53 protein-coding genes and 1 other annotated feature (1 of these 54 running past the window's edge) are annotated in these 57,671 nt (G+C 49.9%); of the genes, 43 read left to right on the forward strand and 10 right to left on the reverse strand.

What is annotated here, in order from left to right; all coding sequences use genetic code 11:
- From DSM465_RS18380 to DSM465_RS0112855, 4 genes are all read left to right on the forward strand, one after another.
- Positions 1–1,020, forward strand: a 1,020-nt coding sequence (locus tag DSM465_RS18380) for an RNase A-like domain-containing protein (protein ID WP_035498517.1), incomplete at its 5' end; no start/stop codon positions are given.
- A 20-nt stretch (positions 1,021–1,040) separates the two neighbouring features.
- The gene (locus DSM465_RS0112845; protein WP_008879021.1) at positions 1,041–1,343 is read left to right on the forward strand and encodes a contact-dependent growth inhibition system immunity protein; all 303 of its coding nucleotides are present in this window, start codon (positions 1,041–1,043) and stop codon (positions 1,341–1,343) included.
- Between the two features lie 903 nt (positions 1,344–2,246).
- Positions 2,247–3,422, forward strand: a complete 1,176-nt coding sequence (locus DSM465_RS0112850; protein WP_008879020.1) for an MFS transporter — start codon at positions 2,247–2,249, stop codon at positions 3,420–3,422.
- Between the two features lie 299 nt (positions 3,423–3,721).
- Positions 3,722–4,780, forward strand: a complete 1,059-nt coding sequence (locus DSM465_RS0112855) for a multicopper oxidase domain-containing protein (protein WP_008879019.1) — start codon at positions 3,722–3,724, stop codon at positions 4,778–4,780.
- Positions 4,781–4,932: 152 nt separating this feature from the next.
- On the opposite strand, the gene ilvB is transcribed toward DSM465_RS0112855, so the two are convergent.
- Positions 4,933–6,606 (reverse strand): biosynthetic-type acetolactate synthase large subunit, encoded by a 1,674-nt coding sequence (gene ilvB, locus DSM465_RS0112860; RefSeq protein WP_029761516.1) that lies wholly within the window; start codon positions 6,604–6,606, stop codon positions 4,933–4,935.
- Between the two features lie 180 nt (positions 6,607–6,786).
- Here ilvB and DSM465_RS0112865 point away from each other — a divergent pair, with 180 nt between their 5' ends.
- The 5 genes from DSM465_RS0112865 to narI are packed head-to-tail and all read left to right on the forward strand — an operon-like array spanning position 6,787 to position 13,655.
- Positions 6,787–7,194: a hypothetical protein gene (locus tag DSM465_RS0112865; RefSeq protein WP_011886917.1), complete on the forward strand. Its 408-nt coding sequence runs from the start codon at positions 6,787–6,789 to the stop codon at positions 7,192–7,194.
- A gap of 31 nt (positions 7,195–7,225) precedes the next feature.
- Positions 7,226–10,909: a nitrate reductase subunit alpha gene (locus DSM465_RS0112870; protein ID WP_029761517.1), complete on the forward strand. Its 3,684-nt coding sequence runs from the start codon at positions 7,226–7,228 to the stop codon at positions 10,907–10,909.
- Positions 10,899–12,431 (forward strand): nitrate reductase subunit beta, encoded by a 1,533-nt coding sequence (narH, locus tag DSM465_RS0112875; protein ID WP_011886919.1) that lies wholly within the window; start codon positions 10,899–10,901, stop codon positions 12,429–12,431. Before DSM465_RS0112870 ends, narH begins: the two co-directional genes overlap by 11 nt.
- Positions 12,406–12,966, forward strand: a complete 561-nt coding sequence (gene narJ / locus DSM465_RS0112880; protein ID WP_011886920.1) for a nitrate reductase molybdenum cofactor assembly chaperone — start codon at positions 12,406–12,408, stop codon at positions 12,964–12,966. The genes narH and narJ overlap by 26 nt, the downstream gene beginning before the upstream one ends.
- Complete coding sequence (narI, locus tag DSM465_RS0112885; protein ID WP_029761518.1) at positions 12,963–13,655, forward strand: respiratory nitrate reductase subunit gamma; 693 nt, start codon at positions 12,963–12,965, stop codon at positions 13,653–13,655. The genes narJ and narI overlap by 4 nt, the downstream gene beginning before the upstream one ends.
- A 67-nt stretch (positions 13,656–13,722) precedes the next feature.
- Here the strand turns inward: narI and DSM465_RS0112890 are convergent, their stop codons facing one another.
- The gene (locus DSM465_RS0112890; RefSeq protein WP_008879012.1) at positions 13,723–14,433 is read right to left on the reverse strand and encodes a Crp/Fnr family transcriptional regulator; all 711 of its coding nucleotides are present in this window, start codon (positions 14,431–14,433) and stop codon (positions 13,723–13,725) included.
- A gap of 223 nt (positions 14,434–14,656) precedes the next feature.
- Between DSM465_RS0112890 and modB the strand changes: the two genes are divergently transcribed.
- Together modB and moaA are read left to right on the forward strand one after the other, a co-directional pair.
- Positions 14,657–15,319, forward strand: a complete 663-nt coding sequence (gene modB / locus DSM465_RS0112895; protein WP_029761519.1) for a molybdate ABC transporter permease subunit — start codon at positions 14,657–14,659, stop codon at positions 15,317–15,319.
- A gap of 54 nt (positions 15,320–15,373) precedes the next feature.
- Positions 15,374–16,399, forward strand: a complete 1,026-nt coding sequence (gene moaA / locus DSM465_RS0112900) for a GTP 3',8-cyclase MoaA (protein ID WP_029761520.1) — start codon at positions 15,374–15,376, stop codon at positions 16,397–16,399.
- 101 nt (positions 16,400–16,500) lie between these two features.
- Here the strand turns inward: moaA and ric are convergent, their stop codons facing one another.
- Positions 16,501–17,208, reverse strand: a complete 708-nt coding sequence (gene ric / locus DSM465_RS0112905) for an iron-sulfur cluster repair di-iron protein (RefSeq protein WP_011886924.1) — start codon at positions 17,206–17,208, stop codon at positions 16,501–16,503.
- Positions 17,209–17,496: 288 nt separating this feature from the next.
- On the opposite strand from ric, the gene DSM465_RS0112910 reads away from it, so the two are divergent.
- Genes DSM465_RS0112910 through DSM465_RS0112935 form a run of 6 tightly spaced genes read left to right on the forward strand, consistent with a single transcriptional unit; the run spans position 17,497 to position 21,684 of the window.
- Positions 17,497–18,453 (forward strand): methyl-accepting chemotaxis protein, encoded by a 957-nt coding sequence (locus tag DSM465_RS0112910; protein WP_011886925.1) that lies wholly within the window; start codon positions 17,497–17,499, stop codon positions 18,451–18,453.
- Between the two features lie 49 nt (positions 18,454–18,502).
- A complete protein-coding gene (locus DSM465_RS0112915) occupies positions 18,503–19,762 on the forward strand; it encodes a molybdopterin molybdotransferase MoeA (RefSeq protein WP_011886926.1) in 1,260 nt (419 codons plus the stop codon).
- On the forward strand, positions 19,759–20,259 hold the full coding sequence (mobB, locus tag DSM465_RS0112920) for a molybdopterin-guanine dinucleotide biosynthesis protein B (protein ID WP_008879006.1): 501 nt from the start codon (positions 19,759–19,761) through the stop codon (positions 20,257–20,259). Before DSM465_RS0112915 ends, mobB begins: the two co-directional genes overlap by 4 nt.
- Entirely contained in the window at positions 20,256–20,723 is a 468-nt protein-coding gene (locus DSM465_RS0112925) for a molybdenum cofactor biosynthesis protein MoaE (protein WP_008879005.1), read from the forward strand. Before mobB ends, DSM465_RS0112925 begins: the two co-directional genes overlap by 4 nt.
- A complete protein-coding gene (gene moaD, locus DSM465_RS0112930) occupies positions 20,720–20,950 on the forward strand; it encodes a molybdopterin converting factor subunit 1 (RefSeq protein ID WP_008879004.1) in 231 nt (76 codons plus the stop codon). Before DSM465_RS0112925 ends, moaD begins: the two co-directional genes overlap by 4 nt.
- Positions 20,951–20,955: 5 nt before the next feature.
- Positions 20,956–21,684: a YwiC-like family protein gene (locus tag DSM465_RS0112935; RefSeq protein ID WP_029761521.1), complete on the forward strand. Its 729-nt coding sequence runs from the start codon at positions 20,956–20,958 to the stop codon at positions 21,682–21,684.
- A 450-nt stretch (positions 21,685–22,134) separates the two neighbouring features.
- Here the strand turns inward: DSM465_RS0112935 and DSM465_RS0112945 are convergent, their stop codons facing one another.
- Positions 22,135–22,818 (reverse strand): Crp/Fnr family transcriptional regulator, encoded by a 684-nt coding sequence (locus DSM465_RS0112945; RefSeq protein ID WP_008879001.1) that lies wholly within the window; start codon positions 22,816–22,818, stop codon positions 22,135–22,137.
- Positions 22,819–23,135: 317 nt separating this feature from the next.
- On the opposite strand from DSM465_RS0112945, the gene argC reads away from it, so the two are divergent.
- From argC to DSM465_RS0113005, 11 genes are all read left to right on the forward strand, one after another.
- Complete coding sequence (argC, locus tag DSM465_RS0112955; protein WP_008878999.1) at positions 23,136–24,170, forward strand: N-acetyl-gamma-glutamyl-phosphate reductase; 1,035 nt, start codon at positions 23,136–23,138, stop codon at positions 24,168–24,170.
- Positions 24,171–24,195: 25 nt separating this feature from the next.
- Positions 24,196–25,428: a bifunctional ornithine acetyltransferase/N-acetylglutamate synthase gene (argJ, locus tag DSM465_RS0112960; protein WP_029761523.1), complete on the forward strand. Its 1,233-nt coding sequence runs from the start codon at positions 24,196–24,198 to the stop codon at positions 25,426–25,428.
- A gap of 12 nt (positions 25,429–25,440) precedes the next feature.
- Positions 25,441–26,217 (forward strand): acetylglutamate kinase, encoded by a 777-nt coding sequence (gene argB / locus DSM465_RS0112965; RefSeq protein WP_008878997.1) that lies wholly within the window; start codon positions 25,441–25,443, stop codon positions 26,215–26,217.
- On the forward strand, positions 26,214–27,374 hold the full coding sequence (locus tag DSM465_RS0112970; RefSeq protein WP_008878996.1) for an acetylornithine transaminase: 1,161 nt from the start codon (positions 26,214–26,216) through the stop codon (positions 27,372–27,374). The genes argB and DSM465_RS0112970 overlap by 4 nt, the downstream gene beginning before the upstream one ends.
- A gap of 92 nt (positions 27,375–27,466) precedes the next feature.
- Positions 27,467–28,531, forward strand: a complete 1,065-nt coding sequence (locus DSM465_RS0112975; RefSeq protein ID WP_008878995.1) for a carbamoyl phosphate synthase small subunit — start codon at positions 27,467–27,469, stop codon at positions 28,529–28,531.
- Positions 28,524–31,652 carry a carbamoyl phosphate synthase large subunit gene (locus DSM465_RS0112980; protein ID WP_011886931.1) on the forward strand — a complete coding sequence of 1,043 codons (3,129 nt, stop codon included), beginning with the start codon at positions 28,524–28,526 and terminating at the stop codon, positions 31,650–31,652. Before DSM465_RS0112975 ends, DSM465_RS0112980 begins: the two co-directional genes overlap by 8 nt.
- Positions 31,649–32,587: an ornithine carbamoyltransferase gene (gene argF, locus DSM465_RS0112985; RefSeq protein ID WP_029761524.1), complete on the forward strand. Its 939-nt coding sequence runs from the start codon at positions 31,649–31,651 to the stop codon at positions 32,585–32,587. Before DSM465_RS0112980 ends, argF begins: the two co-directional genes overlap by 4 nt.
- A gap of 213 nt (positions 32,588–32,800) precedes the next feature.
- Positions 32,801–32,980, forward strand: a complete 180-nt coding sequence (locus DSM465_RS0112990) for a YjzC family protein (protein WP_008878992.1) — start codon at positions 32,801–32,803, stop codon at positions 32,978–32,980.
- Positions 32,981–33,086: 106 nt separating this feature from the next.
- Positions 33,087–35,672, forward strand: coding sequence for an ATP-dependent chaperone ClpB (gene clpB, locus DSM465_RS0112995; protein WP_011886932.1), 2,586 nt, complete (start codon positions 33,087–33,089; stop codon positions 35,670–35,672).
- Between the two features lie 177 nt (positions 35,673–35,849).
- Complete coding sequence (locus DSM465_RS0113000) at positions 35,850–36,422, forward strand: TetR/AcrR family transcriptional regulator (protein WP_008878990.1); 573 nt, start codon at positions 35,850–35,852, stop codon at positions 36,420–36,422.
- 89 nt (positions 36,423–36,511) lie between these two features.
- Positions 36,512–38,632: an MMPL family transporter gene (locus DSM465_RS0113005; RefSeq protein ID WP_011886933.1), complete on the forward strand. Its 2,121-nt coding sequence runs from the start codon at positions 36,512–36,514 to the stop codon at positions 38,630–38,632.
- A gap of 82 nt (positions 38,633–38,714) precedes the next feature.
- On the opposite strand, the gene DSM465_RS0113010 is transcribed toward DSM465_RS0113005, so the two are convergent.
- Complete coding sequence (locus tag DSM465_RS0113010; protein ID WP_008878986.1) at positions 38,715–38,900, reverse strand: YjzD family protein; 186 nt, start codon at positions 38,898–38,900, stop codon at positions 38,715–38,717.
- 134 nt (positions 38,901–39,034) lie between these two features.
- Between DSM465_RS0113010 and DSM465_RS0113015 the strand changes: the two genes are divergently transcribed.
- A complete protein-coding gene (locus tag DSM465_RS0113015) occupies positions 39,035–39,775 on the forward strand; it encodes an alpha/beta fold hydrolase (RefSeq protein WP_008878985.1) in 741 nt (246 codons plus the stop codon).
- A gap of 35 nt (positions 39,776–39,810) precedes the next feature.
- Here the strand turns inward: DSM465_RS0113015 and DSM465_RS0113020 are convergent, their stop codons facing one another.
- Positions 39,811–40,059, reverse strand: coding sequence for a hypothetical protein (locus DSM465_RS0113020; RefSeq protein WP_008878984.1), 249 nt, complete (start codon positions 40,057–40,059; stop codon positions 39,811–39,813).
- 281 nt (positions 40,060–40,340) lie between these two features.
- Between DSM465_RS0113020 and DSM465_RS0113025 the strand changes: the two genes are divergently transcribed.
- The 5 genes from DSM465_RS0113025 (at position 40,341) to DSM465_RS0113045 (ending at position 44,647) form a co-directional block, all read left to right on the forward strand.
- Positions 40,341–41,273: a beta-ketoacyl-ACP synthase III gene (locus DSM465_RS0113025; RefSeq protein ID WP_008878983.1), complete on the forward strand. Its 933-nt coding sequence runs from the start codon at positions 40,341–40,343 to the stop codon at positions 41,271–41,273.
- Between the two features lie 37 nt (positions 41,274–41,310).
- Positions 41,311–42,549 (forward strand): beta-ketoacyl-ACP synthase II, encoded by a 1,239-nt coding sequence (fabF, locus tag DSM465_RS0113030; protein WP_011886935.1) that lies wholly within the window; start codon positions 41,311–41,313, stop codon positions 42,547–42,549.
- Between the two features lie 175 nt (positions 42,550–42,724).
- The gene (locus DSM465_RS0113035) at positions 42,725–43,516 is read left to right on the forward strand and encodes a DUF2268 domain-containing protein (RefSeq protein WP_011886936.1); all 792 of its coding nucleotides are present in this window, start codon (positions 42,725–42,727) and stop codon (positions 43,514–43,516) included.
- 98 nt (positions 43,517–43,614) lie between these two features.
- Positions 43,615–43,821 (forward strand): hypothetical protein, encoded by a 207-nt coding sequence (locus DSM465_RS0113040; RefSeq protein WP_008878980.1) that lies wholly within the window; start codon positions 43,615–43,617, stop codon positions 43,819–43,821.
- Between the two features lie 85 nt (positions 43,822–43,906).
- Complete coding sequence (locus DSM465_RS0113045) at positions 43,907–44,647, forward strand: YjbA family protein (RefSeq protein WP_008878979.1); 741 nt, start codon at positions 43,907–43,909, stop codon at positions 44,645–44,647.
- Between the two features lie 58 nt (positions 44,648–44,705).
- On the opposite strand, the gene trpS is transcribed toward DSM465_RS0113045, so the two are convergent.
- Together trpS and DSM465_RS0113055 are read right to left on the reverse strand one after the other, a co-directional pair.
- Positions 44,706–45,692, reverse strand: coding sequence for a tryptophan--tRNA ligase (gene trpS / locus DSM465_RS0113050; protein ID WP_011886937.1), 987 nt, complete (start codon positions 45,690–45,692; stop codon positions 44,706–44,708).
- Positions 45,693–45,741: 49 nt separating this feature from the next.
- Positions 45,742–45,974 (reverse strand) — a binding site (T-box leader).
- A gap of 46 nt (positions 45,975–46,020) precedes the next feature.
- Complete coding sequence (locus DSM465_RS0113055) at positions 46,021–46,395, reverse strand: DUF3899 domain-containing protein (protein WP_008878977.1); 375 nt, start codon at positions 46,393–46,395, stop codon at positions 46,021–46,023.
- A 404-nt stretch (positions 46,396–46,799) separates the two neighbouring features.
- Here DSM465_RS0113055 and DSM465_RS0113060 point away from each other — a divergent pair, with 404 nt between their 5' ends.
- The 5 genes from DSM465_RS0113060 (at position 46,800) to DSM465_RS0113080 (ending at position 52,554) form a co-directional block, all read left to right on the forward strand.
- Positions 46,800–48,449, forward strand: coding sequence for a peptide ABC transporter substrate-binding protein (locus DSM465_RS0113060; protein ID WP_029761526.1), 1,650 nt, complete (start codon positions 46,800–46,802; stop codon positions 48,447–48,449).
- 145 nt (positions 48,450–48,594) lie between these two features.
- Entirely contained in the window at positions 48,595–49,524 is a 930-nt protein-coding gene (opp3b, locus tag DSM465_RS0113065; RefSeq protein ID WP_008878975.1) for an oligopeptide ABC transporter permease, read from the forward strand.
- Positions 49,524–50,543, forward strand: a complete 1,020-nt coding sequence (gene opp3C / locus DSM465_RS0113070) for an oligopeptide ABC transporter permease (protein ID WP_008878974.1) — start codon at positions 49,524–49,526, stop codon at positions 50,541–50,543. Before opp3b ends, opp3C begins: the two co-directional genes overlap by 1 nt.
- A 21-nt stretch (positions 50,544–50,564) precedes the next feature.
- Entirely contained in the window at positions 50,565–51,626 is a 1,062-nt protein-coding gene (locus tag DSM465_RS0113075) for an ABC transporter ATP-binding protein (RefSeq protein WP_008878973.1), read from the forward strand.
- Positions 51,619–52,554, forward strand: a complete 936-nt coding sequence (locus DSM465_RS0113080) for an ABC transporter ATP-binding protein (protein WP_029761528.1) — start codon at positions 51,619–51,621, stop codon at positions 52,552–52,554. Before DSM465_RS0113075 ends, DSM465_RS0113080 begins: the two co-directional genes overlap by 8 nt.
- Before the next feature lie 118 nt (positions 52,555–52,672).
- Here DSM465_RS0113080 and DSM465_RS0113085 read toward each other — a convergent pair whose 3' ends face one another.
- Positions 52,673–52,855 (reverse strand): hypothetical protein, encoded by a 183-nt coding sequence (locus tag DSM465_RS0113085; RefSeq protein WP_008878971.1) that lies wholly within the window; start codon positions 52,853–52,855, stop codon positions 52,673–52,675.
- Positions 52,856–53,159: 304 nt separating this feature from the next.
- Between DSM465_RS0113085 and spxA the strand changes: the two genes are divergently transcribed.
- Positions 53,160–53,558 (forward strand): transcriptional regulator SpxA, encoded by a 399-nt coding sequence (gene spxA / locus DSM465_RS0113090; protein WP_008878970.1) that lies wholly within the window; start codon positions 53,160–53,162, stop codon positions 53,556–53,558.
- 50 nt (positions 53,559–53,608) lie between these two features.
- Here the strand turns inward: spxA and DSM465_RS0113095 are convergent, their stop codons facing one another.
- Complete coding sequence (locus DSM465_RS0113095) at positions 53,609–54,277, reverse strand: TerC family protein (protein WP_029761529.1); 669 nt, start codon at positions 54,275–54,277, stop codon at positions 53,609–53,611.
- A gap of 216 nt (positions 54,278–54,493) precedes the next feature.
- Here DSM465_RS0113095 and mecA point away from each other — a divergent pair, with 216 nt between their 5' ends.
- The 3 genes from mecA to DSM465_RS0113110 all read left to right on the forward strand — a co-directional run.
- A complete protein-coding gene (gene mecA, locus DSM465_RS0113100) occupies positions 54,494–55,174 on the forward strand; it encodes an adaptor protein MecA (RefSeq protein ID WP_008878968.1) in 681 nt (226 codons plus the stop codon).
- Between the two features lie 96 nt (positions 55,175–55,270).
- The gene (gene cls, locus DSM465_RS0113105; RefSeq protein ID WP_008878967.1) at positions 55,271–56,779 is read left to right on the forward strand and encodes a cardiolipin synthase; all 1,509 of its coding nucleotides are present in this window, start codon (positions 55,271–55,273) and stop codon (positions 56,777–56,779) included.
- Between the two features lie 147 nt (positions 56,780–56,926).
- Positions 56,927–57,671, forward strand: the 5' portion of a protein-coding gene (locus DSM465_RS0113110; RefSeq protein ID WP_035498520.1) for a competence protein CoiA. Its footprint extends 542 nt past the window's final position; 745 of the gene's 1,287 nt are visible here — the first part of the coding sequence; it begins with the start codon at positions 56,927–56,929; its stop codon lies off the right edge, out of view.

The following is a 57,671-nucleotide window of genomic DNA, read 5'->3' on the forward strand; positions in this document are numbered from 1 at the left end:
GAGCTGAGGGATGAACTCGTTCATTGGCTGAGGCGTTATGAAGAAAAGCTTAATGAAGCCGAAGAGCTGTTGTATCGCACCGCCGCAGCGATGCGTCAAGCCGACCAAACGCTGGCCGACAACATGAAGGAATTCGGATTAGAACTGATTGGTTGGTACGACTTGCAACGCGTGTTCGGGGAGTACGACCCAGTCACTGGAGAGCGCCTATCGTTTGGTGATCGGCTGTTGGCAGGAGGAATGTTGATTGCGTCGATTGCTCCTCCCGCAAAAGGAGTCGGCATGGCAGGAAAAGCAGCGACCAAGGGAGCGAAAGCGATCGACACCGCCTCTACCCTGTCGAAAGTGAAGCATGTCGTGCGTTATGATAAAGTGAAAGTGTTCTTCCAAAGGATCTACCATCAAGTCATCAAAGCGCCATTGGTGGAAACCGCTCGCCTGTTCAAGACGCAATGGGACCAATTAGTGCAGAGCATCGCTTCCATTTCAATGCAGCCGGTATATGCCGGAGTGGGTTCAGCGCCTCGGATGTTGATGAATGAGGCGAAAGATGTATCTCGCCATATGATTCAGAAAGTCGATAATGTGATTGAGAAGGGGACGACTAATGTTAAACCTAAAGATTTTAGTCCTCTAGCTCCTGGAGGAGGATTAGCTGCACATGAGGCTCGGGGCGGGCATCTAATTGCCAGACATGTTGGGAAGACAGATGAAGAGTTATTACAACGCTTAAAAGATAATCCTAAAATAAAAGGGGCATCGACTTTCAAAGATCGAGCTACGGCTGAAAGAGTAGCCAGCGAAGTTTTAAACGATCCAAATAACCAGAAAATGATCCAAGAATGGTTAAGCAATCCAAAAGCGAAATCGACTTTGGTTCTGCCTTATCAAGGTACAGAAATTATTGGCCGCGGGGTACAAAGAGGTTCGACGACAGTTGAAAATATGACAAATGCTAAGATAGTATTAAAGAAAGATGGGGCAGGGAATTTTATTTTAACTGGTTATCCAACTAAATAACGGAATGGAGGGTAAGATGCTTGCTGATCAAAAATAATCCGGGAGATCCAGTTTTTCAGTTTCTAGCTGGAACGTTTCATCAAGACATTGATTCGCCTGAGGAAGCATTACAAGAATTGTTAACAGAAGAAAGTAAGGAATATCTTGAGTCTGCGATTGCATTTTTAACGGAATTCATTAATAGCGAGTATTCAGATGATGAAAAGAATGAATACATACAACACTGTGCAGACGGGGTATATTTTCCTGCCCTTGGAGTGACTCCAATCCAATGGCTAAAAAGTGTAGTAGAACAATTAAGGGAAGCTGTAAAAACAAAATAGAATAGTAAATGATTAAGGGCCTTGAATGAGTCAAAACTCTTTCAAGGTTTCTTTTTTATATCAGACTTTGAAAGGTAACATTTTCCTCACGCTATGCCCAAAGCGTTGTAGAATCTCTTGAGATGTTCAGAGATGTAATCTCCAAATCGAGTGATCAAATGTTGTATATCATGTTGAGCCTGATGAAATACATTCGCCCTAACCGCATTCTTTAGTCATTTCCACAAACATTCAATCGGGGTGAATTGCGTCGAATACGTGGAAGATAAATAAGATGAAAAAATTATTCTTCCTCTCCCCAAAACGCTTTGACCATGTTTGCATAATAAATGCATGCGTTATCCAACGCCAAGATGATGCGATGAACGGATAATAACTGTTTTTCCCCTTGTTTTACTTGATCATTTGGCCGCAGGCAACCGTCCCCTTATTGGGCTGTTACCTTTATTTGCTTTGCAGCGCCTATCTGCTGTTTATGAGGCAAGAAAGACGCACAAATGAGCGAGCAGAGGTGATGGCGATTCCATAGCCAACGTGATATTTACAGTAAAATGGAATTCCTTGAAGCAGTTCAAAAAAGCCTTTCACTAGTCGGATGCCCTCGAAGGATGGGGCATTTTTTTCCTCTATATAGGATAAAAATCATTGATCCGACCATGTATGTTTTTGTTGATCTTAAGGATAGATGGCCTTTTAGGACATTCCATTTGTTAGTTTTTCTCATACATACAGTGTATGTGTAGCACAAAAATAAAGTTAGGAAGCCAATTTTGACAAAACCATGACATCAATAAAAAATGTGATAAACATCACAAACTTTCCGCCCTCGGTCACGTATGATGAAACTACAAACGATGCCTAGCGTTTGGAAGTAGAGTCCGGGAGGAAAAAGGAGGGCTTTTCATGAATAAACAAAAAGCATTGTTGCCGATTACGACATTAGCCATGACGTTTTCGTTCGCTGTTTGGGCCGTCTTTTCGCCGCTGGCGAGCACGTTCCAAGAAATGTACGGGTTGACATCGACACAAAAAAGTATTTTAGTCGCCATTCCGGTGTTGCTTGGTTCAATCATGCGTCTGCCGCTTGGCATTTGGACGGACCGGATTGGCGGGCGTAGGCTGTTTTCCCTGTTGTTGTTGTTTTTAATCGTGCCGCTCATTGGCGCGGGGTTTGCGGATTCATATGCGATGTTAATGTTTTGGGCGTTTTTCATCGGCATGGCCGGGACATCGTTCGCGATCTCGGTAACGTTCGTGTCGCGCTTGACTCCTCCGGAAAAGCAAGGGACGGCGCTGGGGATTAACGCGATGGGCAACTTCGGCACAGCAGTGGCCAGCTTTTCCATTCCGTCAATTGCTGCTGCTTTCGGTGTTTCGTGGGCGTTTTGGGGAATGATCATCCCGATCGTCATCATGCTTATTCTCGTTTGGTTTTTCACACCGGATATGCCGAAACCAAAGCAACAAAAAACGATGCGCGAATCGCTGTCCGTGCTGAAATATAAACATACGTGGACGTTGTCGCTGTTTTACTTTGTCACATTCGGAGCATTTGTCGCTTTTGGTATTTACTTGCCGTCGCTCCTCGTTGACTTGTATGGGTTGACACCGGTCGATGCAGGGATGCGTGCCGCTGGATTTACCGTACTCGCTACGCTTGCGCGACCAGTTGGCGGCAACCTCGGCGATAAAATTGGCGCCGAGCGGGTGTTGACGTTCGTCTACGCTGGAATGACAATCGGCGCATTAGTGATCGCGTTTTGGATGGAAAACATTTGGGTGATGACGGCAGCCTGCCTGTTGTTAGCGGTGATGTCTGGCTTAGGAAACGGTGCGGTCTTCAAACTCGTGCCACAGTTGTTTCCGGCAGAAACGGGGGCTGTTACTGGTCTTGTCGGCGCTTGGGGCGGACTGGGCGGCTTTTTCCCGCCGATTTTAATGGGGATCATCAAAGACGTCACTGGTTCTTACGTGCTCGGGTTTATGCTTCTTAGCTTATTTACGTTGATCTGCTTCTTATTGAATCGAATCGTCTTTGGCAAAAAAGCAGGCGAACCGGCAAATCGGTACGCATCGTAACACCTTAAAGAGGTCAAAAGCATGTGCTTTTGGCCTCTTTTTCATTTGGGAAGACGACGGATTTAACGAAAGAAAGACAAGTGACGGAGGCGGAGATGATCAAGAGGCGAAGGAGGGTTTTCCGTTAGCCAACGTGAGAACGCCCATTATCGTTTTCACAGTAGTGATAAAACATATTGCTCACTGTTTCACAAACCCTTCAAATATGCGTGTTCATTGGTGATAAAAATCACTAGGGGGAAAGCGAAAATGGCGTACGCTCAAGGTGTAAACGAATTTCGCTAGAGGGGGGAAGAACGATGAACCGAAATGTATATGCAGTGTTGTCGACCGTGTTAGCCGCCTCACTTTTAGCGGCGTGCAACAGCGGGGGGGAACAGGTGAAGGCAGAAAGCAAGAACAAAACGGCAGCCACGCAACAGTCGGAGCCGAATGTTATAGCGGCGCACAAAGGGGTGAATCAAGCGCCGGTGCCGTTAAAAATGGAGCGGGTCGGCCCTCATGATGTCCACATCGAAATGACAGCGCAAATCACCGACATTGAAATTGACAAAGGGAAAATTTACAAAGCATGGACATTTAACGGTCAAGCTCCTGGACCGCTCGTCGTTGTCAATGAAGGGGATACGATCCATTTTACGTTGAAAAATATGGACCCGGTCGTCCCGCACAGCATGGATTTTCACGCCGTTCACGCTTCACCGTCAAAAGATTTTATTGATGTGATGCCGAACAAATCGGGAACGTTCACCTATCCGGCAAATAAACCAGGTGTGTTTATGTACCATTGCGGTACGAAGCCAGTCTTGCAGCATATCGCCAACGGCATGCACGGCGTGATCATTGTCAAGCCAAAAAACGGTTATCCGACCGACAAGGAAGTAGATCGTGAATATGTGCTCATCCAAAATGAATGGTATAAATACAACGATATGAACGATTTCCAAAACGGTGTGCCAAGCTATGTCGTCTTCTCGTCCAAAGCGCTCAAACCTGGTGATCCAAATACGAACGGGGATACATTTACCCTTAAAGAAAAGCCATTATTGGCGAAAGTCGGCGAGAAAATCCGCTTGTATATCAACAATGTCGGTCCGAACGAAGTAAGCTCATTCCATGTTGTTGGTACAGTATTCGATGATGTGTACCTTGATGGCAACCCGAACAATCATTTGCAAGGGATGCAGACGGTGATGCTTCCGGCGAGCGGCGGTGCCGTTGTCGAATTTACTGTCACTCGACCGGGAACGTATCCGATCGTTACTCATCAGTTTAATCATGCACAAAAAGGAGCCGTCGCCATGCTGAAGGTAACCGAAACCGGCGAAGACGACGGCACAGAAACGAGCGGACATTAATTGATCCCGTTCCCAAACAGGATGGATGCCGCCCAAAGCCTTATATTTCCTATATTATAAAATGGTTAAGAGAAAATGAAGTGACATGCGTCACTTTCAGTCAAAAAAGCGTCCGCAAGCTAGTTGTCGGACGCTTTTTCAATGCAGATAAGTCAATGGGACAAAATGGCTTGCTCGTTGCTTTGCCCTGGAGGGACGATCGGATAGACGTTTTCTTCCTCGGCAATATTGAAATCAAGCAAGACTGGCCCATCATGTTTTAACGCTTTTTTTATGATATCTTCCGCTTCCTCTTCTGAATCGACCGCATATCCTATGGCTCCGTATGCTTCGGCAAGCTTAGCAAAATGGGGGGATGTAATCTTCACTGCTGAATAACGCTTTTGGTAAAACAGTTCCTGCCATTGACGCACCATTCCTAAGTAGCCATTATTCAAAACGGCGATTTTAATTGGAAGTTTGTAGGCGACGGCGGTCATCATCTCTTGTACATTCATTTGAAAGCTGCCATCCCCGCTGATACAAATCACCTTCTTGCCCGGAGAGGCGACAGCGGCGCCAATGGCTGCCGGAAGTCCATACCCCATCGTTCCGAGCCCACCTGACGTTAAAAATGTCCGTGGTTTTGTAAATGTATAGTGGTGGGCCGTCCATATTTGGTGTTGCCCGACATCGGTAACGACAATGGCGTCTTCTTCCGTCAAAGCTGAGAGCAGGCGAATTACGTTTTGAGGCTTTAAGCGGCTCGTCGATGTATCGAAACGGGGCACTGTCCGCTGCCATTTTGTTACCTCTGCCACCCAGTCTTTCGTATGTTCCCGAACGAGCGGGTAACGAAGCCGACCGGCTAAAGAGCGGAAAAATTGTGTTGCATCCCCGACAATCGGAACATCAACATGGATATTTTTATTGATTTCCGCAGCGTCAATATCGACGTGAATTTTTTTCGACTTCGGTGAAAACCCGCTAATTTTCCCCGTTACCCGATCGCTGAAGCGCACGCCGACACAAATCAATACATCACATTGATGAACCGCCTTGTTGGCCGCGTATGTTCCGTGCATCCCCACCATTCCTAAGTAGAGCGGGTTCGTTTTATCGAAGGCACCGATTCCCATCAGGGAACTGACGACAGGGATTTGGCTTTGCGTGGCCACCTCGCGCACCCACTCCGAAGCGCCGGAATGAATGACCCCACCGCCGATAAACAAGACTGGCTTTTTGGCGTTTTCAATGGCGGTGATGGCCGCTTCGAGCGATTTTCTCCGAATGTTTTTCGGCTTCGGAAGTACGGCTTTTTGCATCGGGTACGCCTCCGCCGTTTCCTGGTGGAGGAGATGGGTGGGAATTTCCACCGTCACCGGTCCCGGCCTGCCATCGAGCGCGATTTCGTAAGCGCGCTGAATAGTGGATGGAATATCATTGATCTTGCTTACTTGCAAATAGTATTTCGTCACTGGTGTACAAAGACTCAACATGTCGAGATCGGGAGCGTATAAATGCTCTTCCGGTGAAGGCCGTCCAATAATGGCAAGCAGCGGTATAGAATCGCTTAATGCGGTGGTGATTCCGGTAATGCCGTTTGTGACTCCTGCCCCGATGATTGCCACGCCGAGCTTCCCTGAAGCGCGGGCATAGCCATCAGCGGCATGAACAGCCGCCTGTTCGTGTTTCATTTCGATATATGACAGGCCTGGATGGTGGTTTAGCACATGGCGTACAGGCAGCATGCTTTCATGGCAGCAGCCAAACATATGGGCGATCCCTTGAACGGCTAACGATTCAACAAGTACATCAGCCCCGAGACGTGTGGGAAGATGAACCATGTTTCCACTTCCTTTTTTAATTTTCTTACATTTTAAACAACGGATGTGAGCACTGTATGTGAATATCATCACATTAGGGTATAAGGGATATCTTTTTCTGTTTTTGCATAAGTGATTAGGCGTTTGGAAAATATAGGTGAGAAGAGAAAATCGGTGCAAATAAGGAAGTGAGATGATGAAATGAGTGGGCCGTCACTACGGAAATTGGAAGCGCACCGTTCTATTCATCATGGCGCCTTTGTCGAAGCGAAGCGTCTGACCGAATTGCTGGAAACGTTGTATACGGATGGGCGTTACGAGCATGCGGCTGAAGTGGCTGATGCCCTTGCGGAGCATTGGGAGAAACGGATCATCGCCCACGCTGAAGCGGAAGAAGAGGGCTTTTACCGCGAAAAAGCAGAGGAGAGAAAGGAGTTGTCCGAAACGATCGCGCAGCTCAAACGTGACCATGACATGATGAGAACGTTGATTGCTGAAATTAGGCAGCGGTTGTCAGAACAGATTGACCGCGAGGTGTTGACCCGCTTTCACGCATTGCTTCACATTAACCGCATCCATAGCGCTGATGAAGAGGCATTGCTCTTTTAGTTCAAGGGAAAGAAAGGAGAGATAAACCAAAATGAACGAAAAACCTGCCCCGCTTTTGCGCAAACTGAAATACTTCGGGCGGTCGGAAAAAATCGCTAGCCATGCCGAGTTGTCGCCATACGGACGGGACGCAGAGAAAACATACCGCCGCCGCTGGCAGCATGATAAAGTGGTTCGCACAACCCATGGGGTCAACTGCACAGGCTCATGCAGTTGGAAAGTGCATGTAAAAGACGGCATTATCGCATGGGAAACGCAGCAAACCGACTATCCGACAACAGGACCCGATATGCCGGAATATGAGCCGCGCGGCTGTCCGAGGGGAGCGAGTTTTTCCTGGTATATATACAGTCCGCTTCGCGTCCGCTATCCGTATGTGCGCGGGGCGCTGTTGAGGCTTTGGAAAGAAGCGCTGCAACAAGAAGGAGACCCTGTGGCTGCGTGGAAGTCGATTGTCGAGGACCCGGAAAAAGCGAAACGGTACAAACGCGCCCGTGGAAAAGGAGGATTCGTACGGGCGAAATGGGATGATGTTTATACGATGATCGCCGCATCGCTTATTTATACGATTCAAAAATACGGGCCGGATCGCATTTTCGGGTTTTCACCGATTCCGGCGATGTCGATGGTCAGCTACGCGGCCGGGGCGCGGTTTTTGAATTTGATCGGCGGAGCATTGCTCAGTTTTTATGACTGGTATGCCGATTTGCCGCCGGCTTCTCCGCAAATATGGGGGGAACAGACGGACGTCCCGGAAAGTTCGGACTGGTTTAACTCGAGCTACATGATTGTCTGGGGATCCAACTTGCCGCAAACACGCACCCCAGATGCCCATTTTTACGTTGAGGTGCGCTACCGGGGGACAAAAGTCGTCGCTATTAGCCCTGACTATGCCGAATTTGTGAAGTTCGCCGATAACTGGCTGCCGGTGCAGCCGGGGATGGACGGAGCGCTGGCGATGGCGATGACCCATGTGATTTTGAAAGAGTTTTATGTCAATCAATCGGCTGATTATTTTACTGACTATGTTAAAAAGTACACCGATTTGCCGTTTTTAGTCATGCTGAAAAAGCATGGGGATCGTTATGCGGCCGGTCGCTTTTTGCGGGCGAGCGATCTTGGCATGCCGCTTCAGTATGCAGAGTGGAAAACGATCGTTTGGGATGAGCAATCACAGACGTTTGCTGTTCCTAATGGGACGATTGGCCATCGTTGGGAGAACAACGGGAACTGGAATTTGCAACTAAACGATATAGACAATAAACGAATGGGAATTCAGCCGGCTTTAACGTTCCTTGGCCAGCAAGACGATACTGTCATCGTGCAGTTTCCACACTTTGAAGCAGGAAACAAAACAGTGCTCGAACGAGGGGTGCCGGTCAAAGCGATCGAGCAAAACGGAGAGACGGTGTACGTCACGACAGTATTTGACTTATTGCTTGCCAAAATGGGCGTCAACCGTGGGCTGCCTGGTGATTATCCGACTGACTACGATGACATGAAGCCATACACGCCGGCATGGCAGGAAGCGATTACTGGCATTGATCGAAAGACGGCGGCGCAAATCGCCCGCGAGTTTGCCCAAAACGCTCTCGATTCAAAAGGCCGTTCCATGATCGTCATGGGATCCGGCATTAATCATTGGTATCACTCCGATACCATCTACCGGGCGATTTTAAATCTTGTCTTGTTAACCGGATCACAAGGAGTCAACGGGGGCGGTTGGGCTCATTATGTCGGCCAAGAAAAAGTACGCCCGCTCGAGGGTTGGCAGACGATTGCCATGGCTCGCGACTGGGGAGGCCCGCCGCGACTGCAAAACGGGACGTCGTTTTTCTACTTTGTCACCGAACAGTGGAAGTATGAAGATCAAAGCATGGATGAACACGTCTCCCCGCTCGTCGACAAGCCGCGTTACGAACATGGTGGTGATTACAACTATTTGGCTGCCCGGCTAGGCTGGCTTCCATCTTATCCGCAGTTTAATGCCAATAGTATTGCGCTAGTGGAACAGGCAAATGCGAAGACGAATGAAGAAGCTGTTCAGTATGTCGTTGAGCAAATTAAAAAAGGGAACATCAAGTTTGCCATTGAAAATCCGTCCGATCCGGTCAATTTTCCACGCGTGATGTTTGTCTGGCGCGGAAACCTCATCGGCAGTTCAGCAAAAGGACACGAATACTTTTTGAAACATTTGCTCGGAACCCATCATGCCAATTTAAGCGAACAAAATGATGACCTGAAAACGAGCGAGATCGTTTGGGATGAGAACGCGCCGGAAGGCAAACTGGATTTAATGGTCAACATTGATTTCCGTATGGCCGGAACCGGGCTATATTCGGACATCGTTCTTCCAGCGGCGACGTGGTATGAGAAATATGATGTCAGCAGCACGGATATGCACCCGTTTGTCCATCCGTTCAATCCCGCCATTGCCCCACCTTGGGAAGCAAAATCGGATTGGGACTTTTTTAAAGGCTTGGCCAAAACATTTTCTGAGCTGGCAGCCCACTATTTTTCGAAGCCGGTGTCAGATGTCGTCGCTACCCCGCTGTTGCATGATACACGCGATGAGATCGCGCAGCCGTTTGGGGTGGTAAACGATTGGAAAGATGGAACGACAGAGCCGGTTCCGGGAGTGAATTTTCCGCGCCTGCATATTGTAGAGCGGGATTATAAGGAAATATACAACAAGTTTGTGGCGCTTGGCCCGATCGTCCGTGAACAAATCGGGGCGAAAGGGCTCAGTTGGGATGCCAAGGAAGAATACAAATGGCTGCTTGATACGCTCGGTTCTTCAGCGCTAGAAGGCCCGTATCAAGACTGTCCGAGTTTGTTGACAGACCGGGATGCCGCAGAAGCCATTTTGGCTCTTTCAAGCACAACGAACGGTTCCTTGGCCCTCAAAGCGTGGGGAGAAATGGAGAAAAAGACGATGCAGCCGTTAAAAGATTTAGTCGTTGAACGAGCCGAGGAACATATTACCTTTCAGGCTATCACTGCTCAACCGCGGCAAGTGTTGACGACCCCTGTCTTTAGCGGAAGCGAAACCGGAAATCGTCGCTACTCTCCGTTTACGACGAACGTCGAACGATTGATTCCTTGGCGGACGTTGACAGGTAGGCAGCATTTCTACTTAGACCATGAAATTATGTTTGAGTTTGGGGAAGAATTGCCGACGTTTAAAGCGCCGCTTCGAAAGCTTGCTTTTTACGACCATGACCGGCGTCCGCGTGTCAGTGGCAAAGAAATCACACTTCGTTATTTGACGCCGCACTTTAAATGGTCGTACCACAGCACATATTGGGATACGCTGCCGATGTTGACGATGTTCCGCGGCGGGCCGACTGTCTGGATGAACAAAGAAGATGCCGCAGAAGCCGGCATTGCTGACAACGACTGGATTGAAATGTACAACCGCAATGGGGTGGTCATCGCCCGGGCAGTCGTCAGCCATCGCCTGCCGCGTGGAGTCGCGTTTATGTATCACGTGCAGGAACGCCATATTAACGTGCCCGGCTCGCCAATTAGCAAACTGCGCGGCGGCACATTTAACAGTCCGACCCGCATCCATGTTAAACCGACGCAAATGATTGGAGGCTATGCGCAATTAAGCTACGGCTTCAATTATTATGGGCCGACAGGAAACCAGCGGGACGAGCAAGTGATGATCCGCAAACTTGAAAAAAGGGAAGTGGATTGGCTTGAGAGTTAGAGCGCAGTTTGGGATGGTCATGAATTTGGACAAGTGCATCGGTTGCCACACGTGTAGCATTACATGCAACAATACATGGACGAATCGTCCCGGGGCGGAATATATGTGGTGGAACAACGTGGAAACGAAACCGGGCATCGGCTATCCGAAAGAATGGGAAAACCAAGATGCGCATAAAGGAGGCTGGGTGCTCAAAGACGGGAAGCTCGAGCTACGCGCTGGCGGCCGGGTGAATAAACTGTTAAACATTTTTTACAACCCCGATATGACGGTGATCGACGATTACTATGAGCCTTGGACATACGATTATGAACAGCTGATCAACCGCCCGGAAGGGGAGCACCAGCCTGTCGCCCGGCCTAAGTCGCAGCTGACTGGCGAATACATGGACATCACGTGGGGGCCGAACTGGGAAGACGATTTGGCCGGGGTATATGAAACAGGAAAACGCGACCCGAACGTAAGAGGCATTGAAGAGAAAGTGAAATTTGAGTTCGAACAAACATTTATGATGTATTTGCCGCGCATTTGCGAACATTGTTTAAACCCGCCTTGCGTCTCTTCTTGTCCATCAGGGGCGATTTATAAGCGAGATGAGGACGGCATTGTGCTCGTTGATCATGATGCGTGCCGGAGTTGGCGGTTTTGTGTGACCGGCTGTCCATATAAAAAAGTGTACTTTAATTGGAAAACGCATAAGGCAGAGAAATGTACATTTTGTTTTCCGCGTATTGAAGCAGGATTGCCGACGGTTTGTTCAGAAACGTGCGTCGGCCGTCTCCGTTACATCGGCATTGTGTTTTACGATTTGGATCAAGTTGAGGCGGCCGCTTCGGTCCAAGATGAAAAGGAGCTGTACCACGCCCATTTGCGCATCTTTTTAAATCCGTATGATCCGGACGTGATTGAAGCGGCACGTGAAGCGGGGTATACGGACGATTGGATTGAAGCAGCGCAACGCTCACCGGTTTATAAGCTTGCCGTCGAGCAAAAGATCGCGCTCCCGCTTCATCCGGAATACCGGACGTTGCCGATGGTTTGGTATATTCCACCGCTCAGCCCGATCATGGGGGCGTTTGACGGTGGACTGGACGACATTCATCCGCATGTGATTTTCCCGGCGATTGACCAAATGCGCATCCCGATTGAGTATTTGGCTAATTTGTTGGCTGCCGGCGACACTGAGGTCATCCGCACGGTGTTGAAAAAAATGGTGGCCATGCGCAGCTATATGCGGGCGGTGAACTTAGGAAAAGAACCGGACCGGAGTATTCTCGAGAAAGTCGGAATGGATGAACATACGGTCAAGGAAATGTATAAGCTTTCGGCTGTCGCGAAATATTCCGACCGCTATGTCATTCCATCTTCCCATCGGGAGAAAGCCGGCAATGCGTTTTACAGTCAAGGGACAGCGGGCTATGCGTTTATGGAGTCTTGTTCCGGCTGCTCTGGATATGATGCGGAAAGTTTTTACCAATTTTATTGGGGGGATGAGGATGGAAGAGCATCAGAAACTATTTAAGCTTGCTTCCATTTTGTTGCAATATCCGGAACGAGAATGGCTCGAAGACGACCGGCTGTTTTATGAAATTTCTCAGCTCGCCAACCATACCGCTCGCAAACGGTTTTTACAGTTTCTTGACTACGCGAAAACAAAAGAGATTGACGAGCTATGTGAGCTCTATGTGAGAACGTTTGATTTGAGCGATCGAACGACGATGTATATCACGTACTACTTGTTTGGCGATCAAAAAGAGCGCGGCCAAGCGCTGTTAAAACTAAAAGAAGCATTTCGGCGCGCTGGTTTGGAACTGACAGGGGATGAGCTGCCAGATTATTTGCCGCTCATGCTTGAGTTTGCCGCTGTCGCCCCAGTCAACGATGCGAAAAACGTCCTTCTCGCCCACCAGAAAGCCATCAAGGGGCTGGCGGACAGGTTGCAGGAGGTCGACCACCCGTATTTCTTTGTTTTGGACGGCTGCCTTGCCGGCATGGCTGCTTTCTTTGAGGAAACAAGAGGGGTGGATATTCCAATGAGAGCGGAGGAGGCCACATGACACTGCTTGATCAGTTTCTTTGGGTGATCTATCCGTATATCATGTTGACGTTATTTGTCGCTGGCCACGTTTACCGTTACAATACTGATCAATTTGGCTGGTCGGCCAAGTCAAGTGAGTTTCTTGAGAAACGACGGTTGCGTTGGGGAAGCGTTCTTTTTCACTGGGGCATTCTCTTTGTGTTTTTCGGCCATGTCGCCGGCATTTTAGTGCCGAAGACGTTTTATGAATCAATCGGGATTACCGAGGAGATGTATCATTTTGGGGCGGTCTGGTTTGGCGGCGCTGCCGGGGTTGCGACTGTAATTGGGGTAGTATTGCTTTTATGGCGCCGGTTTAGCGTTCGCCGCCTTCTCCGCCATAGCAGCAAAAGCGATCTCGTTGTATTGCTGCTCCTAACGATTGTCATTTTGACAGGGTTTACAAATACGGTCGGATATACAGCGACCGGGGGAACGTTCGATTATCGAGATACGATTGGCCCTTGGTTTCGCGGTCTTTTAACGTTTCGGCCGCTGCCGCAGCTTGTCAGTGATGCGCCGATTGGATTTCAAATTCATATTCTCTCCGCCTTGCTGTTATTTGGCATTTGGCCGTTTACCCGTCTCGTGCATGTGTGGAGTATCCCGCTGACATATTTAAACCGGCATTACGTCGTCTATCGCCGGATGCGGGCGAAAAAAATTTAGGGAAAAAGCAGGGCTGTCCATAAAGGGGGGTAACTCTTTTAGGACAGCCCTCTAAGTTTTGTTCATTTTATTCAATGCAACAAATGTCTGGCGGGCAGTCTTCACATTGGATTTCCGTTTTTAAATAGTTCAAGTCGTGAACAGTAATTTTCCCTCGCTTCATCGAAATAATTCCGTCTTGCTTTAATGCATTGAGCATCCGATTGACGCTTTCACGCGTCGTGCCGCAAAAGTTGGCCAAGTCTTGGTTTTTTAACGTTAAATCAATGAAGATGCTTCCGTCTTCAAGCGGGACGCCATAACTGTTGCATAAGCGAATAAGTGTTGAATAGAGCGCCCCTTTTTTGCCGTTCATAATCAAGTCACGAAACTTTGTTTGCGTCCGTCGGGCATGCTTGCTGATCCAGCGCATATATTCAAGGGTAAGGGTGGGATTGATCAGCAACTGCTCTTCTAATTCATTTTTATTCATTACCGCTGCTTCACCCGGTTCAATCACTTTGGCGGTCAATAAATAACGTGGATCGTCCGTAAACAGCGTCAGTTCGCCGACAATTTCCCCGCTTCCACAAATGCGGAAACACATTTCTTTTCCGTCCGGACAAATTTTGCTTACTTGCACCTTGCCGGACAGAATCAAATACAGCTCATTGGCGGGCATCCCTTCTTGAAATAAAAACGAATGTTTGCGAAGCGGGATCACTTTTTTCGACGATTGCAGCCATGAGCGCAAGAGGGAAAAATCGCGGTTCGCCGCTGTGCGGCTTTGCCGTTCCATGATTGACACCTCCATTTGTTCGGCTAATTCTATTGTAAAAAAAATCACAGCAGAGACAGAGTGAAAAAAATCACCCTTTGCCACTTTTTTTGTGCAGGTTGTCACAAATTTTTCTAAACCGGATTTTCCCACTCCTATGATACAATCATTGTGAGTAGTGTCACAGCGTTTGTCTGCTTGTTTCCGTATAGTAGATGGGGATGTGGCAAAGAGAGGTTGATTCATGACAGCGTTTTGGTCACCAGTTTGGTTATCGATAAAAGTATCGCTTCTCGCCGGCTTGATTGTCGCGGTCTTAGGGACAGCGGCAGCGAGATGGATGGCGCGCCGTCGGTTTCGCGGCAAGACAGTGGTGGAGACGGTATTTATGCTGCCGTTGGTGCTGCCGCCGTCGGTCGTCGGTTTTTTGCTCGTCGTCTTGTTTGGCCGACATAGCCCCATTGGCCAATGGATAGAATCGTCGTTTCACACCACTATACTGTTTACGCCCGGCGCGGCGGTGATGGCCGCCGTGGTTGTGTCATTCCCGCTCATGTATCAGGCGGCCAAAACCGGGCTCGAAGCGGTCGATCCAACCATTGAAGGGGCGGCGCGCATCGATGGGGCGAATGAGCGCCAAGTCTTTTGGCATATTTCGCTGCCGCTTGCCAGACACGCGTTATTATCCGGGGCGGTGCTGTCGTTTGCCCGCAGCCTCGGGGAGTTTGGCGCAACGCTCATGTTTGCCGGCAATATTCCGGGAAAAACGCAAACGATCCCGACTGCCGTCTACATGGCCATGGAATCGGGAAGGATGGAGTTAGCATGGGCATGGGTAGCGGTCACGATCGAATTGTCATTTAGTTTGTTGGTCTTTGCGACGAAACTTGGTCGTTTACGGGAATAAAAAAAGCCGCTTGACAACATTGTGCGGCAAACGAAACAGAAAGGAGGGAGCGAGATGAGCGAGCGCAACCGAACGAACGTCATGGACCGCCTGTCCCGCCCGCTTCGCGATTTGCGGTTATCGGTGATCGACCAATGTAACTTTCGCTGCATCTATTGCATGCCGGCCGAAGTGTTCGGGCCGAATTTTCGCTTTTTGGCGGAAGGCGAGCTGTTGACGGTCGAGGAAATGGCGCTTCTATCGGAATGTTTTGTTGAGCTTGGCGTCGAAAAAATCCGCCTGACAGGGGGCGAACCGCTCTTAAGGCGTGATTTGGACGCGCTTGTTGCCCGGCTGTCTGCGATTCCCGGCCTGCGCGATATCGGCTTGACGACCAACGGTGTTCATTTAGTGAAATGGGCGCAGCGGTTGAAAGAAGCCGGGTTGAAGCGCGTCAACGTCAGCTTGGATGCGTTAGATGATGATATTTTCCGCAAAATGAACGGCATCGGCGTCGGCGTCGCTCCTGTGTTAAAAGGCATTGAAGCCGCCCGGGCGGCGGGACTCGGCGTCAAAGTGAACATGGTCGTCAAAAAAGGGTGGAATGACTCGCAAATCGTGCCGATGGCGTCGTATTTTAAAGACTTAGGCATTCCGCTCCGCTTGATTGAATTTATGGACGTCGGCACGACCAACGGCTGGGATTACTCCCATGTCGTGACGAAAAAAGAGATGTATGAGCAAATCAACGCCATGCATCCGCTCGAACCGATCGAAAAAGCGTATTTCGGCGAGGTGGCGAGCCGCTACCGCTACGTCGGCACGGAGGTGGAAGTCGGTTTCATCGCCTCAGTGACGGAAACGTTTTGTCGAAGCTGCACAAGAGCGCGCATTTCTGCAGACGGGAAGCTGTATACGTGTTTGTTTGCCTCGAAAGGCGTGTCGTTGAAAGATAAACTGCGCGCTGGGGCAACGAAAGAGGAACTGAAGTCGTTAATCACCGCGGTTTGGAACCAGCGGACAGACCGCTATTCAGAAGAACGGACGGAAGAAACGGCGAAACAACGGGTGAAAATTGAAATGTCGTATATTGGGGGGTAACAAAGAAGCGGGGCTGCTCTTTCCATCGAAGAAGCAGCCCCGCTTTTTATCGCTCGACGCGCCTGCCTTTACCTTAGAAATGGGGGAATGGTTTGGCTTGCTTACGCCTTCACCGCTGCCAACACGCGCGGGAAGAGGACGTTGTTTTCTAAATGGATGTGGGTAAACAAATCTTCTTCGAGCGCCGCGAGTCGGCTGTAAACGAGCCGATATGTGCCGCACGCGTCTTCCGGCGGGGTGAAGTCGTTTGTGATTTCGCGAATTTCTTTGATCAAATCGCCGGCTGCGTCATGTTCATTGACGAGTTCGCGAACGGCCCGCTCGACCGCCTCTCGGTTTTCCGGCGATGGGTTGTCGGCAAATTGTAAAATGAGCGGAAAAGCTCCTGTTTCTTCTTTAATCAAGTGTTGCTCAAGCTCCGTTTTTAACTCATGGAACAGTTTATGCACGCGAGAAAGGTGCGGGTGGTGCATGCCGTGTACGCGCAATACTTTTGTGACATATGGGCTGAGCTGCGGCAGTTCTTCGTTCAAATAGCGGTGGTGTGTGCTGACGATATGATCGACCAAGTCGGTCAGCGGCGCTTCGCTCCAGTTTCCAGTCGGCTTGTTTTGTGCCTCCGCATAAAGGGCGTTCAGCTCGCGAAGGAGCGCTTCGCCATCAAGTCCGCGCTCTTCAATGGCTTCTTTTAACGGGCGTTGTCCGCCGCAGCAAAAATCAATGCGTCGTGCTTTAAATAAGTCGGCTGCTTTCGGAAATTGCGTAACAATATCACCAATCAACGATTGTTCGGTAAAACGCTGTTCCATTTCGGATCCCTCCATTGATCAAATCGTTACAGTTTCAGCATAACGTGTTTGCCGCTAAGGTGTTGTGATGGATCTCACATATACGAAAAAAAGTGGACAGTGTTGCGTGTGATAAACATCACAACAGCCTTCTTCTTCTTTATCGTACAATAAAGAAAAGCGGACTTTTGCTGACTGCTTATGGAAGGAAGTGTCCGCTTCATAATCGAAAGAATACATGCTCAGTAGGTAACATACAACATTTTGACAAAAGAATGAGTTCCATAAACAGAAAAAGGGGAGACGGGTATGTGGCCGTTGGTGAAAGGACGGCAGTGGGAGGAGGAAAAAGCGAAGCTAGAGCAACAAATCGCCGAGATGAAAGACCAGCTCACTAGACAGAAGGAATCGATTCACGAGACGGTGGCCGGCTTGCTCGGGGAGTTGCAGGAAATCGTTCATCAACATGAGGTGGTCAACGGACAACATCATGCATTAGGCCGACTCGTTGACCGAACGAAAGAAAAAGTCGATAATGTCAGTACGCTCAGCAAGTCATCATACGCGATCTCCGACCGTCTGTGCGAACAAGGAAACTCGTTGGCGGAGACAGCTGGCCAGATGGTCGCGGCAGCAAAAGAAGGCATCCGCATGTCAGGGGAAATGGAGAAGGCGATGGGGCAGCTCGGCAGCGAGATGGAGGCGACGTCGGCCGCAATGTATCGGTTGCGCGGCCGTTCGCAAGAGATTGAACAAATTGTGAAAGTAATTAAAGAAATCGCTGGACAGACAAATTTGATTGCATTAAATGCCTCGATCGAAGCCGCCCGTGCCGGGGAGCATGGAAAAGGGTTTTCCGTCGTCGCTGCTGAAGTGAGAAAGTTGGCTGAGCATACGGCGGACAGCACGGAAACGATTCATCAGTTAACCGATGCCGTGCAGCAGGAAATTGAGCGGTCGCTAGAGCAGACGGAAGCTATTTCGTCTTTGATCGAAACGGTTGTCCAAATGAGCATCCATACAGCTCGCAAATGGTCGGCGATGAGGGAGCTGATCGATCAAGTCGAAAATCGGGCCAAGGACGTGCTAAACTATATTCAAGAACAATACCGCTATGCGGATGAAGTGATGCAAGAGCTCGAACAATCGGCCTCTTTGTTCAGCGAAACGCGGGAGATGATTTTGCGACATATTGCCGATGCGAGTGTTGTTGATGAAAAGTTGGCAGAAGGCATCAAACAGCTGCAACAATGGCAACAACGTTAAAAGAATGATATCGTTGCCGCCAGCCGTAGGATCGAAAGGAGAGAGAGACATGGTCGAAAGACGAACCCCGATTCCCGTAGCGGAAGCGATCAATCGGGTGATGTGCTATGCCGGGGTGGGGGAAGAGGAAACGGTGCCGCTTCGGCAGTCGTATGGCCGCTATTTGGCGGAAGATTTGTGCGCCGACCATGACGTGCCGCCGTTTGACCGCTCCCCGTATGACGGATTTGCCATTCGCGCCGCTGATTCGCAAGAGGCGGGGCTGGACCATCCAGTAGAGTTTGAGGTGATTGAGGCAATCGGCGCCGGACAAGTCGCCACCAAGACGGTCGGTCCGTTTCAAGCGGTGCGTCTAATGACTGGGGCACAAATTCCGAATGGATGCGATGCGGTCGTCATGTTGGAGCTGACCAAACAGTATGAACGGGATGGAAAAACGTATATGTCGATTAAGCGCCCGTTCCGCCCAGGCGACAACATCTCGTTTCAAGGGGAGGACGCAAAAAAAGGGACGCCGCTTGTCAAAAAAGGAACGCGCATCAATCCGGGAGTGGCGGCGCTGTTGGCGACGTTCGGCTATGCCGAAGTGAAGGTGGCGAAAAAACCGCGGATCGGATTGTTTGCGACCGGCAGCGAGCTGCTTGATGTCTCTGAACCGCTCGTTCCAGGGAAAATCCGTAACAGCAACGCCTACATGATTGAGGCACAGGCGCTAAAAAGCGGCGCTGAGCTGATCTATTTTGGCCAGCTGGCCGATGACCTTGATGCATGCTTTCACGCCGTGCGCGAGGCGCTCGACCAAGTGGACATGCTCATTACGACCGGGGGTGTCTCGGTCGGCGATTACGACTATTTGCCCGCCATTTACGAGCGGCTTCAGGCGAACGTTTTGTTTAACAAAATCGCCATGCGCCCGGGAAGCGTGACGACCGTCGCCGAGTGGAATGGCAAGCTGCTGTTTGGGCTATCTGGCAACCCATCGGCATGCTATGTCGGCTATGAACTGTTTGTCCGCCCGGTCGTGCGGACGCGCTTATTTTCTACCAAGCCGTATTTGAAGAAAGTGAAAGCGACGCTTGGCGCCGATTTTCCAAAGCCGAATCCGTTCACCCGCTTCGTGCGCAGCCGTGTCGAAGCGATCGATGGGCGACTCATCGTCAAACCGGTCGGCATGGATAAGTCGAACATCGTCACCTCGCTCGCGGCGGCCAACGCCTTGATGGTGCTGCCAGGCGGGACGAGAGGGTTCGCTAAGGATGACGAAGTGGACGTATGGCTGCTCGATGATGACGAGGGATCGAGCGAATGAATGTCTGGCAAGTTGTCGGCTATAAACATACGGGCAAGACAACGCTCGTCGAAAAATGGGTGGCGGCCGCTGTCCGGGAAGGATGGCGCGTCGGGACGGTGAAGCATCATGGCCATGGCGGCGAGCCTGCACGGCCGGAAGGCGTCGATTCCGTCCGTCATGAGCGGGCTGGGGCGGTGGTGACAGCGGTGGAAGGGGACGGGCTGTTGCAGCTGCACCTCCGCCGACCGTTGTGGCGGTTGGATGATGTTTTGGCGCTTTATGCTCCGCTTCGGCTGGACCTCGTGCTGGTCGAAGGATATAAGCAGGCGCCGCATCCGAAAGTGGTGCTTGTGCGCTCCGAGGAAGATTGGGCGTCGCTTCAGCACCTCGCCAACATCCGCGCCGTCATCGCTTGGGAACCGCTCTCTCGACCGTTGCCGCACCCGGTGTTTTCGATGGCTGATGATGCCCGATATATCCCATGGTTAATGAATGAGGTGAGAATGCGGACATGACCGAATCGTTATTTTCCATCACGTCCGAGCCGATTTCGGTCGAGGCTGTGATGAAAAAAGTGATGCGTCCGGAAGCGGGAGCTGTTGCTGTGTTTGCCGGCACGGTGCGCGAATGGACGAACGGCAAGCGGACGCTCTTTTTACAATACGAAGCGTACGTGTCGATGGCAGAGAAAATGCTGGCGCAAATCGGGGCGGAAATTGCGGAAAAATGGCCGGGAACGAAAACAGCGATTACCCACCGGATCGGACGCCTCGAAATCGGCGACATCGCCGTCGTCATCGCGGTTTCCTCGCCGCATCGTGCGGAAGCGTATGAAGCGAACCGCTACGCTATCGAACGGATCAAACAAATTGTGCCGATTTGGAAAAAAGAACAATGGGAAGATGGCAGCGCATGGATTGGCGATCAACTGGAAACAAAAGCATATCCGTCCGGAAAACCGGAGGTGAATGAACCATGATCCGTCTCTTGTTTTTTGCCCATTTGGGTGAACAAGTTGGCGAGCGGCAAGTAACATGGCCGCACGTCCCAGAAACGGTAGGGAAGCTGAAAGAAGAAGTGGAAGCGCGTTACAGCTTATCGCTTGAGCGTGTCATGACAGCGGTCAATGAGGAGTATGCGCACGATGATGCACCGCTTCAAACGGGCGACACGGTTGCCTTTATTCCACCAGTGAGCGGGGGGTGAGAGCGATGGTGAACAAAAGCAAATGGGTGATGCCAAAACAACATGGCGCTTGGGCGATGCTCATCATCCCGTTTTGGCTCGGCGCCTACGCCGGTGGGGTTTCGTGGATTCACGTGCCGTTGTTTATTGCTTGGCTTGCGCTCTATTTGGCGACATACCCGCTGTTGATGGCAGTCAAAACGAAACGAAAAGAGCCGTACGTACCCGCCGCCATTCGCTATGGCGCCATCGCGGCGCCGGCGCTTGCCGTTTCCCTTTGGCAACGGCCGGCCCTTGTTTTCTTCGGATTGGCGATGATTCCGTTTTTCCTAGTAAACACCTATTATAGCCGGAAAAAGAACGAACGCGCTTTCTGGAATGATGTCGCGGCCATCGGGGCGTTTTGTATCGGTGGCCTAGGTGCCTTTTATGTTGGGCGTGGGGAGTTGACGTTAGAAGCGTTCGAATTGGCTGTGTTTTCCTTCCTCTTTTTCATCGGCAGCACGTTCTATGTCAAAACGATGATTCGCGAAAAGAAAAACGAGCGGTACAAATGGCTGTCATGGGGCTATCACGCCTTGTTGGTTGCCGGTTTGATCGCCACCGGCGAGACGTTTGCCGTTTTGGCTTACGCGCCGAGCGTCGTCCGTGCTGTATACTTATACGGCAAAGCGCTGCCGATCATGAAACTAGGAATCTTGGAAATCGCCAACGCGGCATACTTTTTCATCGCGATGATCGTTCTCTATTCTTGAGTGAGCTCCCCAAATGAGAGACAGCAACGACCATTTGGAGGTTTTTCTTTTCGTTAAGAGACGCAACTCTCAGCACGCTTTGTCTTGTCTGGTCATTGATTGGGTGAGAACAATCATTTTTTCAGTAAAAGAACAGGTAAGAAGATACGAATGGATCAAAGAGGATGATAGAGTTGAGTTGGATATATATGAAAAAAGGGCATCGGGAAAAATCTTAGAAGTCATTCAAAACATGAGCAATTGAGGCGGTACGATGGGCGTTTGTTCAAAGGATTGTTCGATTAGGAAAAAATCAAACATCATGAAATAAATGCATGATAAAGAGGGTGTCTCAAAAGCGATGAGACACCCTTTCTCACTACGAACGACTTCGCGATTCTCTAGTCACGTTTTGTTAGGGAGGAGATGTTCTTTTGAGCCAGTCCTTGATTGTTAGCTGTCTCCCGCTCATCAGTCGATGCTGCACAGTTCGGGTGGACAGCCTTCGCAGGCAATTTCATCGCGCAAGTATTGCAAGTTGTGGACACGAATTTTTCCTTTTTGCACGGAGATGACGCCTTTTTTCCGCAAGTCACCGAGCATGCGGTTGACAACCTCGCGGGCGGTGCCGCAAAAGTTGGCGAGCTCTTGGTTGGTGAGCGGAATGTCGATCAAAATGCCATCTTCCTTCATGACGCCATAGCTGTTGCACAAACGGATGAGCGTCGAATAAAGCGCTCCTTTTTTGCCGTGCAAAATGAGATCGCGGAATTTCGTCTGTGTTTTGCGGAAGTGGAGGCTCATCCATTTCATAAACTCGATCGCCAACTTCGGATTGTCAGAGAGCTCTTTTTCAATCACCTCGCGCGGAATAGCGGAAACGACGCTGTCTTCGAGCGCTTTCGCCGTCAGCATATAGCGGGCGCCGGGACAAAAGAGCGTCAGTTCGCCGATCAAATCCCCTTGGCTGCAAATGCGCAACGTCAGCTCCTGTCCATCCATGTTCGTTTTGCTAATTTGAATTTTGCCTGATTGAATATAGTAAAGCTCATCTGCTTTTTCCCCTTCTTGGAACAAGTACATTCCTTTTTTGACCGGAATCGTGCGGTAAATCGCCGAAAGTAACTCCCGCAGTTCTACAGATACATGTTCCATCCCATCACAACCTTCTATATCATATACCGTTATAAAAAATTTTACAGTAAGAAAAAGGGAAGTCAATATAAGGACAGTGGAAAGATTGAAAAATTGTTGAACATTCTCGGAACCGTTTGTGACAAATTGGGCGTCTGAGCGGAGAAAGAGCATAGATGGAAAAGTATGATTTCGCGATTGCTTCTGTTTTCATTGTTTCACCGTTTAGCGAACAAAGGAGAGAAAAAATCTTCAAAAATTATTAAATATACATTTGATTTTATTTTTATGCAGTATTATAATGAGAACTACATGAAGCATACAGGTAGGTGGACGGGATGAAGGTGGCGATTATTGGGGCGACAGGATACAGCGGTGCAGAGCTGTTCCGCCTGTTGCAAGCTCACCCGCACGTTGATCGCTGTGACGTCTACTCGTCGTCACAAGATGGGGTGCATTTATCGGAAAGCTTCCCGCACGTCGGGGCGGTTGACGGGGCGGTATTGCATAAACTTGATATCGAAGCGCTTGCCAAGTATGACGCGGTTTTTTTCGCTACGCCGCCCGGAGTATCGGGAGAGTGGGCGCCAGCGCTTGTTGACCGCGGAGTGAAAGTGATTGATTTGTCGGGAGATTTTCGCTTGAAGGATGGAGCGGTATACGAGCGATGGTACGGGCGTGAGGCGGCGCCGGCTGCGTATTTAAAGCGGGCGGTGTACGGATTGACAGAGTGGAACCGGGATGCGGTGCGCGAGGCCGAGCTTCTATCGAATCCAGGCTGTTATCCGACGGCGACGTTGCTTGGTTTAGCACCGCTTGTAAAAGAAAGACTCATTGAAGAGGACTCGATTATCGTTGACGCCAAGTCGGGTGTATCCGGTGCGGGGCGAAAAGCCGGGCTTGGGACGCATTTTTCGGAAGTAAACGAAAACGTGAAAATTTATAAAGTGAATGCCCACCAACATATTCCAGAAATTGAGCAAATGCTTGGAACGTGGAACGGAGCGATGAAGCCGATTACGTTCAGCACCCACTTGATTCCAATGACAAGGGGCATTATGTCGACGATATACGCGAAGGTGAAGCAGCCGTTTTCGCTGAACGACTTAATAGATTTATATAAAACAAGTTATGAAGATGCATCGTTTGTCCGCATTCGCCAGCCAGGACAGTTCCCGGCGACGAAAGAAGTGTACGGCTCCAACTATTGCGATATTGGCCTCGCTTATGATGAGCGGACAGGACGGGTGACGGTCGTGTCAGTGATCGATAACTTAATGAAAGGCGCTGCTGGGCAGGCAGTGCAAAATTTCAATCTGATGATGGGATGGGATGAGGTCGAGGGCCTATGCTTCCTGCCGACTTATCCGTGAGCGTGAGGGAAGGGGGAACGAAACGATGACGGTAACGAAACAAACGGCGCAAGTGACGGCGCTTGCTGGTGGAACGGTCGTCACGCCGAAAGGGTTTCAGGCGGCTGGGGTGCATGCCGGGTTGCATCATTCCAAAAAAGATATAGGGGTGATCGTTTGCGACGTGCCAGCTTCGGCTGCCGCTGTGTATACACAAAGCCATTTTCAAGCTGCACCGCTGAAAGTGACGCAAGCAAGCCTTGCGGTTGAGCAAAAATTGCGGGCGGTTATCGTCAACAGCTCGTGCGCGAACGCCTGCACCGGTGAACAGGGGCTTCGCGATGCGTATGAGATGCGCGACTTATGTGCGAAACAGTTTGGCTTCGCTCCGCACTATGTGGCGGTAGCATCGACCGGTGTGATCGGTGAACACTTGCCGATGGAAAAAATCCGTGCCGGCATCGAAAAGCTCGCTCCCGGAGCGACGATAGCGAACGCTGAAGCATTTCAAACAGCGATTTTAACGACCGATACGGTGATGAAACACGCGTGCTATGAAACGAAGGTCGATGGCAAAACGGTTATCGTTGGTGGGGCAGCGAAAGGATCGGGGATGATTCACCCGAACATGGCGACGATGCTCGCGTTCATTACGACCGACGCCAACATTTCGTCGCCAGTGCTGCAGGCGGCGCTGCGTTCGATTACCGATGTCTCGTTTAACCAAATTACAGTCGACGGCGATACGTCGACGAACGATATGGTTGTTGTCATGGCGAGCGGTTTGGCCGGAAACGATGAGCTGACGCCGGACCACCCGGACTGGGAAAACTTTTACGAAGCGCTGCGGAAAACGTGCGAAGATTTGGCGAAACAAATTGCCAAAGACGGCGAAGGGGCAACGAAGCTCATTGAAGTGCGCGTTCACGGAGCGAAAACGGATGATGAGGCGAAAAAAATCGCTAAGCAAATCGTCGGGTCCAATTTGGTAAAAACAGCTGTCTACGGTGCGGATGCCAATTGGGGGCGGATCATCGGCGCGATCGGTTATGCTGATGCTGATGTTGATCCTGCAAATGTCGATGTTGCCATCGGGCCGATCGTGATGTTAAAAGGGAGCGAGCCGCAGCCTTTTTCGGAAGAGGAAGCGGTCGCCTACTTGCAAAACGACATGATCGTCATTGATGTCGACCTTCATTTAGGTGAGGGCTTTGGCATTGCATGGGGCTGCGACTTAACATATGATTACGTGAAAATTAACGCTAGTTACCGGACATAAGGGGAGAGGAAAATGGAGAACACGGTCGTGATCAAATGCGGCGGCAGCGTGCTTGATGAGCTATCTCCCGCTTTTTTTGCCAGCGTGAAAACGATGCGCGAACAAGGGATGAATGTCGTCATCGTCCACGGTGGCGGGCCGGAGATTGGAAAGATGCTGAAACAGTTGAACGTGCGAAGCGAATTTGTCAATGGTTTGCGCAAAACGACGAAAGAGGTGCTTGCCGTTGTGGAAATGGTGCTGTCCGGTAAAGTGAACAAGCAGCTCGTCACGATGTTCAAACAGCACGGTTTACCGGCAGTGGGCATTTCAGGGGTAGACGGAGGGCTGCTTGAAGCGGAACCGATTGACGGGATTAAGCTTGGCTACGTCGGTCGCGTCACAGCTGTTCGCGTCGATTTGCTGCAAACGCTACTTGCCGCAAACTACATACCGGTCATTTCACCGCTTGGCGTTGGTCGGAGCGGACAAACGTACAACATTAATGCGGACACGGCAGCAGGGGCGATCGCGGCAGCCATCGGCGCCAATCAGCTCGCGTTTGTGACGAACGTGCCCGGCCTTTTGCAAGACGGGACGCTCATCGGGGAAGCAACAGCGGAAACGGTCGAGCAGCTGCTCAAAGACGGTGTCATCACCGGCGGGATGATCCCGAAAGTGAAAGCGGCGCTCTCCGCCTTATCCGATGCGTTGCCGAAAGTGATGATTGTCAGCGGCAAAACGCCGTTTTATGAGCAAGGAACATGGCACGGGACAACAATCCGTAAAGAAGTGGGGGCATATTTATGAGCGCACTGTTTCCAACCTACAACCGTTGGAAAATTTCTGTTCAATCGGCAGAAGGGACGGTTGTGACTGATGTCAATGGAAAACAATATCTCGATTTCGTGTCTGGCATTGCTGTTTGTAACCTCGGCCATCGTCATCCGCACGTCAAGAAAGCAATTGAAGAGCAGCTGAACCAATATTGGCACGTATCAAACTTGTTTACGATTCCGATTCAAGAAGAAGTCGCCTCCCAGCTTGTTGCCCACAGCGCCGGCAATTACGTCTTTTTCTGCAACAGCGGAGCCGAGGCGAACGAAGCGGCGTTGAAGCTGGCACGCAAACATACGGGAAGGCATAAAGTCATCACATTTCATCAGTCGTTTCACGGCCGAACGTTTGCGACGATGGCCGCGACCGGGCAAGAGAAAGTGCATAGCGGATTTGGTCCATTATTGCCGGAATTTATACACTTGCCGTTTAACGATGCGAGCGCGCTCGAGAAAGCGATGAACGATGAGATCGCGGCAGTGATGCTCGAGATCGTTCAAGGAGAAGGTGGTGTCCGCCCGATTGATCCAGTGTTTTTGCAAACAGCTGCCGAGCTATGTCAAAAATACGGTGCGCTCTTGATCATTGACGAAGTACAAACCGGCATCGGTCGGACCGGGAAGCCGTTTGCGTATCAACATTTTGGCATTGAGCCGGATATTATGACGGTCGCCAAAGGACTGGGCAGTGGCATTCCGGTCGGTGCAATGATCGGCAAGGCGTTTTTAAAAGATTCATTCGGCCCTGGAGTGCACGGGTCGACGTTTGGCGGCAACCCGATCGCGATGGCCGCCGCCAAGGCGACACTTGAAGTCGTGTTCGATTCGGCATTTTTACAAGAGGTTCAAGAAAAAGGAAGCTACTTGCTTGGGCGGTTAAACGAGGCGCTCTCCCCGCTTGAAATTGTCAAGGATGTGCGCGGACTCGGACTGCTTGTTGGGGTGGAATGTCAAACGGAAATCGCTCCACTGTTGCCTTTGATTCATGAAAGCCGCTTGCTCGTTTTGCCGGCCGGACCGAAGGTGATCCGACTGTTGCCACCGCTTGTCGTGACGAAAGACGAAATCGATCAAGCAGTGGATATTTTAACGGCAACATTGAAGAATGCCAACGCCTCGGCTGTCTTGTAATCAAATCAGGCAGTTGACGGCTTCATTTTTATTCTTGTTTTTGCATAAAAATTCTCTAACGGTTATAAAAATTAAACGATGAGGTGGCGCTAATGAAAGCGTATTTGCATCTGGCCAGTGGAAAAACGTTCAGCGGTAAGCTTGCCACCCCGCTTGAAAAAAAGGTGAGCGGGGAGATCGTTTTTTTTACCGGTATGACTGGGTATCAGGAAGTGCTGACCGACCCGTCGTATAAAAATCAAATCATCGTCTTTACGTACCCACTGATCGGCAATTACGGCATCAATGATGAAGATTTTGAAAGCAAACGCCCGCATGTGGCAGCGGCCGTCGTCTATGAGGCGAGCAACGAAGGGTTTCATTATGGAGTGAAATACAGCTTGGCTGAATATTTGCGGCACTGGAACATTCCGCTGCTCACTCACGTTGATACGCGCGCCCTTGTCAAAGAAATTCGCATGGAAGGAACGATGATGGCAGAACTAAGCTCGTCGCCCATCCCAGCGGTGATGGATGAAGAGACAACATTTCCTGTGTGCGCCGTGTCGACGAAAAAGATGGAGACGTACGGCCAAGGCGGACCGCATATCGTGCTAATCGATTTCGGTTATAAAAAATCGATTTTACAGTCGCTCGTATCACGCGGCTGCCAAGTAACCGTCGTGCCGCACGATACGGCGCCGGAAGCGATCGATGCGCTTAAACCGGATGGCCTTGTCCTCTCAAACGGCCCCGGAGATCCGAAACAGCTAAGCGTTCGGCTTCCAGCCATTCGCCAGCTTATCGACCGGTATCCAACTTTAGCCATTTGCCTCGGCCATCAGCTTGTTGCCTTGGCGTACGGGGCGGATACGGAAAAGCTTCGCTTCGGGCACCGCGGCGCCAACCAGCCAGTGTGGGATGCTGTAAAACAAAAAGTGATGATCACGTCGCAAAACCATAGTTATGTCGTCAAAGAGAAAAGCCTTGAGGGCAAGCCGTTTGCCATTCGTTTCATCAACATCAACGATGGCTCAGTGGAAGGCATGATCCATCGCGATAAACCAATTTTGTCGGTGCAGTATCATCCGGAAGCTCATCCGGGGCCGCAAGATACCGGCTATATTTTCGATGAATTTTTGCAAACCGTCGCAAAGGGAGAGAAAGTATATGCCTAAAGATTCCTCGCTTCAGTCGATTCTCCTGATTGGGTCGGGGCCGATCGTCATCGGCCAGGCCGCTGAGTTTGACTATTCTGGGACGCAGGCATGCATCGCCTTAAAGGAAGAAGGATACCGTGTCATTTTAGTGAACAACAATCCGGCGACGATCATGACCGATGACGTCCATGCTGATGCTGTGTATTTTGAGCCGCTCACCGTCGACGCGATCGAAGCGATCATCGCCAAAGAGCGTCCGGACGGGCTGCTGGCGACGTTTGGAGGCCAGACCGGGCTCAACTTGGCGTTTCAACTGTATGAAGCCGGGGTGCTCGAAAAATACGGGGTGAGACTGCTCGGAACACCGATTGAAGCGATCAAGCGCGGAGAAGACCGCGAAGCGTTCCGCGCGTTGATGCATGAGCTTGGCGAACCAGTGCCGGAAAGCGAAATTGTGACAAACGTCAAAGAAGCGGTCGCGTTTGCTGAACAAATCGGTTTTCCGATCATTATTCGTCCCGCGTATACGCTCGGCGGGACGGGCGGCGGCATCGCAGAGAATATGAAGCAGTTTATTGCATTGGTAGAAAAAGGGCTAGCGGAAAGCCCGATCCGGCAATGTTTAATTGAGCGGAGCGTCGCTGGATTTAAAGAAATTGAATATGAAGTGATGCGAGATCAGTCAAATACGTGCATTACGGTTTGCAATATGGAAAACGTCGATCCGGTCGGTGTCCATACGGGCGACTCGATCGTCGTCGCGCCGTCGCAGACGCTGACGGACGAAGAGTACCAAATGCTCCGCTCGTCAGCAGTGAAAATCATTTCAGCGTTAGGTATCATCGGCGGCTGCAACATTCAGTTCGCCCTTGATCCAAATAGCAAACAATATTACTTAATCGAGGTGAATCCGCGCGTCAGCCGTTCGTCGGCGCTTGCGTCAAAAGCGACCGGCTACCCAATTGCTCGCATCGCAGCCAAGCTGGCTGTTGGCTATACGCTCGCCGAGCTCATCAACCCGGTGACGAAAACAACGTACGCCAGTTTTGAGCCCGCATTGGATTATGTCGTTGTCAAGTTTCCGCGCCTGCCGTTTGACAAGTTTCCGCATGCCGATCGGAAGCTCGGCACGCAGATGAAAGCCACCGGAGAAGTAATGGCGATCGATCGCAATATGGAACGGGCGTTCCAAAAAGCGGTTCAGTCGCTTGAGGGCAAAAATAATGGATTGTTTTTGTCGGAACTTTCGGCAAAAACGAATGACGAACTAAAACAGCTGCTCGTCAATAAAGACGACCGCCGCTTTTTCGCCATTTTGGAACTGCTTCGTCGCGGTGTGACGGTCGAAACCATTCATGAGTGGACGAAAATTGACCGTTTCTTCCTTTGTACATTTGAACGGCTCGTTGCGCTCGAAAAGCAGGCGGCAGCCGTTACGCTCGATACGATCGATGAAACGATGTTCCGTTTCTTAAAAGAAAAAGGGGCAAGCGATGCTTTTTTGGCCGAAACGTGGAGCGTAACCGAGCTTGAGGTGCGCAACAAGCGGAAAGAACTTGGCATCGTGCCGTCATACAAAATGGTCGATACGTGCGCAGCCGAGTTCCATTCGGAAACGGATTATTATTATTCCGCGTATTTCGGCGAAGATGAGCGAAAACAAGCAAGTGGCAAAGAAAAAGTGCTGATCATCGGCGCGGGGCCGATTCGTATTGGCCAAGGGATTGAGTTCGATTACAGCTCCGTCCATAGCGTGTTCGCTTTGCAAAAGGAAGGCTATGAGACGATCATGATCAACAACAACCCGGAAACGGTGTCGACCGACTTTGCCATTGCTGACCGCTTGTATTTTGAGCCGTTGACATTAGAGAGTGTCCTCGATGTCATTGAAGCGGAACAAATCCAACATGTGATCGTTCAATTCGGCGGTCAGACGGCGATCAATTTAGTGAAAGGACTCGAAGAAGCAGGGGTACGGCTGCTTGGTGTCACCTACGATATCATCGATCAGCTTGAAGATCGCGACCGCTTTTACCAGCTGCTTGAAGAGCTCGACATTCCGCATGTGCCCGGTCTGATGGCGAACGATGCTGAAGAGCTCGTAGCCAAAGCGGCGGAGATCGGTTACCCGGTGCTGCTTCGTCCATCTTATGTGATCGGCGGCCGCGGCATGTTTATCATCCGGAGCGAGGCGCAGCTCGCCGCATTGATCGAACAAGGTGAGTTGACATACCCGATTTTGATCGATGCGTATTTGGACGGAAAAGAGGCGGAAGCGGATATCGTGACAGACGGGACGGACATTTTGCTTCCGACGATTATCGAACATGTCGAAAAAGCCGGCGTTCATTCCGGTGACAGCTACGCTTGGCTGCCGGCGCAGACGCTCACCGAGGAAGAAAGAGCCAACATCGTCGACTATGCGAGGCGGATCGCCAAAAAGCTTGGTTTTAAAGGAATCATGAATATTCAATACGTTATTGCTGACGGAAACGTATATGTGCTTGAAGTGAATCCACGCGCCAGCCGGACAGTGCCGATCGTCAGTAAAACGACTGGCGTGCCGCTTGCGCAAATTGCGACAAAGTTATTGCTTGGGAAATCACTTGTCGACATTCCAGGCGGAAAAATGAGCGGATTGACGGTTATGCCATACGTCGTCTTGAAATATCCGGTCTTTTCAACTTACAAGCTGCCAGGAGTTGACCCAACGGTTGGGCCGGAGATGAAGTCAACCGGAGAAGGCATCAGCATTGCCATGACGAAAGAAGAAGCAGCGTACAAGGCGTTTTATGCCTATTTGCAAAAGAAAGCGAATGCGAATGAGCTATATGTTATCGGCGACATCGACGCGGAGCTGGCGGCGGAGATTGAAACGAAACAGCTGAATATCGTTACGGATGTTTCATTTGCCGACTGGGTGAAACGCGACGGAGCGCTGGCAGTGATCGACTTGCGCAAGGAGGAAGGCGAGGCGCCGAAACGGATGGCTGCGTTGTCCCAACAATTACTCGTCTTCACGGAGCGTGAAACGCTCGATCTCTTTTTACAGGCGCTCACTGTAGGTCAGCTCGATGTACAGCCGATCAGCGGTTGGATTAAAAAGAAAAAACAGGCAGAACAGGCGGTGATCGCATGAATACAGTGATGTCATTAAAAGGGAGAGACTTTTTAACGCTTCTTGATTTTTCTACAGAAGAGATTTTTGAATTGCTGGCGTTAGCAGGCGACCTAAAAGCAAAGCAAAAAGCCGGCATGCCGTATACGCCGCTTGCCGGCAAAACGATGGCGATGATTTTTGAAAAACCATCGACGCGCACGCGCGTATCGTTTGAAGTCGGCATGATTCAACTTGGCGGCAGTGCGCTTTATTTAAACAGCAACGACTTGCAGCTCGGTCGCGGTGAAACGATCGCCGATACGGCTCGCGTCCTGTCGCAATACGTCGATGTCATTATGATCCGGACATTTGCCCACCAAAAAGTCGAAGAGTTGGCCGAATACGCATCGATTCCGGTCATCAATGGCTTGACGGACGACGATCATCCGTGCCAGGCACTGGCGGATTTGCTGACGATTTATGAAGTGAAGAAAACGTTCCAAGGTGTCAAGCTCGCTTATGTCGGGGATGGCAACAATGTTGCCAACGCACTCTTGGCGGCTGCGGCGAAAGTCGGCATGGATGTGGCCATCGCTTGTCCACCGGGTTATGAGCCGAAGGCAGCTTATGTAGAAGCGGCGCGCCAAATCGGGGAAAAAACAGGCGCGACGGTCACAGTGACGCACGACCCGCTCGAGGCGGTGGCGGGAGCGGATGCGATTTATACGGACGTCTGGACGAGCATGGGACAGGAGAGTGAGAGCGATGAGCGGCTGCAAGTATTTCAGCCATATCAAGTAAATGAAGCGCTCGTTAAAGCAGCGAAACCGGACTATATATTTTTGCATTGCTTACCAGCCCATCGCGGCGAGGAAGTGACGGCCGGTGTCATGGACGGTCCGAATTCGATGGTCTTTGAACAGGCTGGCAATCGCCTTCACGCACAAAAAGCGATTTTAGTGTCGGTTTTATAATGGAAAGAACGATGTCCTGCCAAGTGTGGCGAGACATCTTTTTTATTCGGGGCGGCGCAACTGATGATTTTCGGAGGTAATGGAACGATTACAGGCGAAGCAACCCACTGTGCTTGCTGTCTCCCGGCTAACAAGCCATCATTTTCCTTCTTATGAATCGTGGCGCAACGGGGAATGATAACAAATGCAATCGAAGCAAGGGGGATGAAACAAATGGGCCAACCGCGCCATTTTAAACCTGGGGATAAAGCGCCGAACAACGGTGTTTACATTGAAATCGGCGAAACAGGTGACAATGTAAAAAATCCGAAAAAGCTGAAACTAAAAGCCGGCGATACGTTCCCGGAAACGTCGAATCATAACCGGCATTGGACATATTTGCGCAAACCTTAATGTGCGAAAAAAGCCATTCCGTTTTGGAGTGGCTTTTGATTTGCCGTGCGCCGTGCAATCCGCTATAATGATTTATAGTCAAAGAAGGTCAAATGGAGGGAACGGCATGGACGCAAGCCGTTTGACAGAAAAACTGCAAGAAGCGCTCATGGCGGCGCAGTCGCTCGCCAAAGAACGCCATCATCAACAGCTTGATGTTGAGCATCTTCTGAGCGCGCTGCTTGAACAAGAAGGTGGCTTGGCGCCGCGGCTGTTGGAGCTTTCCGGTGCCGATCGGAACAAGGTAGTCGGTTTTCTAAACGAGCAGCTTCGTCATAAGCCGGAAGTGCACGGGACGGAGGGGCAGCTATACATTGCCCCGGCGTTGGCGCGGCTGCTTGACGAAGCAGAAGCCGAAGCGAAACGAATGCAAGATGAATACGTGTCGGTTGAGCATGTGCTGCTCGCTTTGCCGTCCGGTGCTGAGCATATCGCCCGGCGTCTGGCGTCGTTTGGGTTGACACGTGAAGCGCTGTTGACAGCATTGACAAAAGTAAGGGGGAATCAACGCGTGACAAGTCCGCATCCGGAAGCGACGTATGAGGCGTTGACAAAATATGGGCGCGATTTAGTCGCCGAAGTGAAGGCGGGAAAAATCGACCCGGTGATTGGCCGTGACAGTGAAATTCGTCGCGTGATTCGCATTTTGTCACGGAAAACGAAAAACAATCCAGTGCTGATCGGCGAACCGGGCGTTGGGAAAACGGCCATTGTTGAAGGGCTCGCCCAGCGCATCGTCCGCAAAGACGTTCCGGAAGGGCTGAAAGACAAAACGATTTTCGCGCTTGATATGAGCGCGCTTGTTGCCGGGGCGAAGTTTCGCGGCGAATTTGAGGAGCGGCTGAAGGCGGTACTGAACGAAATCAAAAAAAGCGATGGCCGTATCATTTTGTTTATTGATGAGCTACATACGATTGTTGGTGCCGGTAAGGCAGAAGGGGCGATCGACGCCGGCAATATGTTGAAGCCGATGCTCGCCCGCGGCGAACTGCGCTGCATCGGGGCAACGACGCTGGATGAATATCGACAATATATTGAAAAAGACCCAGCGCTCGAGCGCCGTTTCCAGCAAGTGCTCGTCGAAGAGCCGAGCGTTGAAGATACGATTTCGATTTTGCGTGGATTAAAAGAACGGTACGAAGTGCACCATGGCGTGAAAATTCACGACCGTGCGCTCGTCGCGGCCGCAGTATTGTCTGACCGTTACATTTCCGACCGCTTTTTGCCTGATAAAGCGATTGATTTGGTCGATGAAGCGTGCGCAACGATCCGCACGGAAATGGAATCGATGCCGTCCGAGCTCGATGAGGTGATGCGCCGCGTCATGCAGCTTGAAATCGAAGAGGCTGCCTTAAGCAAAGAAACAGATGAGGCAAGTCGGACACGGCTTGAGGCGCTGCAAAATGAACTTGCTAACTTGCGCGAGAGAGCGAATGCCATGAAAGCAAAATGGCAACAAGAAAAAGAGACGCTCGATCGTGTCCGCCGCGTGCGCGAGGAGCTCGAACGGGCCAAGCGCGAGCTTGAAGAAGCAGAAAACGACTACGATTTAAACAAAGCGGCCGAATTGCGCCATGGACGCATCCCGCAGCTTGAGAAACAACTGAAGCAGCTCGAGCAGGAAGCAAGCGGCCAAGGAGAAGGAAAGCTGTTGCGCGAGGAAGTGACGGAAGAAGAAATCGCCGAAATTGTTTCACGTTGGACCGGCATTCCACTCACCCGCCTTGTGGAAGGGGAAAGAGAGAAGCTGCTCCGTCTCCATGAATTGCTGCACGAGCGGGTCATCGGCCAAGACGAGGCGGTCGAACTTGTCGCTGATGCCGTCTTGCGGGCGAGAGCGGGCATTAAAGACCCGAATCGCCCGATCGGTTCGTTTCTTTTTCTCGGCCCGACCGGTGTCGGCAAAACAGAGCTCGCCAAAACGCTCGCCGAAGCGCTGTTTGACAGCGAAGAGCAGCTAATTCGTCTTGACATGTCCGAGTATATGGAAAAGCATGCCGTTTCCCGCCTGATCGGGGCGCCGCCTGGTTATGTCGGCTACGAGGAAGGCGGTCAGCTGACAGAGGCGGTGCGGCGCAAGCCATATTCCGTTTTGCTGCTTGATGAAATCGAAAAAGCGCACCCGGACGTGTTTAATCTTTTGCTACAGCTGTTGGATGATGGACGGCTCACTGACTCGCAAGGACGGACCGTCGATTTTAAAAACACGGTCGTCATTATGACGTCTAACATCGGCTCGCCGCTCTTATTAGAAAGCCGCAACGGCGAAATCGAAGAAGAGACACGGAAACAGGTGCTTGATCAACTGCGCGCCCATTTCCGCCCCGAGTTTTTAAACCGGATCGATGATGTCGTCTTGTTTAAGCCGCTGTCAACGAATGAGGTCAAAGGCATCGTCGCTAAGTTTGCCCGCGAATTGTCGCGTCGTTTGGCCGATCGGCATATTGAGCTCGTGCTGACGGAAGAAGCGAAACAGCATATCGCCGAAGCCGGCTTTGATCCGGTATACGGCGCCCGCCCCTTGAAGCGGTTTATGCAAAAGCAGATTGAAACCCCGCTTGCCAAAGAGTTGATCGCCGGGCGGGTGAAAGATTACAGCACTGTCACGGTCGATGTCGAAAACGGCCAGCTTGTGATCCGTCCGTCCGCGTAAAAACGTTTTTAGGCGAAGGGGCTATATCACTGACGGGAGAGATGGTTTCTTTTGACGGCAACGAAAAATGGTGCGGCGGTCCAAAAGGTGTCCCGATATAGTGTTCGGGGCACCTTTCTTTTCTTTCACCGATCGTCAAGGGTATAATGAAAAGAAAAAAGAAAGGAGAGTGCTTGGTTGGCGCGGGAACGAAAAATTTCGCTGAATGAGCTGTTTGCCCAAACGAAACAACTTCTCCTTGAACACGGATATGAAGGATTTACGTTTGGCTTGCTGGCTGAACGGCTTGGAGTGGCGCGGAGTGCAATTTATAAATATTTTGAGAACAAAGAGGAATTGATTACTACATATATGGTAAATGAAATGGAAGAAGTGTTCATAAAATTAGAACATATACATGTGTATCCTACCTTTGATGAGCAATTTCGTTTTCTGCTCGATTTCATCTTATATCATAATGATCTTCATGAAATGATTTCGATTGGAAAACGAATTCCAGAAAACCATCCAAAAGTGCAGGAAAATAAACAGCGTCTCGCCCAGTTTCACAAGAGAATGTATGAAGAGCTAGAACATTTAATCAAACGGGGAAAACAGGAAGGGAAAATAAAGCCGCACCTTCCGAACCAAGTAATTCTTGGTTATATTTTTCAGTCAGTCTCTGTTCCTCATTTTCCCGGCATCTCTCTTGCTGAATGGGTGGAAAGCATTAGGGAGATCATTATGTACGGGGTCATGAATAGAAATTGACAGTTATGTCACTTTCCCATTATCATTAAGTTGTATTTAAAGTGACAAGTTTGTCACTTTTGTTGATCAAACGAAATGGAGGATGAGTAATGAATCGATGGTTGCAGACGGTGACAGACCGGGTAACGACGAAAAAAGGAATGTGGTGGACACTAGTCGTATGGTTTATTGTCACTGTTGTGTTGGCCGTTGCGGCGCCGAGTGTAAAAGATTATGAAGTATCGAGCATTGAATCACTGCCGGAAGATGTACAGTCGATGGTGGCGCAAAAGAAAATCGATCAATACTTTGCGAATAGCGACGGCATCCCTGCGATTTTTGTTTTTCGTTCTGATGACGAGCCGATTTCAACAGAAGAATTGCAGCGCTTGTTGGCCGATATTGAGAAAAACCACCAAGAAGCACTTGAACAGCTTGTTCCAATTGCTTCCCTCCCACCGCAAGCCGCAGCACGGTTTTTTGCTGAAGATGGGAAAATCGCGGTTGTTCCAGCGATTTATCAGTCTTCATTGGAATCGAAAGAAATTCGCACGATCAATGACGATATTCAGAAACTCGTCCATAGCGAAAGCGATGTAAAGCTTTATATTACTGGTCCGGCTGGCATCGCGGCGGATACGCTGGAATTGTTTTCGCGCGCCGATGTTGTGCTCATGCTCTCAACAGTTGGACTGATTCTAGTGCTGCTGATCATCATTTACCGCTCACCACTATTGGCGCTCATTCCGCTTGTTGTCGCTGCGTTTGTGTATGAAGTAGTCGTGCAGCTGCTCGGGCTGTTAGGGCGAGGAGGACTTGTCATCTCCAACCAAACGGTTTCGATTATGTCCATTTTGCTGTTCGCTGCGATTACGGATTACTCATTGTTTATCTTTTCCCGCTACCGGGAGGAGCTGAAACGGTACGAGAACAAGTGGGAGGCGATGAAGCAGGCGATGCGCGAGACCGGGCTGCCTGTCCTGTTTTCAGGGGGCACCGTATTGGCAGCGATGCTCGTGTTGTTTTTCGCCAAGCTAGGGGATTATCGAAATTTTGCCCCGACGTTTGCTCTCACGATGGCCATCATCATGATTGCTTCGGTCACGCTGATCCCGGCTTTGTTCACGTTGTTCGGACGTAAAGCGTTTTGGCCGAACATTCCGCGTGTCGGTGATGCCAAAGAGAAAGGAATGCGGACATTTTGGGAAAAAGTTGGTCGGTTTGTCGTTCGCAAGCCGCGTCTGACCGTGGCTCTCATCAGCTTGCTCCTTGTGGTGATGGCTGCTCATACGTCAGCATTGCGCTATGAGTATGATCTAATCAAATCATTCCCGGAAGATATGCCGTCGCGCCAAGGATACGAATTGCTCGAGAAGCATTTTGCTAAAGGAGAGTTGGCGCCAACAACGGTCTTGTTTGAGGGGAAAAATGCCTTGACGCCACAACAAATGAAAGAGTTGCAGGAACAACTCGAGAAACAGCCGCTTGTCAGTGAGGTGCGTCCGGCCGGCACAGCGGATGATGGACGTGTGGTCTCGTTTACACTTACATTTCGGGAAAACCCATACGATGTCAAAACGATTGATGCGTTAGAACGGATCATCGATCGGAAGGAAACGATCATCAAACAAAGCGGGCTTGATGGACGACTTTATTTCGCCGGAGAGACGGCAGCGAAAGTGGATGAGCGGGTCGTAAACAACCGCGATATGGTTGTCATTGTCACGTTGGAGACACTTCTTATTTTCCTTCTGCTCATTGGGTTGACAAAGTCCGTAAAACGATCGCTGTATATGATCGGAACGATTCTCGTTTCGTTCGCGGCGGCACTTGGTCTTGGCATTTGGTTGACGGATTTGTTGTTTGATATCAAAACTGTCAGCGACCGTGTGCCGATTTATGCGTTTGTGTTTTTAGTGGCGCTTGGTATTGACTACAATATTATACTCGTGTCGCGCTTCCAAGAAGAGTGGAGAACTCATTCCGTCAACGGGGCGGTCGAACGAGCGGTAGCCCATACTGGCGGCGTCATTTCTTCCGCTGGCCTCATTTTGGCGGCGACGTTTGCCGTGTTGATGACTCAGCCTGTACAACTGTTGTTTGTGTTCGGTTTCCTCGTGGCCATCGGTATTTTACTTGATACGTTTCTTATTCGCGGGATGCTGCTGCCCGGGCTTATTGTCTGGATAGAGAACGGACGGCAGCGAAACGTTCAAACGGGCAACGAATAATGTACAAAAGAACGGACATAAAAACAACGCCTTGGAGTTTTAACAGCTCCAAGGCGTTGTTATTGATCAAAGGTTTTCTAGATTAATGATGGTGCCCGGCTGGCTCGTCCGGAATCAAGGCTGCTACTACAACGATCAAAATCGTAGCGACGACACTGATGATCGCGCCGGTCGTAAAATCATAGCTAATGCCTTGCATCGAGCCCATAACATAGGTCGCCATTTGCACGAGCAAAAACGTCCAGAAAAATGTCCAAAACAGGCGCATCTTGTTTCCTCCTATCTTCGCATCATTTCTTCCCTTATCTTATCACAATTTGTTCATTTAGGCATATACCCGGACGTTTTTTTTCGTCGGGCATATCGTATACTGTACAATTATGTATCGCCAAACAAGGGTGAATGGAAACGATGGCAGGACAACAACGGTTTTTCCAACTTGATGGGCAATGGTGCATCGTTCACGTGCCGGAGCGCCCGAACGGGTTTGCCCTTTTTTTAATGGGGGACGGCGATCATTTCGTGAACGAACAGACGAGTTTTTGGCTCGAGCATCCGGGGCGGCGCCAGTGGCTGGAGGAGTGGCTTGAACGTGGGTATACGGTGTTTTACTCTCATTTGTACGGCCGGCATTGGGGAAGCCCAAAAGCAGTCCGGCTGGCGCGTCAGCTTATCTACTCAGTACTGAAAAGCGAAATTGTCAACAAGCGCATTTATATCGTTGCCGAAGGAATGGGCGCACTTGTCGCCTCGCAGCTGCTTGGCGCCATGCCAAGGCAAATCCGCGCCGTCGCCATGATCAACCCTTGCCTTGATGTACGTGCGCAGCTCAGCTATGCGCAGGAACATTCGTTGATGTATCGACGGATGGTGAAAGAAATCGCGCTTGCCTATGGCATGAAGGAAGAAGAGGTGCCGGAGGCTGTTCCGTCCCTTTTTCTCAGCCCTCATGATGTTCCGGTGACGATTTGGCAGCTCGCCGGTGTGAGCGAATATCCGTCCGCACTGCACAGCCGCAAATACGAACAATGGATGAAAACGATGAACGATCGAGTGCGCGTCGTTTATCATTTACTGGAAAGGCGGCGCCAGCTGGCAGCGCAAATCGGACAATTTTTTCGCCAGTACAATGAGCTCCCGTAAACAACGAAGGCAGACGCATCGTTTGGTTGCGTCTGCTATTTTTTTATGAAATCGACGAGTGAAGAGATCTTTTTGACAAGCGGTTTTAACTGTTGCAAAGAGTCCGTCAGCACGCTGACATTTTCAAACAGTTTCATAAAATCAATGTTTGGCAGCGGGAGCGGATCTGTCTCCTCCCGCTCTTCCCGCCGGTCGGTTTGGCGTGGGGGGAACGGGCCGAACATGAGGCGAGAGAAGCGATCATGCGGCTCGCGATGCTGTTCTGGTGTTGGATTGTTCGCCATGTAGCGTCCTCCCTTTCGTACCATCTTTACTTGTCATTGTATTGTATGAGCGGAAATGAAAAACGGTTTGGACAAATGCCTTTAAGTACAGAGAAGCGCCTGAATTCTCTTTGCTTTTCTTTCAAGGGGATCTCCGCTTTTCTATTGCGCACATGCGCTCTTTCCGATAAAATTAGTACCAAGTAATAATAATTGGTTATGTGGATTGATTGTATATTGGGAATTACGCTGTATTCAAAAGGATTTTCGGTTATTTTGCAAGGAAAAAGGAGATGAGTAGCATGGGAGCAGGAATTATCGGCGTTGGTTACTATGCACCGGAAAAGGTGTTGACAAACGCTGACTTGGAAAAAATGATGGACACATCAGATGAATGGATTCGAACGCGCACGGGGATTGAAGAACGGCGCATCGCTCCAGATGAGATGGATACATCTGACATGGCGTATTTTGCTGCTGAGAAGGCGCTCGCTCACGCGGGCATTTCCGCGAAAGACATTGATTTGATTTTGGTAGCTACCGTTACTCCAGACCGCCCGTTCCCGTCTGTTGCGTGCATGTTGCAAGAGCGCCTCGGTGCTGTCAACGCTGCAGCGTTGGACATTAGCGCTGCCTGCGCCGGGTTTATGTATGGGGTCGTGACGGCGAGCCAATTCATTGACAATGGTGCATACAAGTATATATTGGTAGTAGGCGCGGAAAAACTATCAAAAATTATTGACTGGACCGACCGGAATACGGCAGTGCTGTTTGGCGATGGCGCCGGGGCGGTCGTCATGGGGCCGGTGTCACCCGGACGCGGCATTTTATCCTTTGAATTAGGCGCTGACGGAACGGGAGGAAAACATTTATATCAAGACGAATATATCATCATGAACGGCCGTGAAGTGTTTAAGTTCGCTGTCCGGCAAATGGGAGAGTCAAGCTTGAATGTGCTCGAAAAAGCTGGCCTATCGAAAAATGATGTTGACTTTCTGATTCCCCACCAGGCGAACATTCGCATTATGGAGGCAGCCAGACAGAGGCTCGAGCTGCCGGAAGAGAAAATGTCAACAACGATTCGCCGATACGGCAATACGTCAGCCGCGTCCATTCCAATTTCACTCGCTGAGGAATTTGAAGCGGGGAAAATTAAAGATGATGATGTCATCGTCATGGTTGGATTCGGCGGCGGGCTGACGTGGGGTGCGATCGCCTTGCGCTGGGGCCGCTAACAACTTTTAGATTATCGGAAAAAGGAGAGACGAAGCGATGGAAAAAAGACGAGTTGTCGTGACCGGGATGGGGGCTGTCACCCCACTCGGCAATGACGTCGAAACAACATGGAAAAACATCATTGCCGGTCAGTCTGGCATCGATATTGTCACTCGTGTCAATCCCGACGATTTTCCAGCGAAAGTGGCGGCGGAAGTCAAAGATTTTGACCCGACGGTGTTTATGGATCGCCGCGAGGCACGGAAGATGGATCGTTTTACACAATACGCCGTGGCCGCAGCGCTTATGGCGGTGAAAGACGCCAATCTGGAAATCAATGAACAAAACGCTGAACGAGTCGGTGTCTGGATCGGATCTGGTATCGGCGGGATGGAGACGTTTGAGCAACAGTTTGAAACTTTCCAGAAACGCGGCTACCGTCGGGTGAGCCCGTTTTTCGTGCCGATGATGATTCCGGATATGGCGGCTGGACAAGTGTCGATCATTCTCGGGGCAAAGGGAATCAATTCGTGCACAGTCACTGCTTGCGCGACTGGAGCCAATTCGATCGGCGACGCGTTTAAAGTCATTCAGCGCGGTGATGCCGACGTGATGATCACTGGCGGAGCCGAAGCGCCGATTACGACAATGTCGTTTGCCGGCTTTTGTGCGAACACAGCGCTCTCGACGAATCCAGATCCGAAAACGGCAAGCCGCCCGTTTGATAAAAACCGTGACGGATTTGTCATGGGCGAAGGAGCAGGCATCATCGTTCTTGAAGAGTTGGAGCACGCGTTGCGTCGCGGAGCGCCGATTTATGCCGAAATTGTTGGCTACGGCGCCACCGGAGATGCTTACCATATTACGGCGCCGGCGCCGGGCGGTGAAGGGGGCGTGCGGGCGATGCGCCAAGCGCTCCATGACGCTGGCTTGCAGCCGGAGGAGATCGACTATATTAATGCCCACGGCACAAGCACAGAGTACAATGATAAGTATGAGACGTTTGCCATTAAAGAAGTGTTCGGTGATCATGCGTATAAGCTCGCCGTCAGCTCAACGAAGTCGATGACCGGCCACTTGCTTGGGGCGACCGGTGCGGTGGAAGCTATTTTCTCGGTGTTGACGATTCGCGATGGTATCATTCCGCCGACGATCAACTACGAAACGCCAGATCCGGAATGCGATCTTGACTATGTGCCGAATGAAGCACGCAAGCAAGAAGTGCGCGCAGTCTTAAGCAACTCATTTGGATTTGGCGGCCATAACGCGACATTGATTTTCAAAAAATATGTGTGACGAACGGAAATGAGAGCCTTCGGTTGAACGAAGCTGCCCCCGTTAGGCATAACTAACGAGCGGCAGTTCGTTCAAAGCGAGGCTCTTTTTTGATTGGCGCATCCCGCTCTGTTTCCGCCTTTGTTCACCGTCTTTTCTTCTCCAACATAATGTAAGAGGGAGGGGAGGAGAGACGATGGGACTGTTCCCAACTGACCGGTGGCTCGAACAAGACCAGGGGGATCCGCTTCGGCTATGCGCACGGTTGGTTCCGTTTTTTGGGGATGCGTCAGCGCGTGATATTCATCAATATTTGCGTCTGTATGGCATGTATCGAAGTGCTCGGCAAGCCGTTCGGCTTTTGCCGGACATGAAGGCACAGCGTCTATGGGAGCGGGTCGGCCGCCAATATGACCGGCAGCGCGCGGCATGGGACGGACCGGACGTTCCGGTGTTTTTGCTGCCGGCGGATGATGAGAACCCGAAACTTGCGCGTGAGTTTCACGGAAAAGGCGGCGTGGCATTTGCCGATAAGCTGTTTTTCTTTTTGCTGTCCGATCATCGTGACGACGAGATTGCTGCGCTCGTAGCGCACGAATACAATCATGTCTGCCGACTGCAAAAACTGCCGGATGGCGGCAAAGAAGCGACGCTGTTGGATGCCGTGATTATGGAAGGGCTGGCAGAACATGCGGTTGCTGAGACGGTCGGTGCCGAGAAGTGCGCAAGCTGGACGGCGTACTATACAGATTGGGAGTTAGAGCGATTTTGGCGCCGCTACATCGCTCCAAACCAAGACGTGGCCGTTTCGCATCCACTTAGCACCCGGATTTTGTACGGGATTGGTTGGTATCCGAAAATGGGCGGCTATGCGGTGGGACACGCCATCGTTCAGCGCTGCCTTGGGCGGGGGCATTCATTGACGAAACTGATGGCGATGGAAGCGAAACAAATCGTTGCTTTAGCTGGTTTTGACATCATCAAATAAACAGGTTGTCCATCGGGGCGGCAAACGAACAGTCATGTTGTCCACCAGGCCGACATATATGTAGAGCAAGGAAGTGGACAAGAAGGAAGGGAAGCCCGATGGTCCGCCTGTTTTTTTATTTGGTCGGTTTCGGTTTTTCAGTCGTGGGCGGTATGGTTATTATCGCGTATTTAAACATTATTACCCCGGAACGAGGCTTCAGTGACTATATGGTTTATATCGCGACAAGAGCAGAATGTTATTTATTGCCGCTTGGTTTGCTTTTGATGTGGGGAAGTTTGTCGTTTCCAGGCCGTAGCTCATAGAGGGGAAAAGAGGGCGAAATGGAATAAAATTCTGCCCCTCTGCCTATACTGATGGACAAACACGTCTGGAAGTGAGGGGTATTACATGCTTTACTTGCATGACATTTGGGTGAACTGGTTTGAAGGCGAGGAGAATGGATACAACGTCTGCCATTTCCATGAATGGCGCAAAGACGATCAAATCGAGCTGCTTGACCAGGTACCGCTTTTAAAAGTGTCCCCGGCTTTGTTCCATTATATTGAAAACAGCTTGTCCGACCTTCCGAAACCGCTTTTAGACGATGTTTATCAAAAAGCGTATATCCGCAAAAACCATGAACGCATCCAGCTGGACTATTGTTTCATCGTGACGGATGGGGTCGGCATTTTGGCCGTCGATACGATCGGATACCACATTCCGATCCGTAAAAGTCGGCTCATTCCGCGGCAAGAGCAACTTGTTTACGAAATGGCAGCCGAGGCAGAGGAACAAAAATATCCGTTGCCAAAGTATGAAAAAGAATATCATATTTTATCACCGGCCCCGGAACTGATGTGCGGGCTAACGCGGAAGGAGCGGCAGCTGAAACAATTGCTGTTTATGGCGCTCGATCAGCTGTATTCAACGAAAAACAGCGCGGAAGTGCGCTATTGGTATACAGAGTGGGCACCGGAAAAGTATTCGGACATTCAAAAAATGTCGTTTGAAGAAGCATGGGAACGGTTGTATGAAGAAACAAAATACGGTTGGTCGGAACGCCACGAGCAGTTGTGCGAAAACTTGATTAAAGGTCAGCCATTTTTTGAGAAGCTTTGGGAAACACAGCAAGAACCGAAAGTGAATTAAAAAACGGGCAGGCACCTCGTGCCTGCCCGTTTTTGTATGGCCGCATTATGCTGATTTTTTACCGACGCCGCCCAAGCCCCATGGCTTGTTCCATTTTGCGCACCATTTCCGAGGCGACACGGTTCGCTTTTTCCGCCCCTTCGTCTAGGACGCGGTCGAGCTCTTCACTTTCGAGCCAATGATAATACCGCTCTTGGATCGGTTGGAGCGTTTCAATGACCACTTGGGCCAAATCGGATTTAAAGACCCCGTATCCTTTTCCTTCGTATTGCCGCTCAAGTTCGTCAATCGGCTGACCCGATAAAATCGAATAAATGTTGAGCAAGTTCGAAATGCCCGGTTTCGCTTCCTTGTCATAGCGAATCGTTCCTTCTGAATCGGTCACAGCACTTTTAATTTTCTTTTCAATCGTTTTGGCGTCGTCAAGCAGCGTAATAAACGATTTCGGGTTTGGGTCAGATTTGCTCATTTTTTTCGTCGGATCGGTAAGCGACATAATGCGGGCGCCGATTTTCGGGATGCGCGCTTCCGGGATAGTGAACAGCTCGCCGTACCGTTTGTTGAAGCGCTCAGCTAAATCGCGCGTCAGCTCGATGTGCTGCTTTTGGTCTTCGCCGACTGGGACAATGTCCGTGTTGTAAAGCAAAATGTCGGCTGCCATAAGCGGTGGATACGTGAGCAACCCGGCACTGACCGCCTCTTTACCGGCTGATTTGTCTTTAAACTGCGTCATCCGCTCCAGTTCGCCGATATAGACGATGCATTGCAGCATCCAAGCCGCTTGGGCGTGCGCCGGCACCTCCGATTGAACGAACAGCGTCGCCTGTTTAGGATCGATGCCGACTGCCAAATATAAGGCAGCGAGACGGCGAATGTTTTGTTGCAGTTCGTTCGGATTTTGCGGAACAGTAATGGCATGTTGGTCGACAATGCAAAAATAGCAGTTGTACTCATGCTGCAGTTCGACAAATTGTCGCATCGCACCAATGTAGTTGCCAAGGGTAATGACGCCGCTTGGCTGAATGCCAGAAAAAATGGTTTTCATCTGCGATCACTCCTCCACCAAGAAAATAAAAAAGCCTACCGCCCCCTTTAATAGGGACGGTAGGACCGTGGTGCCACCCTACTTATTGCGCCTGATGCGCAATCGCTCAGCCCATGCTTTGCGCATGGCCCCCTGTAACGCGGGGAAACGTCCTCACCTACTGCATCGCTGGTTCAGCGGGAAGCTCGAAAGCCCATTCCATATGGCTAGCCGCTTGTTCGCACCACCCACAAGCTCTCTGAAGGCATCGCCATATGTACTCTTCTTTCTCATCGCCCATCTCGCTATTTGCTCTTTATTATATGAAAAACAACCAGCTGTTGCAACCTTATTGGATTGCATACCCGGCGGCGATCATGATGAGAAATAGAAAGAGACCGGAAAACAGCAGCGGGTAGGTGGCCACAAAGTGCCGCGGGCCACGCGATTCCTCTGTTTCCTGTTCCGAAGCCGCCTCTTCGAGATACTGTTCCGCCTTTGTTCCACTTTTGCGCCATCGGCGAAATCCGTAAGCAAATCCGCTGAAAAATCCGCGCTCGTAGACGAACAAAAGCCCGCCGAGCGACAGCGGAACAAGAGAGAGTAAAAAAGCCACGTTAATGAAGGCAACTGCTGTCCACGTCCCTTGCCAAGAAATGATCAGCCCGCTCGCTAGCAACATCGCGGCAATGAGCCATCCGGTTCGAACAGCAATCTGTTTCACGTCGTTTCTCCCGCCTTTCTGCTTGCCGATTTTATTGTACCATAAAACGATCAGGTGAAAAGATTGTTAAAAAAGTTATATCAAAAAATACACCTCTATCTTGGAAACAAAGGAGTAATTTGTTCTGGCGATGATAAAAAAAGGAAAAAAACTATATTGTAAGCGTTTTCTAAAGCATCTATAGAAATTTATTATTTACAAGGTTGGCAAAAGTTTGTACAATGCAATTAAGTCGATATTCCTATATTTTATAAGTAATTAGAAAACTTTTTATTGAATAAAACAAAAAAATTCTTTTCAAATATATTAATAGTCGGTATAATAGGCTTGTAGGTACAATCTTCTGAAACCTAATAGTTCAGAAGATTTGTAATAAAATACATAAGTTTTAAGGGGGGTTTTTAGTGAAGAAGCGATTTTCTTTATTCCTCGTTCTGCTTCTCGCGCTGTCTACGTTCTTAGCAGCGTGTGGCGGGGGCGGGGACGACAAAGCCCAAGGCGGTGAAAGCGGCGAAAAGCCGGCGGAGAAGAAGGAGCAAGTGCTGAACTTGCTTGATTCTTCAGAAATTCCGTCGCTTGACTCAGCGCTCGCTACCGACCAAGTATCGTTTATCGTGTTGAACAACGTCATGGAAGGTCTGTACCGTTTAGGAAAAGACAACAAGCCGGTTCCTGGGGTGGCGGAAAGCCATGAGGTGAGCGAAGACGGCAAAACGTATACGTTCAAGCTTCGCAAAGATGCTAAATGGTCGAACGGTGACCCGGTGACGGCGCATGACTTTGTGTTCGCTTGGAAACGGGTGCTTGATCCGAAAACGAAGTCTGAATATGCGTACATCATGTACGACATTAAAAATGCGGAAGAAGTCAACACCGGCAAATTGCCAGTTGACCAGCTCGGTGTCAAAGCGCTTGACGACTACACGCTCCAAGTGGAGCTGAAAAACCCGGTTCCGTATTTCGTCAGCTTGACGGTATTCGGTTCGTTCATGCCGCAAAACGAAAAATTCGTGACAGCTCAAGGCGACAAGTACGGTTTGGAAGCGAACACGACGCTCTACAACGGTCCGTTCGTCTTAAGCGAATGGAAACACGAGCAAGGCTGGACATATGAGAAAAACCCGAATTACTGGGATAAAGATACAGTTAAGCTCGAAAAAATCAATGTGAAAGTCGTAAAAGACACCGCAACGGCTGTCAACTTGTATGAAACGAAACAAGTTGACCGTGTCGGTTTGTCGGCTGAATTTGTTGATAAGTATAAAAACGACAAAAACTTCAAAACGGAATTGGAGCCATCTCTCTTCTGGCTGCGCATGAACACGAAAAATGAGCCGTTAAACAATGTGAATGCGCGCAAAGCAATTGCGATGGCCATCGACCGCCAAGCAATGGTGGATACGCTGCTTAACAACGGTTCGATTGTAGCGAACTTTACTGTCCCGAAAGATTTCGTTACAGGCCCGGATGGCAAAGACTTCCGCGATGCAAACGGTGACTTAGTGTCGTACAATGTGGACGAAGCGAAAAAACTGTGGGAGCAAGCGAAAAAAGAGCTTGGCAAAGACAATTTCACGATTGAGCTGTTAAACTATGACAGCGACAGCTCGAAGAAAATTGGCGAGTACATCAAAGAAGAATTGGAGAAAAACTTGGAGGGCTTGACGGTCAACATTAAACAGCAACCGTTCCAACAAAAACTTGACCTCGAAAGCAAAATGCAATTTGACTTGTCATTCTCTGGTTGGGGTCCGGACTATCAAGACCCGATGACGTTCCTTGATTTGTGGACGACAAATAACCCGCACAACCAAACGGGTTGGTCGAATGCTGAATACGACAAGTTGATTAAAGATGCAAAAACAACGTTGCTTGGCGATTTGCAAGCTCGTTGGGATGCGATGCTGAAAGCAGAAAAGATCGTCTTTGAAGAAATGCCGATTGCTCCGCTCTATCAGCGTGGCCTCGCTTACCTAGAACGCGAGTATGTAAAAGATATCATTACTCACCCGTTTGGCGGCGACTACAGCTACAAATGGGCCTATATCGAGTAATTCGTTTTCTAAAGAATGCCAAGGAGAGTATATGCGAGGGCATATACTCTCTTTTTGGCTGTCAAGGCGAAAAATGTCGAAAAAAGCAAAATGTTAAGAGATTATTAACAGTAAAGTTTAGGAAATCAATAGGGGAGGTGCAGCCATGGCGCGGTATACGATTCAACGGATCGTGTATATGGTGATTACGTTGTTCATTATTGCCACCCTGACGTTCTTTTTAATGAAGCTGTTGCCTGGTTCGCCGCTGCAAAACCAGGAAAAATTGACGCCAGAACAGCGGGCGCTCATTTTAAAAGAATATGGGTTGGATAAGCCAGTGCCTGTGCAGTACGTGCAATATTTAGGCAATTTGTTGCAAGGGGATTTAGGGGTTTCGTTCCAGTACGACAACCGTCCAGTGACAGAATTGATCGGTGACCGGATCGGCCCATCGGCCCAGCTAGGGTTTCAAGCGATTGTGTTTGGCACGATTGTCGGATTAGTGCTTGGTATTTTTGCAGCTATTCGTCATAACAGTTGGGAAGACTATACGGCCACGGTCATTGCTGTCATCGGAATTTCCGTTCCGTCGTTTGTGTTGGCTGGATTTTTGCAATATTTTATCGGCGTGAAGCTACAGTGGCTGCCGGTCGCTTTTTGGGAAGGGTTTAAATATACGATCATGCCGACATTGGCGCTATCCGTCGGTGTTATTGCCAACATCGCCCGTTTTATGCGGACTGAAATGCTTGAAGTGTTAAGTTCTGATTACATTTTAACGGCTCGGGCAAAAGGGATTAGCAATGCCGGGGTTGTGGTTAAGCACGCCATCCGCAATTCGCTTATCCCCGTGATCACCATTCTCGGTCCGATGGCCGTGAACTTGATGACAGGGACGCTCGTTATTGAGAAAATTTTTGCGGTTCCAGGGCTTGGTGAGCAGTTTGTTCGTTCCATCGAGTTGAACGACTATCCGGTCATTATGGGAACGACGTTGTTTTACTCGGCATTATTAATCTTTGTCATTTTTATCGTGGACATCCTCTATGGAATTGTTGATCCACGCATCCGGTTAGCGGGAGGGAAGAAATAATGGCGAAACAACAATACGATCAGCTTTCACCGGAATGGTTTCAGCCCGCCCCGCCGAACGTCGGCGAACAAGAAAAAATCAATCGTCCAAGCTTGACGTTTTGGCATGACGTATGGCTTCGCCTGCGTGAAAACAAAGCGGCGATCGCCGGGATGATCATGATTGTCATTTTGGCTTTACTGGCGATTTTTGCGCCGATGGCCAGTGAACGTTCATATAAAGCACAAAACTTAAGCCATGCGAAACTGCCGCCGAAAGTCCCGGTTTTGGAGAATATTAGCTGGCTTAATTTAGATGGAAAAGACCCTAATGGCGTCGACGTCTATAAAGAGCGCGGCGTCAAAGAGTACTACTGGTTTGGTACCGATGATTTAGGCCGCGACTTATGGGTGAGAACGTGGTATGGCACCCGCATTTCGCTTTACATAGGATTACTCGCTGCTGTGATTGATTTGTTTATCGGCATTGCCTACGGCGGTATTTCCGGTTATTACGGCGGCCGTGTCGATAACGCAATGCAGCGGGTCATTGAGATTTTAAACGGTATTCCGTATTTGATCGTCGTTATTTTATTTATCTTAATTTTTGAGCCGGGGATTATTTCGATTACACTGGCGATGGTTATCACCGGTTGGACGACGATGGCGCGTATTGTGCGCGGGCAAATTTTGAAGCTAAAAAACATGGAATATGTGCTCGCTGCACGGACGCTAGGAGCGTCTAACTCACGGCTCATTTTTAAACATTTGATTCCGAACGTCATGGGCCCGATTATTATTACGACAATGTTTACGATTCCATCGGCCATTTTTACGGAGGCGTTTTTGAGCTTTATCGGCCTTGGTATCCGTCCGCCGGAAGCATCGCTCGGTTCACTCGTTAACGAAGGGTATAAGTCCATTCAAACGTACCCGCATTTAATTATTATCCCGTCGATCGTCATTAGCTTGCTTATTCTGAGCTTCAACCTTGTCGCTGACGGGCTGCGCGATGCGCTTGACCCGAAAATGCGCAAATAATGGATGGAAGGGGTGAAAACGATGGAGAAAATTTTACAAGTGAACGATTTACACATTTCCTTCGATATCCATGCCGGCGAGGTGCAAGCGGTCCGCGGTGTGACGTTTGATTTGTATAAAGGGGAAACGTTGGCGATCGTCGGTGAGTCGGGATCTGGAAAATCGGTGACATCGAAAGCGCTCATGCGCTTGTTGCCGACGCCGCCAAGCCGCATTAAACAAGGGGAAATTTTATTTGAAGGAAAAGACTTGACGAAGCTGACGGACAAGGAAATGCAGGAGATTCGCGGGAAAAAAATCTCGATGATTTTCCAAGACCCGATGACATCGCTCAATCCAACGATGACGATCGGAAAACAAATTATGGAAGCCATTTTAAAACATCAAAATTTATCAAAAGATGAGGCACGCAAACGGGCGATTGAGCTGTTGCAACTTGTCGGCATTAAAAACGCCGAATTGCGCATGAAACAATATCCGCATCAATTTTCCGGCGGAATGCGTCAGCGCGTTGTGATCGCTATAGCGTTAGCGTGCAACCCGAAAATTTTAATTGCTGATGAGCCGACGACCGCGCTTGATGTAACGATTCAAGCACAAATTTTGGAACTCATGAAAGACCTTCAGAAAAAGCTTGGCATGTCGATCATTTTTATTACCCATGATTTAGGAGTCGTTGCTAACATGGCCGATCGTGTGGCGGTCATGTACGCTGGTAAAATCGTCGAAATGGGCACGGTTGATGAAATTTTTTACAATCCGAAGCATCCGTACACATGGGGTCTGCTTGCGTCGATGCCGAGCCTTGACCATAAAGATACCGAGCTGTATTCGATCCCGGGTTCGCCGCCAGATTTGTTAAACCCGCCAAAAGGTGATGCCTTCGCGCCGCGCAACCCGTACGCGTTAAAAATCGACTATGAGCTTGAGCCGCCGATGTTTCAAGTGTCGGACACGCATTATGCGGCGACATGGCTGTTGCACGAGCTGGCGCCGAAAGTTGAACCGCCGGCCATTGTGCGCGAACGGATGAAACAGTTTGCTGACATCGTTGCCCGGAAAGGAGGCAAACCGCGTGGCTAAACAAAAACTGCTTGAAGTGAAAAACTTAAAACAATACTTCCCAGCCGGCCGCGGTGAAGTCGTCAAAGCAGTCGACGGGGTGACCTTTGACATTTATAAAGGAGAAACGTTCGGCCTTGTCGGAGAGTCGGGCTGCGGCAAGTCGACAACAGGGCGGACGATCATTCGGTTATATGATGCGACAGACGGGGAAGTGCTGTTTAACGGCGTCAGTGTGCACGGAAAAAAATCAAAAAAAGAGCTAAAAGAGTTAAACCGGAAAATGCAAATGATTTTCCAAGACCCGTATGCCTCCCTCAACCCGCGAATGACGGTTGCTGATATTATTGCCGAGGGCATTGATATCCATGGGCTGGCAAAAACAAAAGAAGAGCGGATGCAGCGCGTCTATGAGTTGCTCGAGACGGTCGGCTTAAACCGTGAGCATGCCAGTCGTTATCCGCACGAGTTTTCCGGCGGTCAGCGCCAGCGGATTGGTATCGCCCGAGCGCTCGCGGTCGAACCGGAATTCATCATCGCCGACGAGCCGATTTCCGCCCTTGATGTATCGATCCAAGCGCAAGTCGTAAACTTGTTGAAGCGACTGCAACGCGAAAAAGGGTTGACGTATTTATTTATTGCCCATGATCTATCGATGGTGAAGTACATCAGCGACCGGATCGGAGTCATGTATTTCGGGAAAATGGTCGAGCTCGCCGAGTCGGAAGAGTTGTACCGCAACCCGATCCATCCGTATACAAAAGCGTTGCTCTCCGCGATTCCGCTTCCGGATCCGGAAACGGAGCGAACGCGCAAACGGATCGTCTACGACCCCGCGCAGCATGGTTATAAAGACGGGGAAGAACTCGAATTTCGCGAAATTACGCCAGGGCATTTCGTGCTTTGCTCAGAAGAAGAGTATAAGCGGTATCGGGCGATGTATGCCTAAACAGCGCGATTGACTGAAAGGGACTGTTCCTATGAGCACGAAAAAGCGCCGTCTCTTCACCGACGCTTGATGCGAACGGAGAAGCAGGCGGCGCAATATTATACACTTGTTTCTGGCGTTATTTTTTTCCTCCGACGAAATTCCACCCTTGCTGGATGCGGCGTGAAGCCTCAACATGTTTCTCTCTCTTGTTTCGGCCGAATAACCGTTCTCCAATCGTGTTGCTCATGCTCCCCATCAAGGCAGTGATGCCGACGATCAGTGCTGAAGCAATGACAAAGTCAACAAAATAGTCGGCCATATGTTCTTCCTCCCTTTTTCTCTTCTATTTTGATTGTAGAGGATTTTCCTCCCTATTGGAAGGGGGGCAAAGAAAATTGCATTAATCGTTGAAAAACTATATCTTTTTCCGTGGATTTATTGTATAATATATCATGTTAAAGTCATTTCAATTTGTAAATGATTAACAAGACGGCCGGCCACTAGGCAGGTGGTATAGGCCGTATCACTATGCCGTCAAGCGTATGAAAGTGGCATAGTTGTATGCGCCCGTCAGCTGACGGGCGGGGGAAGCAAGGGATTCCTTGTAAAAAGGAGTGATCAAAATGGTCAAGCTATACACATCACCGAGTTGCACGTCGTGCCGGAAGGCGAAGGCGTGGCTCGAGAAGCATGATATTCCTTATGTTGAACGCAATATTTTCTCCGAGCCGCTCACGGTCGAGGAGATTAAGGAAATTTTACGGATGACGGAAACGGGGACAGATGAAATCATCTCGACCCGTTCGAAAGTGTTCCAAAAGCTGAACATTAACCTCGAATCCTTACCGTTGCAAGATTTGTACGAGCTTATTCAAAAAAACCCGGGCATTTTGCGCCGGCCGATCATCATCGATGAAAAACGACTTCAAGTCGGTTATAACGAAGATGAAATCCGCCGCTTCCTACCGCGCAAAGTGCGTGCGTATCAGCTCCGCGAAGCGCAGCGGTTAGTGAATGGATGATAAAAACTTCTACATGGCTTGCCATGTAGAAGTTTTTTATCAATGTCTAATCATCGCCATTTGACCGTGCGTGTTCGACGGTTGGCCGCAAAGCCGAGCAGAACGGCAAGAATGGCCCCTGAGAGCGGGAAGAAGAGTTCCCAACGCGGATCGTAAAACGGGCGCAGCTGTTCTTCGGCGGCGATCATTTTTCCAGCAGTATAGGCCAATAAGGCGCCGCCGATATAAATGAGAGGCGGGAATCGCTCCATGGCATAAAGGATGATTTTGCTGCCTAAAATGATGATAGGAACGGAGCAAAGAAAGCCGAAGACGACAAGCTCGAGATGCCCTTGGGCCGCTCCGGCAATGGCGATGACGTTGTCCATGCCCATGACGACATCGGCGACAACGATTGTCCGGACAGCTTTCCAAAGCGATGGTTCAGCTTTAATCGTAGCCTGTTTTTCGTCTTTTTGCCTGATGAGCTTTAAGGAGATCCAAAAGAGGATAAGGCCGCCAACAAGCTGTAAAAACGGAATCGTCAATAGCCAAACAACGGCTGCCGTCAATAAAATACGGACGGCGATCGCCAACGCCGTGCCAAGGACGATGGCGATATTCCGCTTTTGTTCCGGCAAGTTGCGGCTCGCTAACGCAATGACAACCGCATTGTCCCCACCTAGAATGACATCGATGCCGATGATTAATAAGATCGATACGATATATTCATCCACCATAGGCGTCCCTCATTCCGTCCGTGTTCATCACCATTATAGTAGGGCATGGCCGGTTTCATAACCAATTTTTAAAAACGCGTTTTTTTATTTCCCTTCTTTCGCTTTTTATCATAAAATATAAATTACAAGATATGAGTTTTCATTAATAAATAAAATGTTTGAGGGCACGATCCCTTCCCTTTTTTATTTCTTTGTTTAGAAGGGAGAGTTGAGAAGATGGAAATCGAACGTATCAATGATCATACGGTGAAATTTTACATTTCGTATGTTGATATAGAGGAGCGCGGTTTTGACCGTGAAGAAATTTGGTATAATCGGGAACGAAGCGAAGAACTATTTTGGGAAATGATGGATGAGGTCCATAGCGAAAGTGATTTTTCGCTCGACGGTCCGCTTTGGATTCAAGTGCAAGCATTGGAAAAAGGGCTTGAAGTTGTCGTGACGAAAGCGCAGTTGTCCAAAGACGGGAGTAAGCTTGAGTTGCCGCTTCCGGAAGAAAGATGGCGTGAGTTTTCACTGTCAGCCGATGAGAAGCTTGAGTCGTTGCTCAGCCATCATTTCCATTTTGGACGAAACAATGACGCCGAAGACGGCCAGGAGCAAGACGTTCTTCAATTTGTTATTTCGTTTAAAGACATCGAAGACGTGATCTCCTTGGCACATCGCGCTGATTTTTCCGGCCTGTCGAACCGCCTGTTCCAGTTTGAAGGGCGTTACTATTTGTTTGTCGAATTTGGTGAACAATATACTGAGCATGACATAGACAATATGCTCAGCCTTCTGTTGGAATACGGGAACGATTCGCAGCTGACGATTTATCGTCTAGAAGAATACGGGACCGAGATTATGAGCGATAATGCGCTTGAAACAGTAAAAAGATATTTTCCGGCCCCATAACGTCTCCATGCCGCCGATTTCGCTGCCAGAAATCGGCGTTTTCTTCGTTAATGAAGGGAAGGGTAGCCATCATGAAAAGCAGGTGGAGGGGTTTCGTTGAGAAACACATCTAGAGTGGCGATTCTCATCGTCATTGTCGGTGTACTGCTGACATTGACGCACGATTATTGGGGAGGAAAGCTGCTTGGCATTTTTAGTGTGCTCATCTCTTGTTCAGTGGTATTTATCGCATTTGTCATTTCACTCGAGAATCGAAAACCAGCGCAAACGATCGCTTGGCTGGCAGTGTTAGGCAGCTTTCCGTTTCTTGGATTTTTATTTTATTTATTGTTTGGGCGTAACTATTGGCAACAGCGGCGCTTTAAAAAGAAAGCTGAATCTGATGAAGCAGTGTTGCTGAAGTTTCAAGAGCCGTCGCCGATCGCCATAGAGCGGCTGCCGATGGCACCCCATCAGCGCCCGTTGTTGCATCTTGCCTATCGCATCGGCCAACATCCAGTTTCATTGGCGTCACAAACGGCGGTGTTGACGAACGGCGAAGAGACGTTTGCCGCGATTTTTGACGAGTTGGAAAAAGCACAGCACCATATTCATTTGGAATACTATATCGTCCGTCATGACGAAATCGGTCAAAAACTGAAACATGTCCTGATGGAAAAGGCGTGCCAAGGTGTGCATGTTCGCTTTTTGTATGACGCTGTCGGAAGCTGGAAGCTGTCGAACGCATACATTGAAGAGCTGCGTGCAGCTGGGGTGGAGATGATTCCGTTTTCACCGGTGCGTCTGCCCTTTTTGAGCAACCAAATCAACTTCCGCAACCACCGAAAAATTATTGTCATCGACGGAGGCGTCGGCTTTGTCGGCGGGCTGAACATCGGTGATGAATATTTGGGAAAAGACGAATATTTTGGGTTTTGGCGTGATACCCATTTGTTGATTCGAGGCGAGGCTGTTCGGACGCTGCAACTTATTTTCTTGCAAGACTGGTATTATATGACGGGAGAGCGATTGTTGACGCCGGAATATTTATCACCACCGCTCATTGTCGAGGAAGGCCAGGGCGGGGTGCAGCTCATTGCCGGCGGGCCGGATCAAAAGTGGGAAGTGATTAAACAGTTGTATTTTGCCATGATTACGTCAGCGAAACGGTCGATTTGGGTCGCCTCGCCGTACTTTGTTCCGGATGAAGACATTTTAACGGCGCTGAAAGTGGCGGCACTAAGTGGCATCGACGTCCGCCTGCTGGCACCGAAGCGCCCGGACAAAAAAATCGTCTTTTACGCCTCGCGCTCGTACTTCCCAGAACTGTTGGAAGCCGGAGTGAAAATTTACGAGTACGAAAAAGGGTTTTTGCACAGCAAGGTGATCGTCGTCGATGGAGAGCTTGCCTCGATTGGCACGGCAAACATGGATATGCGCAGCTTTCATTTAAACTTTGAAGTGAACGCGTTTTTGTATTATACGGACAGCACAAACAAACTTGTGAACGATTTTTTGGAAGATTTCCGTCATGCTTCCCCAATTGATTATGTACAGTTCCAGCAGCGCCCATTCCGGGTGCGGATTGTTGAATCGGTTTCGCGCCTGCTGTCGCCGCTATTGTAACGATATGTTTTGAGTGCTTGAGATGCAAGTCCGCCGGCTTGGCGGGCTTTTTTTATTGGCCTGTTCCCCATCGGCAGGAAAAACGTGGACGTTTGCCGAAACAATAAACGGACGAAGGCCGACAATAAGAGAAAGGGAGGGGGTTTCTTGTTTGTCGCCATCTCAGCCGATGGCCGGACGATTTCGCTTGCTGGGGTGGAACGGTGGAACCGGGAGCGGCTTATGCAGCTGAGAAACGGTGAACCGTTTTTTTGTCCCGCCTGTCGGAAAGAAGTTGTGTTGCGATCCGGCCGCCGTCGCCTGCCGCATTTCGCCCACCGGAAAGGCACGGTCTGCCCGTTCGAGCATGAACCGGAATCGGAGCGGCATTTAACCGGAAAGCGTGATTTGTTCACATGGCTCGTTCGTCAAGGGATTGAAGCGAAGCTTGAGCCATATTTGACCGCTATCGGGCAGCGTCCTGATGTGTTATTCCGTTATGGTCCCCGTCTGTATGCCCTCGAATATCAATGTTCCACGATTGATGAGTCGCTGTTTTACGAACGCAATGACGGCTACCGCCGCCTCGGCATCCATCCGCTTTGGGTGTTAGGGGCTCATCACTTACGACGCTCGCCGAAACGCCCGAATGAAGTGTCGCTCTCCCGCTTTCAATGGCTGTTTGCTCACCGCTTTTCGTTTTCTGCTGTCCCTCACATACGGTACTATAGTCCGGAAACGAAACGTTTCCTCTTTCTTTCCCGTCTTGTGCCGCTGTCGGTGCGCCGCACGTTGGTCACCGTCGATTCGCTTCCTCTTTCTTCACTGTCTTTCGCCACTTTGACTGCCTATGCGCAGCCGCTTCCGCCGACATTTTGGAAGCAATGGCTTGAAGGCAAGAAACAATGGCGCC

The organism is Geobacillus thermodenitrificans subsp. thermodenitrificans DSM 465 (genome assembly GCF_000496575.1).
In the GTDB taxonomy this organism is placed as follows: domain Bacteria; phylum Bacillota; class Bacilli; order Bacillales; family Anoxybacillaceae; genus Geobacillus; species Geobacillus thermodenitrificans.

Bases quoted from the DNA above. Each gene is read 5' to 3' on its own strand.
- DSM465_RS0112850 (WP_008879020.1), top strand. From the start codon at position 2,247: ATGAATAAACAAAAAGCATTGTTGCCGATTACGACATTAGCCATGACG.
- DSM465_RS0112855 (WP_008879019.1), top strand. From the start codon at position 3,722: ATGAACCGAAATGTATATGCAGTGTTGTCGACCGTGTTAGCCGCCTCA.
- ilvB (WP_029761516.1), bottom strand. From the start codon at position 6,606: ATGGTTCATCTTCCCACACGTCTCGGGGCTGATGTACTTGTTGAATCG.
- DSM465_RS0112865 (WP_011886917.1), top strand. From the start codon at position 6,787: ATGAGTGGGCCGTCACTACGGAAATTGGAAGCGCACCGTTCTATTCAT.
- DSM465_RS0112870 (WP_029761517.1), top strand. From the start codon at position 7,226: ATGAACGAAAAACCTGCCCCGCTTTTGCGCAAACTGAAATACTTCGGG.
- narJ (WP_011886920.1), top strand. From the start codon at position 12,406: ATGGAAGAGCATCAGAAACTATTTAAGCTTGCTTCCATTTTGTTGCAA.
- narI (WP_029761518.1), top strand. From the start codon at position 12,963: ATGACACTGCTTGATCAGTTTCTTTGGGTGATCTATCCGTATATCATG.
- DSM465_RS0112890 (WP_008879012.1), bottom strand. From the start codon at position 14,433: ATGGAACGGCAAAGCCGCACAGCGGCGAACCGCGATTTTTCCCTCTTG.
- modB (WP_029761519.1), top strand. From the start codon at position 14,657: ATGACAGCGTTTTGGTCACCAGTTTGGTTATCGATAAAAGTATCGCTT.
- moaA (WP_029761520.1), top strand. From the start codon at position 15,374: ATGAGCGAGCGCAACCGAACGAACGTCATGGACCGCCTGTCCCGCCCG.
- ric (WP_011886924.1), bottom strand. From the start codon at position 17,208: ATGGAACAGCGTTTTACCGAACAATCGTTGATTGGTGATATTGTTACG.
- DSM465_RS0112910 (WP_011886925.1), top strand. From the start codon at position 17,497: ATGTGGCCGTTGGTGAAAGGACGGCAGTGGGAGGAGGAAAAAGCGAAG.
- DSM465_RS0112915 (WP_011886926.1), top strand. From the start codon at position 18,503: ATGGTCGAAAGACGAACCCCGATTCCCGTAGCGGAAGCGATCAATCGG.
- mobB (WP_008879006.1), top strand. From the start codon at position 19,759: ATGAATGTCTGGCAAGTTGTCGGCTATAAACATACGGGCAAGACAACG.
- DSM465_RS0112925 (WP_008879005.1), top strand. From the start codon at position 20,256: ATGACCGAATCGTTATTTTCCATCACGTCCGAGCCGATTTCGGTCGAG.
- moaD (WP_008879004.1), top strand. From the start codon at position 20,720: ATGATCCGTCTCTTGTTTTTTGCCCATTTGGGTGAACAAGTTGGCGAG.
- DSM465_RS0112935 (WP_029761521.1), top strand. From the start codon at position 20,956: ATGGTGAACAAAAGCAAATGGGTGATGCCAAAACAACATGGCGCTTGG.
- DSM465_RS0112945 (WP_008879001.1), bottom strand. From the start codon at position 22,818: ATGGAACATGTATCTGTAGAACTGCGGGAGTTACTTTCGGCGATTTAC.
- argC (WP_008878999.1), top strand. From the start codon at position 23,136: ATGAAGGTGGCGATTATTGGGGCGACAGGATACAGCGGTGCAGAGCTG.
- argJ (WP_029761523.1), top strand. From the start codon at position 24,196: ATGACGGTAACGAAACAAACGGCGCAAGTGACGGCGCTTGCTGGTGGA.
- argB (WP_008878997.1), top strand. From the start codon at position 25,441: ATGGAGAACACGGTCGTGATCAAATGCGGCGGCAGCGTGCTTGATGAG.
- DSM465_RS0112970 (WP_008878996.1), top strand. From the start codon at position 26,214: ATGAGCGCACTGTTTCCAACCTACAACCGTTGGAAAATTTCTGTTCAA.
- DSM465_RS0112975 (WP_008878995.1), top strand. From the start codon at position 27,467: ATGAAAGCGTATTTGCATCTGGCCAGTGGAAAAACGTTCAGCGGTAAG.
- DSM465_RS0112980 (WP_011886931.1), top strand. From the start codon at position 28,524: ATGCCTAAAGATTCCTCGCTTCAGTCGATTCTCCTGATTGGGTCGGGG.
- argF (WP_029761524.1), top strand. From the start codon at position 31,649: ATGAATACAGTGATGTCATTAAAAGGGAGAGACTTTTTAACGCTTCTT.
- DSM465_RS0112990 (WP_008878992.1), top strand. From the start codon at position 32,801: ATGGGCCAACCGCGCCATTTTAAACCTGGGGATAAAGCGCCGAACAAC.
- clpB (WP_011886932.1), top strand. From the start codon at position 33,087: ATGGACGCAAGCCGTTTGACAGAAAAACTGCAAGAAGCGCTCATGGCG.
- DSM465_RS0113005 (WP_011886933.1), top strand. From the start codon at position 36,512: ATGAATCGATGGTTGCAGACGGTGACAGACCGGGTAACGACGAAAAAA.
- DSM465_RS0113010 (WP_008878986.1), bottom strand. From the start codon at position 38,900: ATGCGCCTGTTTTGGACATTTTTCTGGACGTTTTTGCTCGTGCAAATG.
- DSM465_RS0113015 (WP_008878985.1), top strand. From the start codon at position 39,035: ATGGAAACGATGGCAGGACAACAACGGTTTTTCCAACTTGATGGGCAA.
- DSM465_RS0113020 (WP_008878984.1), bottom strand. From the start codon at position 40,059: ATGGCGAACAATCCAACACCAGAACAGCATCGCGAGCCGCATGATCGC.
- DSM465_RS0113025 (WP_008878983.1), top strand. From the start codon at position 40,341: ATGGGAGCAGGAATTATCGGCGTTGGTTACTATGCACCGGAAAAGGTG.
- fabF (WP_011886935.1), top strand. From the start codon at position 41,311: ATGGAAAAAAGACGAGTTGTCGTGACCGGGATGGGGGCTGTCACCCCA.
- DSM465_RS0113035 (WP_011886936.1), top strand. From the start codon at position 42,725: ATGGGACTGTTCCCAACTGACCGGTGGCTCGAACAAGACCAGGGGGAT.
- DSM465_RS0113040 (WP_008878980.1), top strand. From the start codon at position 43,615: ATGGTCCGCCTGTTTTTTTATTTGGTCGGTTTCGGTTTTTCAGTCGTG.
- DSM465_RS0113045 (WP_008878979.1), top strand. From the start codon at position 43,907: ATGCTTTACTTGCATGACATTTGGGTGAACTGGTTTGAAGGCGAGGAG.
- trpS (WP_011886937.1), bottom strand. From the start codon at position 45,692: ATGAAAACCATTTTTTCTGGCATTCAGCCAAGCGGCGTCATTACCCTT.
- opp3b (WP_008878975.1), top strand. From the start codon at position 48,595: ATGGCGCGGTATACGATTCAACGGATCGTGTATATGGTGATTACGTTG.
- opp3C (WP_008878974.1), top strand. From the start codon at position 49,524: ATGGCGAAACAACAATACGATCAGCTTTCACCGGAATGGTTTCAGCCC.
- DSM465_RS0113075 (WP_008878973.1), top strand. From the start codon at position 50,565: ATGGAGAAAATTTTACAAGTGAACGATTTACACATTTCCTTCGATATC.
- DSM465_RS0113085 (WP_008878971.1), bottom strand. From the start codon at position 52,855: ATGGCCGACTATTTTGTTGACTTTGTCATTGCTTCAGCACTGATCGTC.
- spxA (WP_008878970.1), top strand. From the start codon at position 53,160: ATGGTCAAGCTATACACATCACCGAGTTGCACGTCGTGCCGGAAGGCG.
- DSM465_RS0113095 (WP_029761529.1), bottom strand. From the start codon at position 54,277: ATGGTGGATGAATATATCGTATCGATCTTATTAATCATCGGCATCGAT.
- mecA (WP_008878968.1), top strand. From the start codon at position 54,494: ATGGAAATCGAACGTATCAATGATCATACGGTGAAATTTTACATTTCG.